Annotated in this window: 41 protein-coding genes and 1 riboswitch (2 of these 42 running past the window's edge); of the genes, 7 read left to right on the top strand and 34 right to left on the bottom strand. The window is 55.1% G+C overall.

What is annotated here, in order from left to right:
* The 18 genes from WCS52_00925 to WCS52_00840 all read right to left on the bottom strand — a co-directional run.
* Window positions 1-1,310: the 5' portion of a hypothetical protein gene (locus tag WCS52_00925; protein ID MEI6165735.1), read on the bottom strand. The gene continues 478 nt to the left of window position 1, outside the view; only the first 1,310 of its 1,788 coding nucleotides appear in the window; the start codon lies at window positions 1,308-1,310; the stop codon falls past the left edge of the window.
* An 11-nt stretch (window positions 1,311-1,321) separates the two neighbouring features.
* Window positions 1,322-3,337, bottom strand: a complete 2,016-nt coding sequence (locus tag WCS52_00920; protein MEI6165734.1) for a hypothetical protein — start codon at window positions 3,335-3,337, stop codon at window positions 1,322-1,324.
* 10 nt (window positions 3,338-3,347) lie between these two features.
* Complete coding sequence (locus WCS52_00915) at window positions 3,348-4,856, bottom strand: MFS transporter (GenBank protein MEI6165733.1); 1,509 nt, start codon at window positions 4,854-4,856, stop codon at window positions 3,348-3,350.
* Window positions 4,856-5,656: a carbon-nitrogen hydrolase family protein gene (locus WCS52_00910; protein ID MEI6165732.1), complete on the bottom strand. Its 801-nt coding sequence runs from the start codon at window positions 5,654-5,656 to the stop codon at window positions 4,856-4,858. The genes WCS52_00915 and WCS52_00910 overlap by 1 nt, the downstream gene beginning before the upstream one ends.
* A gap of 59 nt (window positions 5,657-5,715) precedes the next feature.
* On the bottom strand, window positions 5,716-6,480 hold the full coding sequence (locus WCS52_00905) for a PIG-L family deacetylase (GenBank protein ID MEI6165731.1): 765 nt from the start codon (window positions 6,478-6,480) through the stop codon (window positions 5,716-5,718).
* 18 nt (window positions 6,481-6,498) lie between these two features.
* The gene (locus WCS52_00900) at window positions 6,499-8,550 is read right to left on the bottom strand and encodes a DUF5107 domain-containing protein (GenBank protein ID MEI6165730.1); all 2,052 of its coding nucleotides are present in this window, start codon (window positions 8,548-8,550) and stop codon (window positions 6,499-6,501) included.
* Window positions 8,551-8,562: 12 nt separating this feature from the next.
* The gene (locus WCS52_00895; protein ID MEI6165729.1) at window positions 8,563-11,301 is read right to left on the bottom strand and encodes a hypothetical protein; all 2,739 of its coding nucleotides are present in this window, start codon (window positions 11,299-11,301) and stop codon (window positions 8,563-8,565) included.
* 39 nt (window positions 11,302-11,340) lie between these two features.
* Window positions 11,341-12,774 (bottom strand): hypothetical protein, encoded by a 1,434-nt coding sequence (locus WCS52_00890; GenBank protein ID MEI6165728.1) that lies wholly within the window; start codon window positions 12,772-12,774, stop codon window positions 11,341-11,343.
* Window positions 12,758-14,479 carry a hypothetical protein gene (locus WCS52_00885; protein MEI6165727.1) on the bottom strand — a complete coding sequence of 574 codons (1,722 nt, stop codon included), beginning with the start codon at window positions 14,477-14,479 and terminating at the stop codon, window positions 12,758-12,760. The genes WCS52_00890 and WCS52_00885 overlap by 17 nt, the downstream gene beginning before the upstream one ends.
* A 126-nt stretch (window positions 14,480-14,605) precedes the next feature.
* Complete coding sequence (locus WCS52_00880) at window positions 14,606-16,924, bottom strand: sialidase family protein (GenBank protein ID MEI6165726.1); 2,319 nt, start codon at window positions 16,922-16,924, stop codon at window positions 14,606-14,608.
* 14 nt (window positions 16,925-16,938) lie between these two features.
* Complete coding sequence (locus WCS52_00875; protein MEI6165725.1) at window positions 16,939-24,795, bottom strand: choice-of-anchor Q domain-containing protein; 7,857 nt, start codon at window positions 24,793-24,795, stop codon at window positions 16,939-16,941.
* A gap of 205 nt (window positions 24,796-25,000) precedes the next feature.
* Window positions 25,001-25,972 (bottom strand): uroporphyrinogen decarboxylase family protein, encoded by a 972-nt coding sequence (locus WCS52_00870; protein MEI6165724.1) that lies wholly within the window; start codon window positions 25,970-25,972, stop codon window positions 25,001-25,003.
* Window positions 25,973-25,986: 14 nt separating this feature from the next.
* Window positions 25,987-26,811, bottom strand: a complete 825-nt coding sequence (locus WCS52_00865; protein MEI6165723.1) for a sugar phosphate isomerase/epimerase — start codon at window positions 26,809-26,811, stop codon at window positions 25,987-25,989.
* Window positions 26,808-27,854 (bottom strand): zinc-binding alcohol dehydrogenase, encoded by a 1,047-nt coding sequence (locus WCS52_00860; GenBank protein ID MEI6165722.1) that lies wholly within the window; start codon window positions 27,852-27,854, stop codon window positions 26,808-26,810. Before WCS52_00860 ends, WCS52_00865 begins: the two co-directional genes overlap by 4 nt.
* Before the next feature lie 111 nt (window positions 27,855-27,965).
* Window positions 27,966-29,231, bottom strand: a complete 1,266-nt coding sequence (locus WCS52_00855) for a choice-of-anchor Q domain-containing protein (protein MEI6165721.1) — start codon at window positions 29,229-29,231, stop codon at window positions 27,966-27,968.
* A 166-nt stretch (window positions 29,232-29,397) separates the two neighbouring features.
* Entirely contained in the window at window positions 29,398-30,588 is a 1,191-nt protein-coding gene (locus WCS52_00850; protein ID MEI6165720.1) for a Gfo/Idh/MocA family oxidoreductase, read from the bottom strand.
* An 81-nt stretch (window positions 30,589-30,669) separates the two neighbouring features.
* Entirely contained in the window at window positions 30,670-32,727 is a 2,058-nt protein-coding gene (locus tag WCS52_00845; GenBank protein MEI6165719.1) for a hypothetical protein, read from the bottom strand.
* A 284-nt stretch (window positions 32,728-33,011) separates the two neighbouring features.
* Window positions 33,012-33,164, bottom strand: coding sequence for a hypothetical protein (locus WCS52_00840; GenBank protein ID MEI6165718.1), 153 nt, complete (start codon window positions 33,162-33,164; stop codon window positions 33,012-33,014).
* A gap of 173 nt (window positions 33,165-33,337) precedes the next feature.
* Between WCS52_00840 and WCS52_00835 the strand changes: the two genes are divergently transcribed.
* The 3 genes from WCS52_00835 to WCS52_00825 all read left to right on the top strand — a co-directional run bounded on the left by WCS52_00835 (window position 33,338) and on the right by WCS52_00825 (window position 34,621).
* The gene (locus tag WCS52_00835) at window positions 33,338-33,553 is read left to right on the top strand and encodes a hypothetical protein (GenBank protein ID MEI6165717.1); all 216 of its coding nucleotides are present in this window, start codon (window positions 33,338-33,340) and stop codon (window positions 33,551-33,553) included.
* Window positions 33,554-33,947: 394 nt separating this feature from the next.
* The gene (locus WCS52_00830; protein MEI6165716.1) at window positions 33,948-34,211 is read left to right on the top strand and encodes an AbrB/MazE/SpoVT family DNA-binding domain-containing protein; all 264 of its coding nucleotides are present in this window, start codon (window positions 33,948-33,950) and stop codon (window positions 34,209-34,211) included.
* Window positions 34,208-34,621 carry a putative toxin-antitoxin system toxin component, PIN family gene (locus WCS52_00825; GenBank protein ID MEI6165715.1) on the top strand — a complete coding sequence of 138 codons (414 nt, stop codon included), beginning with the start codon at window positions 34,208-34,210 and terminating at the stop codon, window positions 34,619-34,621. The genes WCS52_00830 and WCS52_00825 overlap by 4 nt, the downstream gene beginning before the upstream one ends.
* 172 nt (window positions 34,622-34,793) lie before the next feature.
* Here the strand turns inward: WCS52_00825 and WCS52_00820 are convergent, their stop codons facing one another.
* The 4 genes from WCS52_00820 to WCS52_00805 form a co-directional block, all read right to left on the bottom strand.
* Complete coding sequence (locus WCS52_00820) at window positions 34,794-35,279, bottom strand: Smr/MutS family protein (GenBank protein ID MEI6165714.1); 486 nt, start codon at window positions 35,277-35,279, stop codon at window positions 34,794-34,796.
* A 9-nt stretch (window positions 35,280-35,288) separates the two neighbouring features.
* Window positions 35,289-35,993 carry a TonB family protein gene (locus WCS52_00815; protein ID MEI6165713.1) on the bottom strand — a complete coding sequence of 235 codons (705 nt, stop codon included), beginning with the start codon at window positions 35,991-35,993 and terminating at the stop codon, window positions 35,289-35,291.
* Entirely contained in the window at window positions 35,994-37,862 is a 1,869-nt protein-coding gene (locus WCS52_00810) for a TonB-dependent receptor (GenBank protein MEI6165712.1), read from the bottom strand.
* 218 nt (window positions 37,863-38,080) lie between these two features.
* Window positions 38,081-38,273, bottom strand: a riboswitch (cobalamin riboswitch).
* Window positions 38,274-38,309: 36 nt separating this feature from the next.
* Window positions 38,310-39,818, bottom strand: coding sequence for an asparagine--tRNA ligase (locus WCS52_00805; GenBank protein ID MEI6165711.1), 1,509 nt, complete (start codon window positions 39,816-39,818; stop codon window positions 38,310-38,312).
* 253 nt (window positions 39,819-40,071) lie between these two features.
* Between WCS52_00805 and rplM the strand changes: the two genes are divergently transcribed.
* A complete protein-coding gene (rplM, locus tag WCS52_00800) occupies window positions 40,072-40,503 on the top strand; it encodes a 50S ribosomal protein L13 (GenBank protein MEI6165710.1) in 432 nt (143 codons plus the stop codon).
* A 13-nt stretch (window positions 40,504-40,516) separates the two neighbouring features.
* A complete protein-coding gene (rpsI, locus tag WCS52_00795) occupies window positions 40,517-40,915 on the top strand; it encodes a 30S ribosomal protein S9 (protein ID MEI6165709.1) in 399 nt (132 codons plus the stop codon).
* A 63-nt stretch (window positions 40,916-40,978) separates the two neighbouring features.
* On the opposite strand, the gene WCS52_00790 is transcribed toward rpsI, so the two are convergent.
* Window positions 40,979-42,283: a hypothetical protein gene (locus tag WCS52_00790; GenBank protein MEI6165708.1), complete on the bottom strand. Its 1,305-nt coding sequence runs from the start codon at window positions 42,281-42,283 to the stop codon at window positions 40,979-40,981.
* Between the two features lie 98 nt (window positions 42,284-42,381).
* Here WCS52_00790 and WCS52_00785 point away from each other — a divergent pair, with 98 nt between their 5' ends.
* Both WCS52_00785 and WCS52_00780 read left to right on the top strand, forming a co-directional pair.
* Window positions 42,382-43,296 carry an ABC transporter ATP-binding protein gene (locus tag WCS52_00785; GenBank protein MEI6165707.1) on the top strand — a complete coding sequence of 305 codons (915 nt, stop codon included), beginning with the start codon at window positions 42,382-42,384 and terminating at the stop codon, window positions 43,294-43,296.
* Entirely contained in the window at window positions 43,293-44,084 is a 792-nt protein-coding gene (locus WCS52_00780) for an ABC transporter permease (protein ID MEI6165706.1), read from the top strand. The genes WCS52_00785 and WCS52_00780 overlap by 4 nt, the downstream gene beginning before the upstream one ends.
* A 6-nt stretch (window positions 44,085-44,090) precedes the next feature.
* On the opposite strand, the gene WCS52_00775 is transcribed toward WCS52_00780, so the two are convergent.
* The 11 genes from WCS52_00775 to pilM all read right to left on the bottom strand — a co-directional run.
* Complete coding sequence (locus WCS52_00775; GenBank protein ID MEI6165705.1) at window positions 44,091-44,624, bottom strand: cyclic nucleotide-binding domain-containing protein; 534 nt, start codon at window positions 44,622-44,624, stop codon at window positions 44,091-44,093.
* A gap of 25 nt (window positions 44,625-44,649) precedes the next feature.
* Window positions 44,650-46,335, bottom strand: a complete 1,686-nt coding sequence (rpiB, locus tag WCS52_00770) for a ribose 5-phosphate isomerase B (GenBank protein ID MEI6165704.1) — start codon at window positions 46,333-46,335, stop codon at window positions 44,650-44,652.
* A 27-nt stretch (window positions 46,336-46,362) separates the two neighbouring features.
* Entirely contained in the window at window positions 46,363-47,427 is a 1,065-nt protein-coding gene (locus tag WCS52_00765; protein ID MEI6165703.1) for an L-threonylcarbamoyladenylate synthase, read from the bottom strand.
* Complete coding sequence (locus tag WCS52_00760; protein ID MEI6165702.1) at window positions 47,414-48,391, bottom strand: S41 family peptidase; 978 nt, start codon at window positions 48,389-48,391, stop codon at window positions 47,414-47,416. The genes WCS52_00765 and WCS52_00760 overlap by 14 nt, the downstream gene beginning before the upstream one ends.
* A gap of 19 nt (window positions 48,392-48,410) precedes the next feature.
* The gene (purE, locus tag WCS52_00755; protein MEI6165701.1) at window positions 48,411-48,950 is read right to left on the bottom strand and encodes a 5-(carboxyamino)imidazole ribonucleotide mutase; all 540 of its coding nucleotides are present in this window, start codon (window positions 48,948-48,950) and stop codon (window positions 48,411-48,413) included.
* Window positions 48,951-48,959: 9 nt separating this feature from the next.
* Window positions 48,960-50,234, bottom strand: a complete 1,275-nt coding sequence (purD, locus tag WCS52_00750; protein ID MEI6165700.1) for a phosphoribosylamine--glycine ligase — start codon at window positions 50,232-50,234, stop codon at window positions 48,960-48,962.
* Between the two features lie 90 nt (window positions 50,235-50,324).
* Window positions 50,325-51,194, bottom strand: a complete 870-nt coding sequence (locus tag WCS52_00745; protein ID MEI6165699.1) for a 5'-3' exonuclease H3TH domain-containing protein — start codon at window positions 51,192-51,194, stop codon at window positions 50,325-50,327.
* A gap of 8 nt (window positions 51,195-51,202) precedes the next feature.
* On the bottom strand, window positions 51,203-54,265 hold the full coding sequence (locus WCS52_00740) for a tetratricopeptide repeat protein (GenBank protein ID MEI6165698.1): 3,063 nt from the start codon (window positions 54,263-54,265) through the stop codon (window positions 51,203-51,205).
* A 40-nt stretch (window positions 54,266-54,305) separates the two neighbouring features.
* Entirely contained in the window at window positions 54,306-55,340 is a 1,035-nt protein-coding gene (locus WCS52_00735; GenBank protein MEI6165697.1) for an Amuc_1099 family pilus-like system protein, read from the bottom strand.
* Window positions 55,337-56,326 (bottom strand): Amuc_1100 family pilus-like protein, encoded by a 990-nt coding sequence (locus WCS52_00730; GenBank protein ID MEI6165696.1) that lies wholly within the window; start codon window positions 56,324-56,326, stop codon window positions 55,337-55,339. The genes WCS52_00735 and WCS52_00730 overlap by 4 nt, the downstream gene beginning before the upstream one ends.
* A gap of 3 nt (window positions 56,327-56,329) precedes the next feature.
* Window positions 56,330-57,671, bottom strand: the 3' portion of a protein-coding gene (gene pilM, locus WCS52_00725; GenBank protein MEI6165695.1) for a type IV pilus assembly protein PilM. Its footprint extends 386 nt past the window's final position; only the last 1,342 of its 1,728 coding nucleotides appear in the window; its start codon lies beyond the right edge, outside the window — the gene reads right to left on this strand; the stop codon is at window positions 56,330-56,332.

Genomic DNA, 57,671 nt, shown 5'->3' with positions numbered 1-57,671 from the left:
GGGCAATTCATCTGGCCATCGATTTTGAGACCGTCCGCGTTATAGCCCTCAGGCGCGTCAGTCAGTAAGCGTCGAACCATGGCGCGCAGGCGTCGTTCATGTTTTGGGTTGGTGGGGTCTGGCGCTACGGGTGTCCCGTCCTGGCGTGTAATGCATTCGTCATCCGGCACCCCATCGCGATTCCAGGCGCACATCCACAGGTGTGTCCGGATTCCCTCCTCCCGTCGAGCCTCAATCCAACCTCGCAGGTCCGGCCAGCGCGTTTCGTTCACCAACAAGTCGCCCGTAGTGCCGGGTTGCTCCCAACCTGCATCAATGATAATCTGCCCGGGTCGAATGCGGTGACGGCGCAGAATGTGAAGCCAGTGATCATGCAATTTCTGTGTGCAATAGGCGTTGAAGGCAATCCCCTCAACATTACCATGCTCACGATAGCCCAAACTCATCTGATCACCCCAGCCACAAAAAATCGGAGAGCGCCACCAGGTTGGGATATTTTTATGCCGTCGGGGTAACGACAGTCCATAGTGCCGCTTGAGCATTCCAACATACTTGGTCAGGCCTTCATACGGGTCACGTGCCGCACCTAAAACGATATGTGGAGATTCCCAAGAGCCGTCTACCAGCAGTTTTCCGTTATAATTGCAGGCAAAACCACCAGCACCGTAAATACGTTTGGTGGTATTCTCGTTATAGCTGAATGTTTCAAAAGTATACTTGCCGGGTCGCACTCCAAGGCCCGCCCACAGCCAGAAATTGTCACTACGATCGTTGAGACAAAAACAGAAAGGAGCACTCGCGAGTCCAGACCCCCAGTACATCTGGTCATCGCCGGAGGTGATAATTGATGTATCACCCGCAAAGTGAAACACCTTACCCATGAAATTGACCGCCGGACTGAACACAGTATCGAACCCCGGTACCACACCCAGTTCCTGCTCCACCGTCGTTGGATCATCCATCCAGGATCTAAAAAAATTGACGTGCCCGACTGGGCCACGGCCAAAAACGCGGTAATAGTGCACAATACGGTCTGGATGAAACTCGTAGGTGTATTCCTTACGCTCCCACAAATCGCTTGTCTCCGTATAAGTCAAGATTGTGGTGTTACCGCGGCGTGTGACACAGAACTTTGAGAGCGCTTGATGAACATCGCGCTTTCCCGGCTGGTCGCACGCTGAAACTAACGGGACATAAAGATGAAACCGGGAGCGACGCGCCGAAATTTTCAACAGCGACGCGCTGGCATGAAGACTCACCGTATACCACCGTCCCCGGACATTTTTAAAAGCCTTTAATACTGCACCCATTTGAAATCCTCTCAAAATTTCATCGTTACAGTTGGAGCCAGCTCAAGCACGATACTCTTCATCAGCGGCGCAGCAGCACAAGTAATGGCATAGGTCTCCTGCGGCGTTTTGGCAATGTGGATGTCCTGTTTGCCCACACCGTTCTCTTCCCACACATAGGTGATCTTCACAGGGCGGAAGCCGCCATGTGGTTCGACGTAGTCGACATCCACACGCAAATTAAAAATGCAGGCGGTGTTATTCTGATACCCGCTCAACCGCAGTAACGCCTTATGGACGTCCTTCGGCACCGTTTCAAAAATCACGTATCGCTCGTTGGCAGGCTGCCCCTTGTCGAATTTTGCAACAGACTGCCATGTCTTTCCGGCATCAAATGAAAGATCCGCATCATAGCCGTCTTTGCCCTTCAGGTCGCGGGCGCGGTAGTGCATACTCATTCGAACTCGTTTCATATCTCCCGGGGAGGTCAGCGAAAAAGTTGCGGTACCCAGACCGGTCTCACCCACAGCCAAATACTTGGCCTTTAAGCCTTCAACCACCGGATGAAAGTCGGTATAAGCAAGCTGCTGATGCTGTTGTGCCTGTTCTATGTCCATGTTGCCTTCATAGGTAATCGTGCCTTCTTCAGGATCAGTTGAAAAAGTGATGGCATTGCGTCCGACGGTTAGCGCAGGCAGTGGCGTCTGGGCATGCTGAATGCGCTGACTGATACGCAGAACGTCGAGACCGGCTATGCCAGTGAAGGTGAATTTGAGGCGGTAGTCATAAAAGCGCCGAATATACTTGCTCAGGTCTATTTCGACCGGCGCCGCAAGTGTCGAATTGTATACCGCCAACTCTTCCCAGTCCAACCCCTGATTGCGACTGACGGACAGGGTCACCGCACCTTTGGTAACCACCGGTCGCAAAGAGATGGTACCGCCAAGGTAAACATAACTGCTGGGCATGCGAATAACCATCACCCCGGACTTGGCGGCATCGACGGTAGTCAACGCCGGCGATTTACCGACCTTGAGGTTCTCAAATTGCAGGCAAGCTGCAGGCAGTCCCTCGCTGGTCAGCGGCACATCATATTCATGCGTGCCGTTGCCGATACGGCCTGGGGCGATGTCGCCCCATTTTGCCTGAAGGCCAAGTGGACCACGATTATTACCCAGAAGGCCCGGATTGCCCTCGGGGGCATTAATGTGGTCGCCCTTGTCAAACCAGTTGCGCGTGATCCGCTCACCGGGACGCAGCTGAATGTTGAGCTGGTACCCCATCATGCCACCGTAATCAAAAACCTTGGCTTTCTCATCGGACCAATCATATTCCTGCATGTTTGACCACCAGCCATGCCATCCTGCCGGGTTGATTCCGTTGGCATCGTAAAAGGTACTACCCGCCAAAAGCGCCGGACCGTGCTTCCATCCTTCATTCGCTGAAAAAGCACGCAGTTTGGCACCGTTACCGCGCAGCTCCTTTGCCTCCCCGGGGTTCTGGTCGAACCAGCCCCGTACGTCATGGCGAACATCGTCCACACTGGCAATCGAGCCGTCTCCCTTCAGGAAGTAGTTCATCAACGAACCATCAATCAGATGCCAGGCACCCCCATAAAACACCTCCGGCACACTATGTGCATTGATGATACGCCCACGCGCTTCAAACCCGAGGTAACGCGCCAACGATTCACAGCAGGCCGAGGCGCAACAGCATTGGCCATAACCGTAAACATGGATAGTCTTGAAGATGTCATGCATATCACCAAGATACTCGTTTGGCGGAACGGTCTGATGACGGTACTTCACCACCGTTTTCCAGATAGCCAGCGTTTTTTCCTGATCGCTCATCCCCTGCTTGATGTACGTCTTACGCCAATCCTCGGGACTGGAGACGTCCTCAACCTTATCGGAAAGCACTTTAATGTGACTCACCACGACAGGGAGTTCCGCCCCATACCCAACGAATGGGGTTCCTGATATTGCGAACACCCCTGCGGCCAGAGCAGATCGCATCACTTTTTGCCTAAAAATATCCTTTGTTTTCATCAATTTATCCTCAAGTGGCTTCAACATGAGCCTTGTTGTTAGATTGATCAGAGTTATCAAATGATTGACCAACAGGTGGTGGCCGAAAACTCTCCTTGCCCCCCAATCGCTGCCACTCACGGTAAAGGACAAGGTAACATCCCAGGGCCAAGGCCTGGAACAGAGTGCTCCAGACAAACGCGAAGCGCAGGGCATAACTTCCGAAATGATTCTCCAGGGTACGCATCAGCCAGCCGGCCAGCAGTCCGCCAATAAACTGGCCCAGGATCATGCGCAACATCGATTGCGCAGCACAGAACTGACCATAGCGGTCACGCGGCAAAAGCGACATGGGTAACGCACTGTCAGCCACACTGAACAGCACCAACACCGGCAGGTTGAGCAAACTGCGACCGACCTCAACACCCATATAAAACATCGGACTGCGCCCGGGCATGAGGAACAACCAGGCAATCAACGAGGTGGCCACCTGCAGACTCAAGGCAAAGATCATCAGCGGCAAAGGACGATACCGGGAACCGTATTTGGCCGTCAACAAGGCGAGAATAAGGCCTATGAAACCGGTTCCCGCACCAATTTTACCCAGCAACATCAGATCCATCCCTACATCTTTGCGCATGGGGTTCATGAAGATACCCATCTGAAAGCTCATCCACATTGCCACGCAGGTGATGAAATAAATCACATAAAAGCGATGACTGAAGCACTCCATAAAGAGTGTCCGCATGGTGTTGCCAGTACGTGCCCAGAACCCTTCGCCTTCCCCCAGGGGAGGTGGTGGCGGGTATTCAGGCTCCTTGATATTCAGCAATGCGAGCGTGGCCGCAACCATATAAAAAATGGCCGTTCCTATCAGAATAAGCTTGGGGTACCAGAAATTCGTGGCGTGGAATTCAAAAAACCTCAGGTTGATGTTCAGAGGCCCCCAATAAGTTAAATACCCGTAAATAAACCAGCTAAAAACCATCTGGGCCAGTGTATAAGCGGCGCGCATATAGGCGGTGAACTTGATGAAATGGGACTCCGGCACGACATCGTTGAACAAAAAATAGAAAGTCGTACCGAGAAAGACATTGGAAACCGTGAAAACCAAAAACAAACTGCCGAACGTCCAGACGGTGACACTATCCACAGAGTGGCCCGGCAGAAACATATTCTGAATCCACGCGGCGATTTCATTGCCAAACGCCAAAAAAACGAGGCTGATGCAGGCTACCGGCGCTCCATAGAGCAAGAACGGAATACGACGCCCACGAGGCCCGCGGTGCCGATCGGATTTGATACTGATAATCGGAGCAAGAATGAAGTTAATGATGGCCGGCAAAATGGACATGAAAAGGGTAAAGAGAAAAGCATCCGCCTTGAGATCGTTCTTAAGACGGAACTGCAAAACAGGAGGAATGACCATCTCCATCAGCTGAAAACAGAAATCAAACCAAATCAGCCATAAGAATAGCGATAATAGCCCCCGTTTCGTATAGACAAGGTTGCCAACACGGTAGTTAGGAGTGGCATCCATTACAGGGCTTTCACCAATTTCCTGTATAGTGATGGGCGGCGCCCCTTGATCAACACACGCCGTTCCTTGAGTCGAGGGTGATTTAAATCAATCACCGCAGTGGCAATGCCCGGGCGATTACCGGTGTTGGCCAGAATGCAGCCATCGGGCGCGATAATGGCACTTTGCCCCGGATGACCGGCCTTGACCGGCATGCAGAAATTAGCCCCCGCAAAAAATATGGTATTAGCCAATGCCTGTCCTCGCATAAAGGCAAGCTGGTAGTCGGCCGTATTCCCCCACATGGTTGGCCAGCACAATAACTCCGCCCCCTTGAGCGCATAGGTTCGCGCCAATTCGGGAAAATTGAGATCATAGCAGATAGCCACAGCGACCCGCCCGAAATCCAATTCAAAAACAGACGTCTCATTTCCGGCCGTAAAAATGGAGGCTTCCCCGGGCGGCGGCAAGTGTGTTTTGCGATATTTTCCCACCAGAACGCCCCGGCGGTCGAAGATTGCCGCCGTATTATACAGATGAGCCCCATCACGTTCAAAAATGGGCGCGACAACATTCATGGAATACCGCCGGGCATAGGTCGCAACAAATTCAGCGATCTCCCCGCCCGGCAAGGCCTCACAGATTTGCCTGTAGGAAGCACATGTACCGATAAACGTCTGTTTCAGGCCTTTTGTTGCAAAACCTTCAGGAAGTAGTACCAGATCGGATTTGGCCTCACCCGCCCGTTGAAGCCATCGCCCGGCATGTTCCAGATTGCGCGTTTTCTCAAGCGGATGAGCCCGACTGAGAATTGTCGGCAAGATTAAGCTTGTGGTTGTGATGCGAATAAGTCGTGTGCGCATAGCGAGACCTGATTTTATTATAATTTCTCCGCAGGCATAGTGTAACACTCCATCTCAAAGGCTTCAGAATATAGCTCACTAATGTGCAACTCACCAGCCGTTCGGGCATTGAGTTGCATGACACGATCATCGAAACCGGATCCACGTGTGCGAAGATTACGCTGTTGCTGAGAGTCATGGAATCGCAACAGTTCGCCCTTCCACCGAGCTTGATCCGGGCCAAATGGCAAATAGACATCGGTTCGCATAGCTACCGTTTTGGCATCGCGATTGAGAAATGCGACGAAAGGACGCCCACACCGTGGTGCGGCCTGTTTGAAAAGGGAATGCATGGCCTGATGCCCACTGTTAGTATCATTGCCGTGAGGGAGGAAAACAAGGTCGGGTGATTTTTCCTGAAGCACCTTTTCGATTTTGGCAAGGTTGGCAGGATTATCAATTAATTGATCCCCCATATCATTATCGAACGACAGGAACTCCATGCAGGACTCCGGCAATCCAAAAAAACGCAAACTTGCCCGCTGCTCGCACTCTCTCAGATCTGCCTTCCCCTCAAGATTCAAACCAGGTCGATACTCATCCTCGACCCCACTCCCGGTTCTAGACACAACAACATCCAGAGTGTTCCCCTTCTGCATCAGGAATCGCAGGGTGACGCCGATGGCGTCGAAATCATCAGGGTGAGGCGCTAAAACCAGGAGCCGCAGGTGGGCAGGCCAGGGTAGAACAGCAATGGAACAGGGCCGTTTCTCCATCAAAAATGACATCAAGTTAAATGACATAGTCCGATCGTTTTTCTATCATATTAGGCGAAATGCAAGATGCACTGGTAGAGGAAACTCTTTACGAACATAGTTTCGCAAGGCCTCTTCGACCGGCTTCCCTGCTGCCAGCTTTCTTTCATAGTATCCGTACCAGAGTTCCGTAAGCGTCGTTTCCCCTTCGCGGATACTGACATAATGCCGATGAAAGACCGGCTCGACTTCGCTCAAACGGCCCATTTCCAGAGCAGAGGATGCAGCAAGAAGAACGATACGCTCATGCTGGCGAATCAACTCGGGAAGAGAAGCGAGAAAGGTCGATAAGCGCTCATGTTGCTTGGTCACAAGGAGCATTCTCGCCGCTTCGATGGCGAGTGGCGCAATTCTGGGACCAACCTCCCATGCCCTAAGCAATAACATCGCCGCATCAGTAGAGGGTGGTTCCGGCTTCATCCTGAAAGAAGCGGAAAGCCGGGGAGACGACGTACGGGCAGTAGCAATAGCCAGATTCCGAAGCGCCCATCCCGTCACCTGCCGATCAAGCGAACTTTCCCAAGCTTGCCGCGCCCCCACATAGTCGCGGTTCTCCATGCACATATTACCCAGGTGCCACCACGCCAACCAGTGATCTGAACGGCCTTCCATAATGGAACGTTTCAACAAGAACTGCCACTCCGGTTGAGTCATAAGATGCCCCGGCTCTTTTGAAAGCGGGAAATACCCTTCCTCCAATAATTCCACCCACGGCCGCTGTTCCTCGCCCGTTTCCCCGAAATCAAATTCAACGGGTATATTATCGGCCAAATGCAGAGCGGCTAGACGACGCCGTTCGAGCGCACCCCATCCGGAGCCGCGAGCGAGCAAATTCGATCCACTTTGCTTGGCAAGTTGACAGAAACATGCGTCAAGGGAATGGATCACCCGTTTAGGTAACCGCGCAACGAGATCAACTTCAACGCACCCTGTTGCTTCTGCCCAATCCTGGGAATGAGCCAGTTCTGCATCCACTGAAATGCTCCCGAACGCTTCCGTCCACTCATATGTCTCCCCCGCCGGCATCGGTACATGTTCCATCTGAGTGCGGGCAAGCCCCGCCTGGATCTCCAAATAGGCCCGTCCAGGAACAGAAAGAAATTCCTGCCAATGCTTCCCATCCGGTCCCCTGCCCCAGTAAAAAACTTTACGCCCCATCAACTGCGGGGTTGAAACATGAACGAAGCCCCGTCCATCAGCCTCGACCACAGCCTCCCAAGGCCGCTGGGCCGTCGGAATCCGGAAAAAGCACTCACGTGGGCGAGGCATTTTGCAGCCATAGGTCAAGTCATGTCCCTCTGCTTTCCATGGCGCACCCGACCGGGCCACAAGGGGGGCATCCAAGTCGGTATCCAAAATCGTGTCAGCCGGACAGAGCACACGGGTTTTCTCATTTTCCGGCAAAGCCATATTGGTCCACCAGTACATTGGAATTTCATGGTCATGTGGATTAACAATCCGGACATGGGTAAACAAAAAGCGTGATCCGGGCGGCAAATGAAAATCAATCTGGTAGGGGAAACATTTGACGCGATCCCATTCATAAACCCTCAATGCCGGTTCGCCCGTGGAGCCGGTAATACGGGCGGCAAATAATGGTGAACAGGTCAGATAATGATGGCCGAATTGACCGACATTAAATTCAATTCCGCCGCTGAACCAGGCGTTGCGTAATGCCAGGTTAGCAGGCTGAAAAACGGGATTACGATCAAGTAGTTCGCGTTGGGCCTCCTTGTCGAAAAGGGATAACAGGCGCCCGCCAAGCCCGGGCGCGACCATTGCACATAAATGTTCATTTTCCAATATTAGCACCTGAATATCGCGATCCTCAAGCTGACGATCAAATCCGTCTTGCAGACGATAAGGCAGAACACGATGCCCACAACGCCATCCAAGCCGTCGCCGATCCTCCTCATCCACCGAGACATCCACAGACATGGAGATATCATCAGCGGGCAACCGGAAGAAAGGCAAAGGATTTTCCGTACCCAAATTAGCACACGGTAGCGATAGCCTTTCTTCCCGAAGCGTCGTCATGGTAATGGTCTGGGCCTGCATGGATCAATCACCTCACCGCTCAGAACGCTTCACCGGCTGTCCGATCGTTGTGGGTAATTCGCTTTCCTTCCATTGTTTAGCATTGGGACTTAAATCTGCTTTGGGGGGCGCTTTACCATTGCTGGTGGGATCTGGCAGGGCAATCTTCAGATCAAAGGGCTCAAATTTGAATCCATCAAGCACCTGTACCTGGGTGACCCCCATACTCCGCTTCGGAGTAAGGCTGTATTTCACGTAACGCGCATCCACGGGAACAGCCAGCGGCAGGAAGAAATTATAGGCCTGTAATCCTTCGTAATCAGGCCACATAAAATTAACCGGCAACTCCTTCCAGCGCAGGTTGGAATCAAAAGCTCCGGCACTCTTATAATCTTTTCCATCGAGACTCGTGAGGACTTCAACCTGATCTTTGACCTCACCCTTAAGTGCATCCCATCCAGGATAACCGAGGACATGAATACGGAAGGCCGCACACTTCTGGGGAGCGCCAAGGTCAACCACGATTTCCGGGTGGGTACCCGCCTGATAAAGGGCTCCCATCGCATAGGTGCCTCCCCCGGTATAACTTGACCCAACTCTGCCAGAGGTGAGTCTCTTCCCTTCAGGATCTCCGGCGCCCCAGGTCGTTGCCGAGGGAACCGACACGGTGTATGGCTTTCCCGCGGCCAGATTCTTTCCGTAAGTGGCCCATTTCCCGACCCACTTTTCACCCCCGACATCCTTGCCATCACTATAGCCGTACTTGACCACACCCATCGCCCCCTTGGGATTCACAGTCAGGGCATCCACAATGGGATGATCAGCCCCCCCGACGTTAATGATATAGGTGCTTGGGAATTTATCCACCAACTGAACATGGGATCGCGGCACCAACGTGTAATCTTTCTGGCGTTCGCTCCAATTGAACGTCACCTCCACTGGTCCGCCACCAGGCATGGCCGGCTTGTGGTTGACCTCCATTCGAACCGCGTAAAGCCCACAGGCAGGAGCTTCGGTTGAGGGTGTTGTCAGCGCGTATCTGAACAGGACACTACGTGTTCCCGCCGGTATAACATCGACAGCTTCATAATGAATCACATCCCAAGGGGCCTTGGTGTCGGTCAGAGTGTAACTCTTGATCCAAGTCTTGCCGCCATCAAAACTGTGCGAAAAATCAATATGGCTCTTTGGGACACGGTTACAGAGACGCCCCCCATAAGTGATCCGTGTAATGTCGGTCGGTGCGTCGACTTTAAAGACCACATACCCCTCCGCATTAGGAGTGGCCGGGGTGATTGTCCCGTAGTAGCCGGGATTCTCATCCGCACACTTGATGTTCTTCTCGTCCACAGCAAAGGGTTTATAATGACCCGCCTGCAACTCAGGCCAGATAACAATGGATTCTGTCTGCTCGCCGATCCCAACATAAACCGTGTTCTTACCCAACTGCAATTGGGGTTGAGTCTTACTATTGACCTCAGTGATCGTGTCAAATCGAATGGATTTAAGTTGAGCATCTTCCGGCTTCGTCCTGGCCAGAAGGGTCACTTTTACCAAAACCTCATAGGCACCATTGACTTCATCTATCAATTTGAGATCGGCCTTAGGTTCACCGGCTTTGTCGCTTTTCCAGACCTCTTTCCATTGCATTCCGTTGCTGGTAGAGATGGCAATGGACAACCCGTCTTCAACCGTAGCCAGAACTCCCAACGCCTTGATCTTAAGACTTGTAATGACATTGGCTCCCTCAACCTTAAATATTGCCTCACCTGGTTTGCCCGCAATAACAGGCTGGAGCCCGGGGGCCAGAGCCCGGATGTTACCTGCACTATGGAGGGATCCGAGCAAATGTGCAGAGTCCAGAATGGGAATATAGCTGCGATCCCCATTGCCCCGGATGTGATACCGGACATTTTCCAATTCTGGATCCAAAGGCATTCCATCAACCGTTCCATTAGGCACAAAATATGCCGGATCGGCCTTATAGTTCCCCTTGTAAGTCAAAGCAGATGGGCTACTGGCATCCTGCCGCGCATAGTAGCGAGTATAGGCCTCACCATCACGCAGATTCAGAATGTAGCGATGTCCCCGGTCCTGATCATAATAGTATGTGCGATACTTGAGATACGCGGGCACAAAGTCATGGACGATCTGTTGCAAAGGACGGGCGTCATCAGCCCCCTCACAGAACCCGTCAGGACTGGTTCCAGTGACGGCATGATAAAGGGCAATATAGCCGAGCACTTCCTTGCCGCCGGTTTCCGGTCCAGCCATTATCTTGCCAATGTCTTCCACACTGGCCACGGTCTTGCCGTCGGGAAGCGTGTAATACATCGATAACGAATTGTCATAGTGGTGAAAGCCCCCCTCATACCACACATCACAGACGGTATGATTGTTAATATCGAAATAGCGACAGGGATACCCCATATAGTTCCAGATCGAACACTTGTTGCCTGAAATAGTCGAGCACATGGTGTAGCCATAATCGTTAAACTGCCGGATTGGATCGGTCAGGGGAAATCCATGCAACTTGATCGGCGTGGTCTGACGCCGGGCAATGTGCAACCAGTAGAATTGCGCCCACATCTTGTCGGCATCCTTCTCCCAGTTGCTGCACATGGAGCGCACCATGCTCTCCATATCCGAGTAATCCGGACTGGCATCGGTAACCACCTTAAGATTGCGGACAGCCGCATGCGACGAGGTCACCAGCCAGAGAATGGCAGCTACGCCAACAGCGAAGGCACGATAAACTTGAGATGTTTTCATTATATACTTTCTTTTTTTATCCGGTTTTCTCGCCCATTACTAATTCTCATATTTCAATGGCACAATCTCAGGCATGCCGCCATATCCGACAATCCGATGCCAGCATTCCCATACACCATGGTCAGACACATAGATCCAGACGTGAATGCCCCTCCCTAAACAGTAGTCCTGCAGTGCTGATTCAGGCAGTGCGTATTGGAGTGTACTAAGACCAGCTGAATTGCACCGAATGACACGCGTTTCACCATTACGCAACGGCACATGGACCAGCAAAAGAAACGCGGTGTTCCGACCTGTTAGCGCACTCGCATCCCTGCCATGCACGCGGAAGCCAGCCAAATCCAGTATCAAAGCGGCATTCGTCACGGCGGCGTCCCGGATTGCAGGAAACGGTACGGTAACCACTCGTTGCAGTCCGAACGATGTCACCCGCATTGTTTGTGGCTTTGAAGGTGCAGCAAACAGTGCGACTTCCGCCACCCGGCCAAGCGCCACTTCGCCGAAGATGTCCAATGGAATGGCGATCTCGTTGAGACCCGGCTGAACCAAATCATGAAGATTCACCGTCTGACGCCGACCGGTGACATCGGTAACCTTGACTTCAAGACTCGTCGGCCTGGTTTCTGCCTCGCAATTGAAGCTCATGCGGAGCAGATCATAGCCGAGCCAGTTCGTTACCGAGGGCACAATCCCGAGGCGAGGAAAAGCATCACCACGCATCGTAACCTCTAAAGCAGCGGACGCATTGATCGTAGCCGGTACCTGCAGTGCTGTCGCCCCATTGGCTGTACTCCACCTCGTAACTGTATCTGTTCCTGAGAAATCCATTAATGGCCGGTAGGTTGGGCCGTTACACTCAGAACGCACCAATCGGAAGTCATCAAAGATCAGTTTTGCCGTTGTTTGCAGATTGGCAAAGATACGGACGGCAGAAATACGATCCACATCCAAACCACGTGCCAGAAAACTTCCCTGCCTCAACGCAAGCAGCGTCATCTCAACCTCATTGTCACCGGGAGCAAGGCGATGCGCATAGACATCATCGTTGTAGCGTGTCGAAAAGCTCCGGCTACCGGTATCATCCACACGAATACTGACCGTCACTGCGTGCTGCTCCGCATTGAACACATGAAAGCGTAAAGCGACACAATCGGACCAATCCTGAGGCTTGGTAAACTCACAAATGATCCCCGGATATTTGCCGATTGGCAATGAAACGGCCAAGGCATGCCTTCCCTGTGATGCATGAGCACGTGTCACAGCCACAGTCGCTCCGCCCATACCAGCCCAGCCACCGGTCATGCCTCCCTCAAAATCGCTGCCCCTCCAGACCTCAGCATCCCTATGACTGCTTGGTGCCTGGCAACCCGTGATGAAGATGGCAACAGACCCGGCAAACGCTATCAGCCATTTTGCATGGGCGTTCTCAGGCATGATCATCCGCCCCAGCTGTATGTTATTCCCTTTTTTCATGCTGACTGATTACATCGGCGTACTTCTCCACCACGGGGCCGAAGTCGTTGTCCCAAGTTGTATACATGGCACCTGCTATGCCTGGTAAATCCCCGACACATTTCAGCCATACGCCGATCTTGTCCGGCTTATCACCGGAGAGAATCTGCTGATTGCCATGTTTGGCAAAAAACTTATAAGAATCGATGCTGCCACCATTCCAGTTTACAATTCCCACATCTGGCGGCAGACCTTCCCATGAGCCGAACCACCCACCCTTGCTCATATACATAATAAACGGCTTCCCGTTTTCATCCTTGTCGCGGGCATTATGATAGGGATCGAATAAATCGTTCCAGACCACAATCGATCTTCCGGGCGCCACATGTTTGATAATTGCTGCACAACGCCCGATATTATCCGCCAGAATCTCCCCACTGGTTTTGCCGCTCGTGGCACAAGGATCATCCCAGCCATTCATCCGGATCTCATCATGTGACATCATGTAAATATCAGGCTGAACAGTCTCCTTCACCCAACGGACTTGCTTTTCAATGAGTTCATAGGTTTTGGGTTCGCTCATGCATATATTGATATTGTTCGGTTTGCCACAGGTGCTGGCAAAATTGTAACTAGCCAGCACCTTATCCCCATCTTTCAGCCGGCTACCAGTAGGGATGGAAATTACTGGCGATTCATGCCAGTTGGAGAAATAACCGGGATTCGGGTCACAATCGAGTTTCGGATCCACCACCCTGTCAAAATCCCTGCCCTCGGAATACAGTATCTGACCATTAGCGCTTGTCACCTTCAGGGGCGTGCTGTCACGGCGGATAATATTGACGAATCCAGCCGGTTCCACCCTGACGTCATCAAACCAGACCTTGCCCTTCTTGCCGTTCCAACTACCGATAAGCAAAGTCAATGAGGTGTTTTCCAAGCTACAGAAAGTGGCATGATATTGCTTCCAATCCTGCGTGGGTTTAATAGAGGGTTGTTGCCAGTTAAGCAATTTCTCACCATCAAAAGCCGCTATACGCCAATCCTTACTGGCACAATCCTCCGTCTTAATCCAGACACTGACGTGGTAGTAATGCCAGGGTTGAACCGCGATTTTCTGCCGGAGCCGACCTGTCCCTTGCGCATCCTGCTGACGCAGGCAGGCTTTTCCTTCTTGGGCAACATGATCACGGAAAGATACGGTGCCAGGTTTCTCCACATCCCAGCCTGTCGGAACATCGCTTTTCCAATCCTCCAAGTTTCCGTTGACTAGTTTGGTGGTATCATCAAAAGGCACCAGTTTGCCGCCCTTAACGATAAATGAAGCGTTGCGAACCGGCATACCCTCCGCAAGATTGGGATCGTTCGAAAGCAAATAATCAGCGTACCCGAATGGCGCCACACAGGCGATCAACTCCATTCCTTCTTCCGTGCAAGCCTGGCGGAATCGTTTAACATTGGCCATAAGATCCGGTGTTGCCAGTTGGAATTTTTCAAACTTCACGTCAGACACTACCATACCATTGTATCCGGCCTTTTTAGCACGTCGCAATAACGCAATGGCGGCATCCGTGCGTTCATTGACACCAAAGTTTGCCATCACATAAACCCATTTCCTGCACGGCTTAAGTTTTGGAGCATCAGGGTCGGCTTTATTCTCCACCGCACCAGCTAGGCAGACCATCAGGCAAAGCGCAGACGTTATCCAATTGAGTTTTATTTGCATCAGTCATCTTCCTTCGAGCAAGCGTTTTCACTATCTATCCGAAAACAAGATGCGCCACTAAAGCTCATAAATCTATACACCGATTGCGCAATCAATAGTTCGGTTTTGCGACAGGAGGTCGGCCGATCAGGGTTCTTCCGCAACCTTCAGAACCGAAGACCCAAATGTGGTAAGATAGATATGACCCGGATCGCCCGCATCAAAGCTCACCCGCTGAATGCTCTGAAATGGGATTTTCGTAAACGGCACCCACGTCTTCCCGTCATCCTTGCTAAGATAAATTCCGTAGGCACCCTTTTCACCACTCTCCCCACAGGTAAGATAAATCCAACCCTTGTGGGTGGGATGATAGTAAGCGCCATAAAAATGATACTGCCCATTTGCCTGATAAATGGTCTGCCAGGTCTTGCCCCCATCGGTTGTGCGATGCAACCCGGGATCCAACAACGAGGTCGGGACCAGAATGGTCTGGCTGTCATCCGGCTTAACTGTAAAGTCCCTGATCCACGCCCATTTATTGACCGGTGCGATATTCACCCAGGTCTCACCTTTGTCCATCGAGCGATACAGTCCTACCCCCACAGTTGACTTTTTGTTTTTGGCCGTTGTGGCGACAAACAGAGAGCCATCCTTATGCAGCACCAGATTAAGACACCGTTTGGCGCCATCGGGATCCAACCCGTTGGTCATCGTAGTCCATGATGCACCCCCGTCGATGGAACGGATAACCCCGCGTTCGAACATCGAGACAAAGAGTGTGCGCTTGTCTTGCGAGCTTGAAGGGTCAATCGCAATGGACATGGCAGATCCATCAACCGGCAGGTTCACTTTCCGCCAAGTGGTACCATGATCATCCGAGACCGCAACGCCGCCACTGGAAATGCCCTTGCGTCTGAATATGAACTCATTCGGGATGTCGTGCATGGCGGAAAAGGCACCCCACACCCGACCACTCACCACCGGATCAAAGGCCAGTGCATAACAGCTGTTCGCCCATTTTCGAGGAATGACCTTTTCCAGATCAAACTGTAGCGGCATCCACATTTTCCCACCATCCACACTTCTCGCCAGCCCGATATCCGTATAGCAGATAAAACGGTTCAACTTGTCAAACGGATCAATGGTGTAGTTCCATGAACTGGTGACCACTTCGCCGCTATTGGCCCACTGTTTGCGCCCCCGCCCGTCCACCTGTCTGGTTCCGGCATAAGGAGACTGCCATGTCCGCCCGGCATCCATCGTGGTATGGATAAACCGTGACTGGTTCAAAATGACCATATCCGGGTTGGACGGATTAATTTCCAACCCTCTAACTTCGCCCTGCTCGCGCTGCCCCCAACTCTCGGTCTGCCAATCGGTCTCCACATTGCACTCGGCGTCGGAATCGCCGAGGCGCTTATCTGATTTCTTGAAACGCGGATCAGAAAAGAAGACATGTTGCCAGGCATCGCCGGCATTATCAGTGCGATAGATAGTCGTGTGGTTGGGCGGAAAGAAACTGGTTCCCCTGCAAAAGACGTAGGCCCGTTCTGGTTGCTTATCCGCACAGGCAATCCACCCATACGCCGGAAGATCACTCGCATATTCAGAACTGCGTTTGGTTGAAACGTTGATCCTGGGATTCATGCAACAGTCCCAGGTTTCACCGCGGTTCTTTGAGCGGAACATCCCTCCCACCAATTTTCCATCTTTCGTTTCACAGGGAACGGAGGCGTAAAGGATCGTGCATTTCTCATTCGACCCTCCAGCAAACCCTGAAAGTGTTTGTCCGGCAATTCCCTGCATCTTCTTCATAAATGTCCGGCCATCATCATCCGAACGGTAGATGCCGGCGCTGGTACCAATCCAGTAGACCCGTGACTGGGCCGGACTCTTCCTGTCTACCACCACCCTGAACAGATATCCGGGAACATCGGCACATTTCGACCAGGTATTTCCGCTATCCCTGCTGAGAAATGTATCGGTTTCTGTACCGACAAAAATCCGTTCCGGGCAGTCAGGATCAAGCCAGATGCGGACAACGACGGCAGATCCCCACGGCTGTTCGGTGCCCACATGCGCCCAGGAAAATCCTTTATCGCGGCTCACCTTCAGTTCACAACCGCGATTGATCCAGTAGATGACCTCAGGATGACTGGGATGAAAGGCAGCGGCAGCGCAGTGCGATCCTGCCAGTTGACTGAAATGAATGGTCTTCCACTTAAGTCCTGCATCATACGTAATGAACGCGCCGTCCATGTCTGTAGCCACGGTCAAAAGCTTTGGATCATGAGGCGAGCAGTTTCCCTGGAAAATGGAGCCCCCGGCGCTAAGTCCTATTTTCTCACATCCTTCATCCCACGCCACTTCTGAGGCATGTGTAATACTGACAGCCAGAACACCAGCAACAACTCCGTACCAGCAATAGCTTTTTTGCAGGGATTTCAGGAGATGATTGATTCGCATATTTACCTTTTTACTCAACGAATGGAGTACACCGTGCCCGGTGTCCCGGCCCCGAACTCATACGCTCCAACATCCACACCAATTCCGCATTGACGGTCATGTATCGTGGCGCGCTGATCAGTCGTCAGACCTAAAGGATTATTCCCATGATCCCGGCACAGACTGCCCAACTGAATCGCACAGGTTGGCGTCAGCCCGCCATTATTGGCCAGAGGCAGCAATTGCGGATTCAATGGCGATGCTCCTGTGCCCACATAACTGCCATTCGCATTCGGCTGGCCCGCCGTCATACCGCTGTTCGTGTTGTTCCCAATAAAACAGTGGTCATCCGCCAGCGCAAAACTACTATAGCCAACGTCCAGACTATTGCTCGCCGTGTTCCCCGCCACCAACGTACTGGCGGCACCCCACGTCCCATACGCATTATAGAGCCCGCCACCAAGCCCGTTGACTGCCGTATTGCCGGCAATCGTCGAGTTATAGAAACGAGTATACCCGGCATTGATGGCCACACCCCCACCATTGCCCGAGGCAACCGAGTTCCCAAATATCGTGCTGTTCACCAGCACATTCGTCCCAATCAGGTAAAGGCCACCTCCACTGCCGGGACTCTGATTCCAAGCTATCGTACAGCGCTCAATCAGCGAGGTACATGTGGCGACGCCCACACAAATGCCACCGCCCGGTTGGCCCGCCACCGTCACCACGTTGTTTGTCACCACACTGTCACACATCACCAGCGACGAGCCACCCGCATAAATCGCTCCACCCCCGTACGCTGACACATTGTTCGCCACCACACAGTTCGTCATCACCAATGCGGAGAGAGTCGTAACCCCCACCCCGGCAACCCCGCCATTGAACGACGCATTCCCAATCACCTCACAGGATTTCAGTGTCAAGGTACCCGTCGTCGTGGGTGTCAGGAACACCGCCCCGCCATAGTAACTCGCAGCCGCCCCATAACAGGTGTTACTTACCACCCGGCACCGCTCCAAAATCAATTCGCCACCCGTCAGAAAGACCCCGGACCCATGCGTAATATTAGTCACATTCCCATACCGGATCGTCATATCACGCAGCACCACCCCGTTACCGTTCAAACTAAACACACGGGAATCAAAAGGCGCCGCGTTATACACCGAGCCCGCCTCCACAATGGTCTGATCCTTGCCTGCCCCATTGATCGCCACCACCATGGGCCCGTTGCCACATACAATATTCGTCTCATCGTACGTCCCCGCCATCACGTTGATCACGTCAAAGGCGTCGGTACGAACCGCCGCGTTATTCAGGGCATACTGGATTGTCCGCCACGGATTCCCAGCCGTCCCATTACCCGTCGCGTTGTTGCCGCTCACCGATACCCAGAAGTTCGACGGCGCCGAACTCCCCACAAACGTTACCAATAGGTTGTTCCGGCTCCCGTTGGTTACCAGGGCCGATCCCCCCATCGTAAAAGCCGCATCATTGAACGTCAGACTCAGGTTCGAGATACTGTTCCCCACGTTGTTTGGCGACGCATTCCCCAAGAGCCCGAACACCACATGGCCTGCCGACTGCCGCACCACGCTCGCCGTCAGTCCGGAGGGCACATTGCCGGCCGTGACCTTACCGTTCGCCACGAAGTTCTCCCCGTTCGTTCCGGTAAACGTATCCCCGGCCAGCGTCAGCGTCAGCGTATTGCCCATGCTCCCGTCATTCTGCCAGTACTCCATAAAGTTCGTCCCGCTGTAGGTCAGGCCGGAGTTGAAATAATCAATCTGAAGATCCGCCCGCGTTGCATTCGTGACCGAGGCCGCCAGCGTGTTGTGGAAAGCCGTATTCTGAAAGGCGAGCCCCAGATTACTCACATTGCTGGAACTGTTGTGGAATAATGCCTTACCCATCAGACTTACCGTCGCATGCGTCAAATCCACCCGCTGCACCACGGCCGTCAATCCGGACGGAACATGCGACGCCAGCACCAGACCGGATGACACAAAGTCCTGATTGTTTGTACCGTTGAAAACATCATTTTGCAGCGTAAGAGAAAGGGTATTCCCCATGCTCCCGTCATTAGTTCCTGCTTCAGTGAAGACCGTCCCGCTATAGGCGAGTTGCACAGTCCCAACGATATCCGTAAATGTAATGCTGATGTTCGTAACAAACACCCCGGAGATGACGCCCGCCTGACCGTGGTTGAACGCGGCATTCTGGAAGGCAATCCCCAGATTGCTGATGTTATTTGCAGACGCATTTGAGATCGCCGCACCTGCGAGGGCAAACGTGGCATTGGAACTATTCACACAGGTCACCACCCCGGTCAATCCTCCCGGCATGTTCGTAAAGGTCACCTGGTTGGTGCTGAAGACACTCCCGGAGGTGACATTGAACGTGTCGCCCGTCAACGTGATCGAAATCGCCGTATTCGTGTCGATACGGCCGTCATTGTACACCGCATCCTCAACAAAATTCGTCCGGCTGAAGACCAGACCACCGGGTGGGGGATCCTGGAAAGTGATACTTAGGTTGGTCGTCACAGCATTGGTGATAACCCACGCATTGCCCCCAGTGAACGCACCATTCTGGAACGTCAAACCGAGATTACCAATGCTATTCGAGGCCGCACATTGCGTAGCATTACCCAGTAGCTGCACCAGCACGTTGGTCCCGGCATTCGTCACAATCATCGATAGCGCAAGACCCGCCGGAAGATTCGTCACCGTCACACTGTTGGTAAGCTGGCCACCAACCCCGCCGGTGAAAGTGTCACCTCTTAGCGCAATCGTCAGGCTATTGGTAACACTCCCATTGTAGGGCGCTGTATTACCGAAGAAAATGGAGCCGTTGTATGTCAAACCTCCCGGCGCCTGATTCTGATAGACCACCGCGTTGGTAAGACTGTTATTGACAACTTGCGCAGCATGGCCGCCCGTAAAGGCACCATCCCGAAAAGTAAAAATCAGGGACGATGTATTGTTTGCCGCCCCGTTCGTGGACACATAAGATGTGACCGTACCCATCAGGGACACCAGCACATTTGTGCCACCATTGGTTCGGACCATCGACACCAACAAGTCGGCAGGCACATTTGAAACTGCCACACTGTTTGTGATCTGCCCGCCATCCGTCCCCGCGAATATTCCATTTGTAATTGTGAGCACCAGGCTATTGGCAATGGTTCCATTGTAGGGCGCCGTATTGCCATAGAACGTCGTCCCGCTATATCCCAGCGACCTGACAGCAAAGGTCACCGATACGTTAAAATTGCTCCCATTTACCATCTGTGCCGCCTGGCCCTGGCCAAAGGCGCCATCATGGAAAGTGATTGTCATGGTGTTCGTGGCATACGAGGCGGCATTGCCGGTCAGCGCAAACACCACATTCGTGCCGTTATTGGTCCGCACCATCGACCCCGACAAACCGGCAGGCACGCCGGACACCACCACGTTGTTCGTGATTTGACTACCATCCGTCCCTGTGAATACATCGTTGGTGATGGTGATCAGCAGGCTGTTGGTGATACTGCCGTCCGTAGGTATCCCATAGAAATTCGTACTACTATAGGTCAATGCAACGCCCGCACCATACTCGAAGGCCCCAATATCAGCCGCTGAGCCCCGGATCCTGACATAGGGATCCCCACGCTGATCGTTCACCAACCCGAGCAGGTTATTCCCATGATCCCGGCACAGACTGCCCGACTGAATCGCACAGGTTGGCGTCAGCCCACCATTACTGGCCAACGGCAGCAATTGCGGGTTCAATGGCAATCCTCCCGTTCCCACATAACTGCCATTCGCGTTCGGCTGGCCCGCCGTCATACCACTATTCGTGTTGTTACCGATGAAACAATGGTCATCTACCATCACAGAACTACTGAAGCCGACATCCAGACTATTGCTCGCCGTGTTCCCCGCCACCAACGTACTGGCGGCACTCCATGTCCCATACGCATTATAGAGCCCGCCGCCAAGCCCGTTCGCCGCCGTATTGCTGGCAATCGTCGAGTTATAGAAGCGCGTATACCCGGCATTGATGGCCACACCGCCACCATTACCCGAGGCTATCGTATTCCCATATATCGTGCTATTCACAAACAGATTCGTCCCAATCAGGTAAAGGCCACCACCACTGCCGGGACTCTGATTCCAAGCTATCGTACAGCGCTCAATCAGCGAGGTACATGTGGCGACGCCCACACAAATGCCACCGCCCGGTTGACCCGCCACCGTCACTACATTGTTGGTCACCACACTGTCCCACATCTCCAGCGACGAGCCGCCCGCATAAATCGCTCCGCCCCCGTATGCTGACACATTGTTCGCCACCACACAGTTCGTCATCACCAGCACGGTATTATTCGCCATCCCCACCCCGGCTATTCCGCCATTGAACGACGTATTCCCAATCACCTCACAGGATTTCAGGGTCAGGGTTCCCGTCGTCGCGGGTACCAGATAAACCGATCCGCCATAGTAACTCGCAGCCGCACTATAACAGGTGTTACTCACCACCCGGCACCGTTCCAGAATCATGTCACCTCCCGTCAGAAAGGCCCCGGCCCCATGCGTAGTATTCGTCACATTTCCGTACCGGATCGTCATATCCCGCAACGCTACCCCGTTACCGCTTAAACTGAATACATGGGAATCAAAAGGTGCCGCGTTATACACAGAGCCCGCCTCCACAATAGTCTGATCCTTGCCTGCCCCCTGGATCGCCACCACCTTGCCCCCGTTGAGGATATTGGTCTCATCGTACGTCCCCGCCATCACGTTGATCACGTCAAACGTATCAGCACGAACTGCGGAGGAATTGAGCGCATACTGGATCGTCCGCCATGGATTTCCCTCCGTCCCGTTACCCGTCGCGTTGTTGCCGCTCACCGATACCCAGAAGTTAGACGGTGCTGTAGACCCTACAAACGTCACCAACAGGTTGTTCCGGCTCCCGTTGGTCGCCAGGGCCGACCCTCCCATTGTGAAGGCCGCATCATTGAACGTCAGGCTCAGGTTGGAGATACTGTTCGCCACGTTGTTCGGCGACGCATTCCCCATAAGTCCGAATACCACTTGCCCGGCCGACCGCCTTACTACGCTCGCCGTCAGCCCGGAGGGTACATTGCCTGCCGTGACCTTGCCGTTCGCCGCAAAGTTCTCCCCGTTCGTTCCGCTAAACGCGTCCCCGGCCAACGTCAACGTCAGCGTATTTCCCATGCTCCCATCGTTCTGCCAGGTCTCCACAAAATTCGTCCCGCTGTAGGTCAGGCCCGAGTTGAAATAATCAATCTGAAGATCCGCCCGCGTTGCATTCGTGACCGAGGCCGCCAACGTATTGTGAAACGCACTGTTCTGGAAGGCGAGCCCAAGATTACTCACATTGCTGGAACTGTTGTGGAATATCGCATTGCCAGTCAGGCTTACCGTCGCATGTGTCAAATCCACCCGCTGCACCACGGCCGTCAATCCGGATGGAACATGCGACGCCAGCACCAGCCCGGATGACACAAAGTCCTGATTGTTCGTGCCGTTGAAAATGTCATTTGTCAAGGTGAGCGAAAGCGTGTTTCCCATGCTTCCATCGTTTGCCGCAGACTCAGTAAATACTGTCCCATTATAAGTCAGTTTCACATTCACTGCGGGATCCAAGTATGAGATCACGAGATTGGTCTCCGCTGACCCGGCAATAACGGAAGCATGGGTATGGGTAAACGCAACGTCAAGGAATGTGAGCCCCAGATTTGTCACACTGTTCAATGCCGCATGGGACGCGGCCTGACCGATCAAGACGAACGAAACGTTGGTGCTGTTTATACAGGTTACTACCCCGGTCAGACCTGCTGGAATGTTTGTAAAGGCCACCTGATTGGTAAATACAGCGCCTGCCGTAACGGCGAACGTGTCACCTGTCAACGTGATCGAAATCGCCGTGTTCGTGTCGATCCGCCCGTCGTTATACACCGCATCCTCGACAAAATTCGTCCGGCTGTAGATCAGCCCGCCCGGCGGTGGATCATGGAAGGTGATGTTGAGATTAGTCGTCGCCGCCCCAGTGATAACCCCTGCATTATTAGCGGCAAAGGCACCGTTTTGGAAGGTAAACCCCAGGTTACCGACGCTGTTTGCGGCAGCATGCTGTGTAGCCTTACCCGACAACTGCACCAGTACATTTGTCTGGGCATTGGTGACGAGCATGGAAAGCGACAGGCCTGCTGGAAGATTGGTCACCGTTACCTGGTTCGTGATCTGACTGCCATTCGCAGGCAGAAAGGTGTCACCCGTCAATGAGATCATCACGCTATTGGTGATACTCCCATCATAGGTCACCGTATTGCCATAAAAATTGGAACTGCTGTAGGTCATCGTTCCCGAAAGGACGGGGTCGGAAAACGAGACGATCAGATTCGAGCACACATAACCGACCACTTGCGTCGCATACCCGTTGTTAGCCGTAAAGGCGCCGTCCTGGAAGGTGAACGTCAAATTGCTGATGCTGTTTACCGCCGCATGCTGTGTGGCGTTGCCACTCAACTGCACCAACAGATTTGTACTGGCATTGGTGATAAGCATGGAAACCGCGAGCCCAGCCGGTAAGTTGGACACTGCCACTTTGTTGGTAATCTGATTTCCCACACCACCGGTAAAAGTGTCGCCTGTCAATGTGATCCACAGACTGTTGGTGATGAGTCCATTATAGGGCGAGGTATTCCCATAGAAGTTCGTGCCGCTGTAGGTCAGCACCACGCCAGCGCCACACTCATAAGCCCCGATATCAGAGGCAGAACCATGCGCCCGGTCATAGGGATAGCCGCGCTGGTCATAGGTCAAGCCCAGAGGATTGCCCCCCTGGTTAGTACAGGGGCTGTCCCAGGCCAGCGCCATTGTCGGTGTTGGCCCGCCGTTATAAGCCAGCGGACTCAGTTTGGGAGACTGTAACTTAATATTGCCATAATCACTCTTCAGCGTACCGCTGCCGGTGCCTTGCACCAGACTATTGGAGAGAATGATGTTGGCGCCGTTAAAGTATTCATTCCCACCACCAGTCGCAGCATTGCTGGCAATGATCGAACTGACGATTACGAGGGTTGAGCCGGCATACACACCGCCTCCGTAACCGATTCCGGCATTATTGGATACTATCGTGCAGTTGCAGACTTGGGCGGTCAACGTCATACTCGCAGGAAAAGATAGCGCGCCCCCTCCACCTGAGCCTAGAGTGATATTGCACAGATTGCCGTAGAACGTGGAATTCTGAATCACACATTGTCCAGAAGCCTTTGCAATCTTGATAGCCCCACCAGCACCGGGGGTTGAATTCCCGTTGAAACAGCACCCATCAACGAACAGAGAACCGTCGCCCAAATACAATGCGCCACCAGTAGAGGTCGTTTGATTGGTCGGCCCCGTCGTATTGTTGGCTACGAGACAGTTTTTTAGTGTGAGGGCATTGGCGGCCGTGTTCAACTGAGCTATGGCTCCTCCATAGGCAGCGGTTGCGGGAAGATAGGCATCATTCATCTGTAGCACACAGTTCTGAACTGTGACCGTACCGGCGTTGTTGAGGATCGCACCACCACAATAGGAACCTACACCCACAGTACTGTAGCCGTATTGGACCGTCATGTCCTTGATGGTCAGAGCCTTCGCCGCGTTATTCATCTGAAAGATGCGATTGGCCGCATTACTACGCGTAGTAGCCCCCTGCAGGATCGTATTGGTCATCCCTTGTCCTTGGATGGTAAGGGACGTGGTGATGACAATCCCGCACTCCGTCTGAACATTGGTAACGATCTGAATGATGTCACCATCCGAAGCAACCGCAACGGCGCTGGCAATGGTTGTATAGTTCGGGGCCGCACCGCCTGCTCCTACAGTTCGCGTCGTCACCGCCGAAGCTGAAGCCCCAACAAATATTACCGGCGTTAGAAAGGCCAGCCTCCGAAGAAATCTAAGTATAGATAATGTCATACCCCCCCAGTCTATGTTCGGGAATACCTTCACCCCGACAGTATTTTAGAACACCCCCCGTATTGCAGATATACACAAACTGCGCATTCGATATGCCAGCTTTGCGCCACCATACCTCATCCCACTATGATACTATATTACAGCGGACATATTCAGCGATCTGCCGGACATTTCCGGAAGGCGTTTCATAAGGGAGTGCACCAGTCCCAAGGGAGACGTGATGTCGGCCAGCCGCCAACCGGCGCACCCGATCGACTTCGGCCTGAATCTGTGGCACCGTTCCTCCTGAAACAATTGATGGCGACATATTGATGCGCACCATGACCTCCGGATAGTGCCCCATGGCCTTCATAAAGGCCGGTTGATCTGTTTCAAACGGACAGACCACGTAATTCGTTCCAGTGGCCAGGATCTGTTCGAGTATGGGCAGCGTATCCCCCCCCACCACGCAAGGCACGGGATGGCCCAATACCTTCGCCGCCCCAACCAGCAACGCGCGTAGCGCCGGCGCCTCAACCGCCGAAAACTGCTCTGGCGAAAGCAACGGCGGTGCGGCAGCCGACTCGAAAAAAGCAATATTCAGGCCGCACCGCTGGATAGTTTTGCAAAAAGCCAGCTGCCCGGCCACCAATCCCGATAGCGCCTGTGCGGTTGCGGGGGGATCGTCCAGCACGGCGCAAAGCAGGGTGTTAAACCCAACCAGGTTGGACGCAATGGAGAACGGACCAGCCACCGGCACGCGTACATCCGCGTCGGGGAAGGCCACACGCAGACGTTGAGCCACTGACAGCACTATCGGAATGCGACCGGCTTGCTCGGGGTCAAATGGTTTGAGGCGTGCCAGGTCAACGATATCCACACAGGGATGCTGACTGATGGCAGGAATCCCATTGCCCTCCGGATTTTCCACCACGGCACCATAGGCCTCAGCCTCAAGATTGTAGATGTCCACACCGACAACCACCGGCTGGTGCCGATAGAGGCGGAACGCCGCAGCCTGCCCTGCATAAAGGAGATCCGCATCACGGGAGACCTCCCACGGAGTATGATCAATAAGCCGTGCGCAATGCTCGTAAACAGAGGGAGAGAACTCCACAAGTGATATCCTGATTAAGTTTTTGTAGCCCGACAAAACCTGTTGAAGAATTCCACTTCACGCCGTACGGCGGGCAAGAATTCAGCCGGGGAGACTTCAAACTCGCAATGAATGGAAACAGGGCCATTGTAGTTGACCACCCGGAGTTCCGAGAATACAGCCGTCCAGTCGACCATTCCTTCGCCTGCAGGGACCCAGTGGCTCTTGATCGAACCATGTCCATTTTTCGCAACGCGTTCCAGTCGCACATCCTTGGTCGCGACAATGGCCAGGTGGGAGCGCACCATGGCCAAAGCACTATCAAACGCCTCGCCCTCCACCACGAAATGGCCCGGATCGATATAGGCGCCGATACAGGCAGGATCGAACCCGTCAAGCAAGTGCATGATAGCGCCAGCATTGAGCCCCATACAGCGGTCACTATGGGTATGGTAGCAGATTTTCACCCCATATTTCCGGGCCAGTGGCTGCCAAGACTCGAAAATGCGACGGATACGATCCACTTCCTTCAAGTAGTCAAGCGTCTCCGGCTTGAAAAGAAAATAGCCCAGTTTGAGTAATCGGATTCCGGCCTTGTCCATGGCACTAAGCAGAGGTAGAGCCGTGGGATGGCTCGGCTCCAAGAGGTCAAAGTTACCCGTGATCATGGGGATATCCAAGCCCTGCTTCCGCATAAACGCTACAGCCTCAGGAAGTGCCGTGGCAGCATTATCAGGAGACACCGCATAGCCGGGGCGGACACAAAGGTCATAGCCGTCCAACCCGATCGATTGGGCCAGTTCCGATAGTTCCGTGATGCTTTTCTCTTTCAACATCTTGGAGAACAGAATGGTCTTCATCTTCGTTCCCTGCGCATTTCGAACACGACCCCGAGAATGTCATCAGGCTTGCCCAACATAGCCGCAATTCGTTTCTCCACATCCTGCAATGGAACCGTATGGGTGGTCAGCACATCCACATTCAACCGGCCCTCGGCGATTAAACGCAGGCAGAGCGCCAAATTTGTGCGCGTAGTCCATCGCATAAATACAGAAGGGTAGTCCGCGCCCTTCTCCCAGACGGGATCATGGTAGCCGGGTCCTGTCCGCGAGGCGCGCCGGATGTCGATGTTGGTCATCGATCCGGTGTATTGAAACTGCGGATTGCCCACCATGATCACCCTTCCCATGGGATGCGCATCGGGTGAGATCTTCATGGATGCCTCGATATTTTTCATGGCGGCATTGGCATCGCCGCCGAACGCCACGACGGCAGCATCCAAACCCATGCCACCCGTGAAAGCCCTGGTTTCAGCCACCAAGTCAGCCTTTCGAGGATCCGCCGTCGCGTCAATCCCCCATCGTTTGGCAATCTTGCATCGCAGAGGGACCGTGTCCCACCCAATGACGAAATGTCCCGCAATCTGGAACAACCGGGCGGTGAGTTGCCCTACCAGGCCCAACCCTGCCACAGCCGTATTCTCGCCGATTTCAGCCTCGGCACGGCGGACAGCATGCAATCCTGTCGCCGCCAGCATACCGTAGGTGCCCTGGGCCATTGTGACCGAAGACGGCAGTAGCACGCAGAGATTGTGAGGAACCACGACATAATCGGCGTGCTGTGCATAGCCAGCCCCGATACAGGCCACCCGGTCTCCCACCTTAAGCGATTTAACACCTGAGCCCAGCGCTATTACCACACCCGTATTTGAATACCCGAACGGCTGCGGCACGGCTCCCGACTGAGGATTCTCACGCTGGGCCGTGAGCCCGCGCCAACCGGCCAGCTCCGTACCAGGACTCACCAGTGAAGCGTAAACCTCGACCAGCACCATACCAGGGCGACATTCCGGAATCTGTTGCGAAATCAGGCCAATCCGTCCGTCACCCATTAGAGCCGCCATAATCCGGGATCGCGGACTTCGCCGGGTTGAGCGCCCATCTGTACTGTGAATTGTGTTTCGTTTGTCCAACATCCTATTGCTCCATTTGTTTTCTTATGGTGAATGATAATTTTACTTCACGATCAGCAACATGCCGCCGGAGGACAGCACCACACCGGCTCCATACTCATAAGCGCCGATATCTGGGGCAGAACCATGCGCCCGGTCATAGGGATAGCCGCGCTGGTCATAGGATAGCCCCAATGGATTGACACCCTGGTTTGTACACGGGCTGTCCCATGCCAGCGCCATTGTTGGCGTTGGCCCGCCATTATAAGTCATTGCCAGGAGCTTGGGGTCCGCCCCTTTGATGCAATTATTAGTTACGACAGACGTGTAACTGCTTAACTTTTCGAAGAGGCAGTTCGTCAATATGGCTGTCGCGCCACTAACATAGATATCCTGGCTTAAAGAATCAGTATTACTGGCCACGATACTGCTTGAAAACAACATACTGCCTGCGGAATTATTGACGCCTCCACCATAGGAAGTTGTACCGGTTGCAGCATTGAGAAAGATCGTGCAATTGTAGATCGTACATGTCGGGGCTGCTTGCGACCAAATCCCCCCTCCCTTAGTAACGGACGTGTTGTTGTATAGGGTGGAGTTCATGATCGAATTCACGCTAACCCCTACGGTGCCGCCCCTAAGGGCAATAGCCCCGCCAAAACCGCTTGAACCATTTACGCCGCATACACTGTTTCCCATGATGGTTGAACCGTCAACCCGCAATGATCCATCGCCAACACAGATGGCACCGCCCTGTCCAGCGCCGAGCCCCGTCACTGAATTACTGGCAAGCAGGCAACTCACGACGGCGATACTATTGCTACTGCAACTGTTGATCTGGCATATAGCGCCACCTAGGAAAGTAGTTGCGCTATTTGTGGTTACGCAGTCGTTCCAGAGCAACGCACAGTTCGACACAACGATCGATGATCCCGCCGCGTTTTGATTCATACTCCCTATGGCTGCACCGCAATACCCACCACCTGAGTAGTTGTTGGTTAAGCAACCGTATTGGATCGTCATGTTCTGGAATGTGACCCGCCCGCCTGCTACAGCCACTTTGAAGATTCCGTTGGTTGCCGCATAGCGGCTTGCCGCGCCCTGCAATATGGTATTGGCAACTCCTTTGCCTGTGATGGTGAGGTGAATCCCTGATGTGCCGATAGAGATACCACATTCCGTCTGAATGTTGGTCTCAATGCTAATAATATCGTTATCTGCGGCAGCCGCGACGGCGCTGGCAATCGTCGCATAGTTCGGCGCCGCACCGCCCACTCCAACCGTCCGCGTCGTCGCCGCTGATGCGGAGCACAGCAGTCCCGAGAACATTGCAGCGCATAATAAGCGCCACACTTTTTCCAAAATCCATGCTGATTTCATAACGTCCCTTTCGTGCAAATCAAGTTCACACCCCACCCTTTGCGTAAATCCCACATCCGACTGAGCAAGAATAGACGGTGCGAATTGCGCATTTAGCCTACCGAGTTTGCTGCGTTCAATATCTATTGTATTCCCTCCGTTTCAATTCGCGCATAGCGGCCATCGCAGTAGCATGTAACCCTTGGCCGCTTCGACTGGATCGATCAATCCTTTTAGACAACAACCGCTCAACAGTGACCCCGTGAATGGGAAATGTTACAGGCCGATTCAGATGTCCTGACAGGTAGGCCGCATTTGTCATCTCTACCTGGCGAATGCCATCATCAGCATCGGCCACCATCGGCGCCCCTTTGAGCACATGCCGTGCAAAGGCGTGTGCAACCTGGATATGATAATCATCACGTTCTGCATCACAAACAACAGGCTCCCATGCGGCATTCAGCAACCCGGCTTCGCTACCTGCCTGAGGAGAATGCAACAAGTGCTCATGTAATGACTTGGGAAGTCGGGCCATCCGTAATCCTTCCTGCCCTAATTCGAGCGAGGCTTTCTCGCCAACCAGCAATAAATGTTCTACACCCGGCGCCTGGGCGGTGGTCACATATAAATGGCCGAATTTACCGGCATTCTCATAACCATACAACATCTCGGCGGTATTCTCCACCTCAATCTTGTGAATCCGGGTGGCAAGACGTGCATACACAGACGTGGGCATTCCCCCCAGAGCAATAAACAGGTCAAGCGTATGCGGAGCCTGATTCATCAGCACACCCCCACCTTCCCCATTCCATGTTCCACGCCAGGGACTGACAGCATAGTAAGCCTGAGTGCGTGTCCAGGAGGAGCAGGTTGCCTCAACTCGGACGAGTTCTCCGACTTTTCCAGTCGCCAATAACTGGCGCATGCGTTTTACGGCTGGCCGCAAGCGCTGCTGGAACATCACCCCGAGCGCGACCTTATGTTTCCGGCAGGCGGCAGCCGCCTCCCGCGCCGGCCCCACAGTGACCCCGAGCGGTTTTTCGGAAAGGACATGCAGCCCGGCCCGCGCCGCCTGAATCGCCAACGGGGGGTGCAGGAAATGGGGAGTGGCCAAGATCACCGCATCACACGTACCCGAAGCAAACAACGACTCCGCACTGTGAAACCCCGGAACCCCTAATTCACGGCTCAACCGGTCGGCATTTTCCGCATTGGCGCAGGCTACGGCCCCAAGCACGCAATCCCGTGAAGCGGTACCCGCCAAACCCCGCGCGTGTTTTTCTCCAATGGCTCCCAGCCCAACAATGCCGAAACGTAATGCACTCATGGGCAGGACTATGAACAAACCCACGCCCATGGTCTATGTACGGATTGCGCATATAATGACTCTATTTTGCGCCAACGATGGTCAGGGATTAATACTGACTGGCCGGGAGTAAACCACCCTAAGTTCCCCGGTCGCAAGTATAGTGTCATGCATGGCTGCCAACAGTACTTCCCGGCTGACCTGATCGGGCGCTACGCTGATTCTGGGAGCCTCAGACAAGGCATAAACGGTGTAGACGTACGTTTTGGCACCGGGGCCCTTGGAATGGGGCGGCGCATAGCCGATGCGATTATTGACACTGTTGTTGCCCAGAACTCCCACATCCTTGACGTTTCTCGGAAGGCTCCGCGTCTCCGGCGGGATGTTGTAGAGAACCCAATACCACTTCGTTTTCCCCTGGGGATCAATGTGATGCATGATCACGGCCAAACTCTTGGTTCCCGCAGGCACCCCGCTCCATTCCAAAGGCAGCGTCGCGCTGGCCCCATCCCCCGTGAAATCCTTCGGGAGTTGGCCGCCATCAGCCACGGCGGGGCTCTTCAAGGCGAACTTGGTTGCGAGACCAGGTTGTAACATGGCAGAGGCCCCGAACAGGAAGTCCGTATTCGGAATCGCCGGCAGGGTCTGCATGGGCGAAGAGTAGAGATACGCAGGAGCGCTCTGATAGCCATCCAGATTGCGGAGTTTCTTCATGGCGGCCCTCTGTTCCGCTGTAAGGGTGCGGTTCACCTTGGCGAACGCCATGGCATACATCCATGACACTTCCCCGTCCAATTCACCATACCGCCGCCCAAGCGCCAGCACCTTCTGTTTGTCCGCCAACCCGCCGGCAAGGAACTTTCGCAGTTCAGTGGACATGGCCGTCCTGACCTTGACCATTTCCGCAAGTGGCTTCTTCTGAAGCTCAGTGATGGAGGTGATGTTTGCGCGCTGTTCAGCGTTCAGTAGATTGAGGAAACTTTCCCCACTGTCACCTGTAACCGCGGTACTGATATCAAAATTCCGTTTTCCCATTGCCGGCATATCCTTCATGAAGAACCCGCCAAAGTAGGTGCCGTGCCGCTCCGGACAGAAATACACATCCGCCGTGACCGAACCGGCGGTCCAACTGAAGAACTCGCTGGCATAAGTCATATAAGCCACATTGTAGAACTTCGACACGCCTGCGGCAGGGCGCTTGAGCAAGCTCCGTTCATCCAATTCCGGCCAGGTGCTGAAATCGCCGAACTTCATCTTGGCCAAATAGCTTTTCTGGTCAGGGGTGAGAGACGTCACCACTTTGCCGAACATTTCTGCCCGCCGGTAGCTCAACTCGGCATCGTAGGCGTAGAAATCACCGACGTATCGGATGACGGCATCACGGTCCAATCCGGTCGTACCCTGGGGGATTTCCCCATCCCGTTCCCGATGGAAAGCCTTGATGAGCGGCATGCGTTTGAGCGCCAGCTGTTCGAACTGGGGGGCTTGTTCAGCGGCCAGTTCTTCAAAGAGCTTGCGCTGGCCTTCATTCAGGATATGCATGACATTCGCGGCCACGCGACTAAGAAAAATCGGATTGTGCCCCTTCTCGGAAGCGTCGATGTCTCTCATATACTGGAAGCCGAAATAATCGCACACCTTGCCCGGCGGCATGAACGTGGCACCCCCAAAGTCGCCGGTAAGGAACGCCAACCCGCTAAAGGCGATGGTGCTCAACTGCGCCCGGTCGGAAACGGCCTGTTCAATAGAATACTTACCGCCCCCTCGGTCCCCCATCGACTCGCTCTGTCCCGACTCGTTTGGCCGCTGATCCGCCTTACCATCCCGCCCCGGAGGAGGTGCCAGATCGCGTAATTTGTCAGGATCGAAACCTGCTGCCTTGATGGAGTCTCCCATGGCCGGGCCGCCCCGTATGTCTGCCTGCCGGAAAGCCTCATGAATAGCTTTGGCTTGCTCTGCAGTGAGCGTGTTGGCGTCATACTTCGACAGGATGGCCTTGACCTGGGCAATCTGTTCAGCCGTGAGCACCTCATCTTTCCGCGGTTCTTCCCGGGGAGGTGGTCGCTGGCCATCACTCCGCGGTTCTTCCGTCTCTTGCGCAAAAACCTGCATTGTCGCAGCCAACGCTAATCCCATCATCAAACATGTCAACCGCTTCATTGTATCGTCCCTTCCTTGTTCGTTTCTCTGTTTGTCGCACAATGCAATTAAAAGGTTACAATTCATAGATATTCCTGATTACAGAAATGTCATAATATTGATTGACTGCTTTGAACGGTCAACCCACAGTGGCAAGGCATTGGAATGCATGATATTGCAATGAAATGGTGGTTTTCGCGGAATGTCCGAAAAATCCGCGCATCGTCGGTTAGGCCTTTACTATCCTTACACTCCAACTTTGTTAACCAATACACCTCCTCCGTACCTCCACCCTGCGCCATCCCCTAAATCCTCTCCATCATCGCATCCAACCTCTTTTCCCCACCCGCTTCCAGCGGTACCCCCACCCCTGTCGCCAACAGCTGGGAATCAATTCTGGCGCGCAGCAACGTGTTGGCATCCACCATTTGTTCCGCTGTCTGAACAATGGGTTTCATATGGGGTGCCAATTGCCCCATCAGACCAATCAAGACCTTGGTCGCCTCCTGATCCTGCGTCCATGCCTAACCATGTATTCCGCGGCTTTTAATAAGCAAGTATTCCTGATCCCGCATGCCCGTATGGTCAAACAACTGACTTTCGTTATATTTTAGCAGATTGTTGCTGATGGATGCCGGCCTCAACTTTCCAGTCGCCCAAAGAGTTGCCTGATGGCGGGGTCGAGATTAGTGGCGGAGCGCGATTAGTTGCTACCCTGTTGCGTATCAGCAGTGTGGTCGTAACTGATGGACTCAAGTCGACCATTCTCATTGGCGCGAACCCTCCGGGTCGCGTTTTGGAGGCGAATCCAAAGGAGGGATCATCGGATTGCGGGAAGTGGACATAGCCCAGTGAACCCAATCAGGTCGGACAAGGCATGCCGTGGCCAAATACAGGCCATCACCCGCCCACGAGGCGTGCACAAACCGCCCAGTGCGCCCCACAAAGGATTACGACCAATCGAGCGGGCTCAGGGGATGGGGTCAACCATCGACGGCACGTGAGGCATCGCGGGCAGTCACAAAGGGCAGAAAACTTTCCAGTCGCCCGGAGAGTTGCCTGATGGCAGGGTCGAGAGTTGTGACAGATCCACCTGGCGGCAGTAATGGGATGTCCGCCCTGTTCGCCTCGCCAACGGCATGGCTCACCGGGAAACGCTCTGAACGAAAGAGATAGTTTATTGCGTTCTGGCGGTAAAGCGTGGTATAGTCTTACCAGTAAGACAACAAGGAGAAGAGGCTATGAATACATTTGCAACAACACGCATGTCATCCAAGGGTCAAATTGTGATTCCAGAAGATGTCCGCAAGCGTCTCGGTCTTGAAACCGGGGCACAATTCCTCGTTGTCGGCGAAAATGACGTCGTCATTCTCAAGACCATCGCGATGCCGTCCATGAATGAGTTTGACGGGATTATCAGCCGTGCCAGACAACAGGCCAGAAGCAGCGGAATGAAGCCCGCTGATGTCACGGCAGCAATCACCAAAGTCCGGAGTCGTGGATGAAGATTATCCTGGATACAAACGTATTTATCTCGGGGGTGTTTTTTTCCGGCGTGCCGCACGCCATTCTGGATGCCTGGCGCCAGAATAAAATCACTCTGGTCTTGTCCGAAGAAATCCTTGAAGAATACCGTCGTGTCGGAGATGAACTTGCGCGGACATTTCCCGCTGTTGATCCCCGTCCAGCTCTGGATTTGGTAGCCATCCATGCCAAGATTGTCGAGGCGCCACCGTTGTCGGTTCCGGTTTGTACGGATCCCGATGATGACAAGTTTCTGGCCTGTGCCATCGCCAGTAACACGAAGATCATCACAAGCGGCGACAAAGCACTTCTCCGCACATCCGGATATGCCGGTATTGAGGTCATGACGCCCCGGGCTTTCGTTGATCGTTATCTGTCAACGGCGCCATAATGCCCTGCTTCGAAAATGGAAGTCTCCGGCACCTTCACCGAACCTTCACCTAAACTCCGATTAATTATTTGTATTTATTTACAATGAGTTGATTTGGAACGGGTTGCGAAATCACAATTCAAGTTGGAGGAAAATCCCTCCCTCTCCGCCACTCGTCGTATCCGTCGAAGGACTACAGCGAGATAATCGTCACACCATCGCCACCGGGGGTTTGGCCGGGTTCGCCCAGCCGGAAATGACGGATTCCCATTTCCTTGAGACGCTGATGCAGGGCTTTCTTCAGGGCGCCAGAGCCATGTCCGTGAATCACACGCACCTCATCCGCATGGCCTAACAGAGCGTCGTTCAGGAAATGATCCAACCGCACAAGCATCTCTTCAACCCTCAGGCCGTGCATATCAATTTCGCGCGCCACAGCAGGACGCCGGACGGTCGGCATAACGGCATCCCGCCGCCCGCGCACTTTCGCTTTTTCCCGACCGGCAGCCAAGCAGGAACGCTCAAGATTGAATCGCACCTTGCCGAGTTCAACTTCCGCTCTGCGCCCATCATCACTTAATGACACAATCGTCCCGTGATCTTTCAACCGTTCAACCCATACACGACCGCCAATCGTCATGGCCGCCGGACACGCCTCTTTTTTGGACTTCTGCGTCATGGGCTAGTTCTACCGTTCTTCAAGCCGGAATTCAAATTGTAGATTCATGCCAGAAGAAACCGGTTTGCCGTCCTGTTCCGCAGGTTTGAAGCGAGCGGCTTTGGTTGCGGCCACCGCAGAGGCATCCAGCACCGGATGCCCACTGCCCGACACCACCTCTGCGGCGTCCACTGCGCCTTTGGCACTCACCCGCACCTGCACGGTCACCCGACCGGCCTCACCACGCACCCTGGCCCCATAAGGGTATTGAGGTAGTATTTCAGAAAGCGCGATAGGCCGTCCCCCTCCTCTGGCCTCACCCACCGGGCTAGCGGCTGCGGCCCCACCCCCGGTTGCGGCGGTCCTAACCAGAATCTCCGGCATGACCGGCACCCACCGGGCCGTCTGGTCCGGGCCCTGGACCCGGGGGTCAGGGACCATCGAAGCCCGGGTCGGGGGCTCTCCGGGCGCCGGCGCTGACCGTGGTTCGGCAGGAATTACCGCCAGGGCTTGTTCCAGAACCGCTGGCTCAGAGGACGGGATTTGAGAAGCCACAGACTCAGTGACATCCAATTCCAGGCCGACAGGAACTGGCCTCATGCGGGCCACCGGCCAATAGCATACTGCCGTTAGCATTATCACCCCCGCAAACGCATGCAGCAGAAGCGCAATGATAAACGCCCGACGGAGTGTCGGGCATGACAACGGGCTGAGGTTCTGATTTAGTGCAGTCACTTAGAAGGTCACTTTGACGCCCCCGTAGCCGGCGCGACCAGGGCTCCCATAGCCAATGGCCGGTTCGTACTCCTCGTCAAACAGGTTTTCCAGCCGGCCGAACAGGGTCATATTCTTACGAACGTCATACGAAGCGTAAAGGTTCACCAACACATACCCATCCAGGGGGGTTGCCATATACGTTGCAAAATCCTCATCCATCCGCTCCCCCACATAAATCACGCTCACCGTACCCTTAAGTTTAACGGTAACGTCATAAGTGGTGTCGAGGGAGGCTTTATTCCGAGGCCGGCGCAACAGCTGCTCCCCGGTGAGCTTGTTTTCTGTATCAGTGTAAGTATATGCCGCCCTCACAGACAGATCTTTCACCAGCATCGCAGTCACAAAAGCTTCAACCCCATGGGCTTCAGCCTGATTAACATTCCCGTATTTCATGGTAACGAAGTCGTAGTCAATCAGGTTATCAAACTGATTCTCGAAATAGGTGACCCCCACGAGAAACCGGTCCCCCTCTATTTCCTGCTCCACACCGGCATCCCACCCCTGACTGCTCTCCGGGTTCAACTCCGGACTTCCGTAGGATGAATACAGCTGAAACAGGGATGGCGCCTTGAAGCCGGTGCCGTAAGACCCCTTGAAACGAGTCCCCGTGGTGGCGACCGCATACGATGGGGCCAGACGCCAGGTGCTTTCGGTCCCGAACGAATCATAGCTGTCCACGCGCCCCCCCGCGGTGGTGGTCAGAGGTCCGGTGGTGAGGATATCCTGCGCATAGGCACTTTGGTGACGCGCCGTCTGGCGTTCAAACTGATCCACATAACCATACGACTCATACGTTGACTCCGCCGCTTCCTGCTGGGCCTCAATCCCGGCCGTGACAATATTCGCATCGCCCATGTAGAGATCATTCTGCCATTCAAGCTTCTGAAGCAGGCTGTCGAACGTCGAATTCCCGATCGAAGAAGTATCCTCACGGCTTTGACTGACCCATGACCCGCCCACGCGCGGACGCCATTGCCCATTCAGCAACTTTCCTTTCCCCTCCCCATAGAGCGACAACAAATCATAGGCGCCCTGATTGTCGCCATCCACCGGCCGGCCATTCATGAAATCATCGTATCCATAGTCCGCCTGATTCCAGCGCAGGATTACATTGGCCTCGAATTCATCCGCCGGAGTCCACCCCAACCGGCTTGACAGTTCAGTGCGTCGATACCCATCCTTCTCGGGGTTTCCATTCTTCTCGGCGGCACTGGAAATGCCATCCGAGTCCTGGCGGGACACCCCCACCGAGTAATTATAGTTCGAGGTGCCGCCCCGGACGGCCGCCTTCTCGTTAAAGGTATTGAACGAGCCCGCCTCTGCAGACACCTCGCCCCCTACTGGCCCCGCCCCTTTTTTGGTGATGATATTAATCACCCCGCCAATCGCATCAGCCCCATAGAGCGGGCTCTGTGGTCCCCTCAATACTTCAATGCGCTCAATATTCTGAAGCGGCATTTGGGACAGGTCAGCCCCACGGCCCAACCCGGCCGGATCGTTGAGCTGCACGCCATCCACCAGGACCAGTGTCTGTTCTGAGGCCGCGCCACGGATAAACGTCGACACGGTCCCTCCGGCACCGCCCAACTGAACCACATCCAGTCCGGGCACTTCCCGTAAGGCATCCACCACCGTGGCACATTGCCGCGCCGCCAGTTGGGCCTGATCCACCACCGTCAGCGAACTTCCGACGGTCACCAGGGGCTGTGCCACCCGGGTCGCCGTAACGACCACCTGCTGTTGCGTCACCTCGTTCGTTGACGCCGCCCCACTCCCTTGCAACCCGCCCACCCACACCAATCCCGCCACTATCATCCGTTTTCTCATTTTCCAGCTTCCTTTCCGACCGTTAACACCCGACACGGCAGGTCACACAACCTGCTCCGGACTTATCCCCCCATCGCCTGTTGCTCACGGTCTCTCAACGCATAAAAACAAAAAACCCTTTAATCTTCCTGATGGAAAACTAAAGGGGCTGATGAGTTGTTTTACGCCTCATGACTCTTCCATCGCGAAAGAGAGACGGATCCCTTGTTGAGGGATCTGTCCATTGAGCATGAAGTAAAACGTCTTCTGACTTCCGGCTTCAGACCTACTTCCCGCCTTCCCCCTGCACAGGCAGGAGTGGTTTTAAGGGTTTCGTATCCGGTTACAGCGGCGCGACCGCGTTCGAATTTCACGAACTTCCGTACTTACTTCACGGCTTCTGGTTATCAAAGAACTGCGCGCAAGGTATCACGTTTCCCTCAAACGTCAATAATCCGTTGCGCTGAATTACGGATAGACCCGGCCCATGGTGCGCGGAAACGCAATGGTCTCGCGGACATGCTTGAGCCCGCACAACCAGGTCAGCGTCCGCTCCACTCCCAGTCCAAATCCCCCATGCGGCACACTGCCATAGCGGCGGAGGTCCAGATACCAGGCATAATCCTCGGGCCGCAAACCCTTGGACTTCATACTCTCCTCAATCACACCGGAATCCTCCTCCCGCTGGCTCCCGCCAATAATCTCACCATAGCCCTCCGGGGCCAGCAGATCGAAGTTCCGCACGGTGCGGGGGTCATCCGGGGACACCTTCATATAGAACGCCTTGGCGTCGCGGGGATAACCGGTGACGAAGACCGGCCGGTCGAATTGCCGTGATACAATCGTCTCGTCACTCCCCCCCAGATCTTCCCCCCAGGCAAATGCCTGAGCCAACCGGATATGTTCAGGACGGACCAGGATATCCTGCTCACACTCATGCACCTCCTCGCGGAGTTCCCGGACCCGCGTTTCCTGTTGCTCCTGCTGCCATCCCTTTTTTGCCTTGGCCAGCAAGGCCTCCGCCGCCTCCAGGTCCGACTGCAACCCCTGCAGACGCCGCTTTTCCTGATCCAGTTCCTGTTCCAACTTCTGGCGCATGGGCGCCCCCCTTAACAAGTCACCGGCCTCTGTATAGGTGATCCGCGGAAACGGCTTCACGATTTTCTCCAAAGCGGCCACATCGCGCCCCAGCACGGCCAGGTCCTCCCGGTTCTTTTCCAGAACGGCCGCCACAATGGCGCAAATCATATCCTCCGCCAGCGCCACCACCTCGTCCAGCTCGGCAAAAGCGATTTCCGGCTCCACCATCCAGAACTCCGTCAGGTGCCGGCGCGTTTTGGATTTCTCGGCACGGAACGTCGGCCCGAAGCAATAGACCTTCCCCAATGACATACAGGCGCTTTCGAGATAAAGCTGGCCCGTCTGACTCAGGAACAGCTTCTCGCCAAAATAATCTACAGGAAACAGGGATTGCCGGTCTTCACCGGCACCCGGCACTAAGATCGGCATATCCACCAGCGTGAATCCATTTGAATCAAAGAAGTCCCTAATCGCCCGGATCACAGTATGGCGCACCCGCAAGATGGCGGCAGGCCGCGGGGACCGGAGCCACAAATGCCGGTGATCCATCAGGAAATCAATTCCATGCACCTTCCGGCTGATCGGGTAATCCTTTGAGAGCTGAAGCACCTCGATGCCCGTGACGGCCAGTTCCGCCCCGCCCGGCGCGCGCTCATCCAGACGGACCATGCCGGTTACTGTCATCGAAGACTCCTGCGTCACCTCATTGGCTTTGGCAAAAGCGTCCGTCACCGCCCCCTCTACCACACACTGACACAGTCCGGTCCCATCGCGCACCAGCAAAAAGACCACTTTCCCTCCAGCCCGCTTCCCGTGCAACCATCCACGCAACCGCACCGTCTGCCCCGCCAGCGATTTTAAATCGCGGATGGCCGCTGTTAACATTGATTCCACCATAAGCGCCTCCCTGTCCGTTAAATATGGCCCTCACCTTATCGCATGCTACCGGAAAAGCCAATCCGGAGAGAAAGAAAGCCGATTCTCCTTCACTTTTCTTGTGATTCCCGATAGAGTGCCCCCTTAATTCATGCAGTTCCTCTTCCGGCCGGGTGGCGACGAAAGGAGCATCAGGTGGAAATAGTGTTTGACACATCCCCCCGAAATGAAGTAAACAAGCCCGCTTTTTATGGCCTGAAAGGTTGAACAAAGAATGAAGACATCTCTACCCAAAGAGAGCGAAATCAAGCGTAATTGGTTTATTGTTGACGCTGCAGAGAAACCCCTGGGACGCATGGCCGTCAAGGTGGCGAATTTGCTTCGTGGGCGTACCAAGGCGACATTTACGAACCATATTGATACCGGTGATTTTGTCATCGTTATCAATGCCAAGGACGTAAAGCTTACCGGAACCAAGAACGAAAAGAAGATCTATGAGCGCTACACCGGCTTCCGGGGCGGCCATAAGACCACAACAGTGGCGGCCATGCGCGAGCGCCATCCCGACCGGATGATCACGAAAGCGGTTGAAGGCATGCTTCCGGGCAATCATATGAGCCGGAAGATTATTAAACGTTTGAAGGTTTTTTCGGGCGCTGAGCATTCTCATGCCGCTCAGAACCCTAAAGTAATTGACATCAAGTAACGAGGGTATCCCAGTGGCAGAAAAAGTCGCAGATTATCGTGCATCAGGTAGCAGGAAAACATCGGTCGCCCGGGTGTGTCTCACCCCCGGAACCGGCAAGTGGGTCGTGAACAAGAAGGACCCGACCATCTATTTCGGCAACGAAGCCGTCATCAAGTTCATCGAGCAGCCCATGAAGCTGACCGATACACTCACCAAGTTTGACCTGACGGCCCGCCTGATTGGCGGCGGTACCGTGGGCCAGGCGGGTGCACTTCGCCAGGCGATCTCCCGCGCCTTGCAGTTGTCAGATCCGTCGCTCCGCGCGGCCCTTAAGGCCAGTGGCTGCATGACCCGCGATTCCCGTATGAAGGAACGCAAAAAATACGGTCAGCCTGGAGCCCGCAAACGCTTCCAGTTCTCGAAGCGTTAAGCCCATTACGGCCAAGCCGTTTTGCCAAAACCCCCGACCGTTACTGGTTCGGGGGTTTTGTTTTTACAGCACGATGGTGTTGAAGGATTGAGGCGGAAGCGTCATCACCAGCCGGCGGTCGCTATCCTCCAACACCACACGCCTGAACTCCAGCTCCGGGTTTTGCACGATCAGCACCCGGCTCTCGTCATCTTCATTATAAAACACCACCGCCCGGTCCGCCCACTCCCCCGTCAGACCCAGCCGAATGGCATACCGGTCCACAAAACAGGAGAAATGCCTCAATACATAATAGTCAGGGGTGAGCACAAAGGTCCGGTCCATCTCATTGACCGAGATCAGGGAATTGAGACGGCGTCCCGCCAGGGTCGTGCCACCTGCCGGAAACACCAGGTTATCATACAAGCACACATCCACCCCGGCCACAATCGCCTGCTGGATCCCGGCAAAAGTCGCCTGTCCCTGGCCCCAGGTATTGAGCCCGTCCCCCGCCCCGCAATCAGACTGCATCATGCGGATATCCGGAAAGGCCCGCCGGATCCGCAGGAGCGTCTGCTGGCCTCCCTGCTGACAAGCCACCCCGGCAATAAACTGCATGGCCATCGGGTCACTCAAGGCCGTCAGGGCATAATCCGGGTAATCCGGCGAATCCAGGGCCCCTAACCACAGCCGCACAGGCACTCTCTGCTTCACCATCACCGGGCCACAATAATCCCGTATAAAATCACGAAGTTGGGCCCCCGTCCAATAGCAACCCGGCCGCCCTGACGGATCCGCCGGGTTATTCTGGATCAGCATATGATCGATGATGATCCCCGCTTTCCGATAGCCTTGAATATACCGGGCGAGATAGAGCGCATACGCCTCCAGTAGGCCGGGCTCCCATTTGATCCGCCCACACCCTGAGCCTGCGGTTTCCTTCATCCAGTCGGGCGGACTCCAGGGGCAGGCCACCGTTTTGAATTTACGGATCCGGTCGAGGGGGGTGCGCAGGAATGGAATCAGAGCCTCGTGATCACGGGCCATGACGAAGGTCTTCATCGCCAGATCGTTTGGGGCGACCGGCTGCGGATAGGCGGCACGGGCTGCCCCGGAAACCCCAAAGGGAATCCTCGCATAGTGGAACCGGCACCCCTCCTCGTGATTGAATAAGGCGTGAAGCGCACGAAGCCGGTCCCCCCCCTTAAGCAACGCCAGCGCGTCCCACCCCCGCTCGGACAGTCCTCCTCCAAACCCTTCCCAAAGCTGAAACATCCCCCCCTCAAAGCGGAGATTCACATCACTTTTCCGGCTCGTTATCGGCCGCCCCTGCAAGGCCCAGGGCCGCAGGGGAGTCGAGGCCATCCATATTCCGCTCCGTCGTTCCATAGCGGCAAAGATATCCTGACTATCGCCACCCTGTCCATGGCATTGCGCCAAAAAGAATAATTGTAGTCCCCGGCGACGTTGCTACCATAGCAACCCTTATGGACAACCCCGTCATCGAAGCCTCGCAGCTCCGCAAATGTTATGGCGCTTTCACTGCCGTTGACGGCATTTCCTTTGCTGTGCAGAAGGGGGAACTCTTCGGCCTGCTGGGCCCTAACGGCGCGGGAAAAACCTCGACCATCCGCATGATCTATGGCTTTTCGCCACGGAGTGGCGGCACCCTGAAAGTGTTTGACGAGGACATCTCCACTCACTGGAGATCAATACGTGCCCGCATTGGCGTGTGCCATCAGGACAACAGTCTGGATGAGGAAATTTCGGTGCGCGACAATCTGGAAATATTCGCCGGTTTTTTCGGCATCCCCAGCGATGTTGCCCGCGAACGAGCCACCCGGTTATTGGAGTTTTTCGGTCTTGAAAACAGGGAGAAACTGAATGTAAAATCCCTTTCCGGCGGGATGATGCGCCGGTTGGCGCTCGCCAGGGGCCTGATGAACGAACCTGATCTGCTCATTCTGGATGAACCCACAACGGGACTGGACCCCCAGACCCGCCACCAGTTGTGGGACCGGCTGGCCCAACTCAAGCAGCGGGGCGTAACCATCCTCCTCACCACCCACTACATGGAGGAGGCCTCCCTCCTGTGCGACCGGCTCATTATTGTGGACCACGGCAAAATTCTGGTTGAAGGCCGCCCGAAGGATCTGATCGCCAAATATGTCGGCAATAAGGTCATAGAGAACAGCCCGGTCTGCCCGACCTTACGGGATTATGTCATCGCCCATTCCCTGGATCACGAAGACCTCGGGCACCGCATGCTGATTTACTGTAAAGATAATGAAGCGATCTACGATGAAATCACCCGTTCCTACTGCCATGACAACTGCATCCTGCGCATGGGGACCCTTGAAGACGTCTTTCTCAAACTGACGGGCAGGGAGTTGCGCGAATGAGCCACCCCACCTACTCCCTCTCCTGGCGGCTCCTGCGTGTCTGGCGGCGTGACTGGTTGGTCACGCGGCGCTCCTGGCTGATCGGGTTTCTCACCCCGCTCCTCGAACCAGTCCTCTATATTGCCTCCCTCGGCTTTGGCTTTCGCCTGCTCATCCCGGAGATCCAATATGAAGGGCACACCCTGACCTATGTGGTATTTATGGCCCCGGCCATTATTGCCACGAATATCATGTACACGGCATTCATGGAAAATTCGTTTTCGTCTTTCGTCCGGATGTACTACCAGAAAACCTATGACGCCATCATGGCGACCCCTCTCTCCGTAGATGAGATTATTGCCGGTGAAATCGTCTGGGGCGCCACAAAATCCCTCATGACAGCGACCATCATGACGGCCGTCCTGAGCGGGTTCGGGCTTGTTCATTATCCGACCGGGCTGGGGATCCTTCCCCTGGCCTTTTTGGGAGGACTGCTGTTCGGCTGCATTGGCATGATTTTCACCGGTATTGTCCAAAGCATCGAAATGTTCAACCTGCCGATTTTCCTGTTCATTACGCCGATGTACCTCTTCAGCGGCACTTTCTTCCCCCTGGAAAATCTCCCCGACTGGGGCCGGGCAGTCGCCTGGCTTCTCCCCTTGTCCCATCTGGTGACCTTGTCGCGCAATTTATGCCTGGGCACCATTACGGTCGGCCAGATCGCGGTTTCCGGCGGTTATCTGGTTGTCACCACCGCGCTGCTGTTCCCGGTGGCGATTTGGATGATGAGACGCCGCCTGATCAAATAAGCCGGGTCACACCACCACAATTTTAGCGGTGGGCGCCGCGCTTTGAAGCGGGGTCAGTGATAATTTACGAGGCGTGCCGGAAATCGTAGGGTCCGGAGGAATTTTCATATCACCCAGCGCCCAGATAAGGGCGTCCCGGAGTTCACCGTCCACATACGCCAGCCGCCGGGCCAGCTCACGGGCAATCCCTCGATAGAGTTTCAGGCCTATGGCCGGTTTTGCCACGATTAATTTTTCAAACGCAGCCCGCGAAAACTCCAGAACATGCGTGGACTCCAGGGCGAGGACGCTGGCGGAGCGGGACTCCACCCCCAGGAAACAGACCTCCCCGAAAATATCAAGCGAGCCCAGCTCAACCAGCTTCTTGTGCTTATCAAGCCCGATACTTTTCCGCACCTCCACACGGCCATCCAGAACGAGGAAAAAGGAGGATCCGGCTTCACCTTCGCGGATAATTGCCTCCCCCGGAGCGACCCTCCTCGGGAGGCCGATCGCTTCCACGTCGGCCATTTCACTTGAAGTCAGGTCATTCAGAATCATAGTCCGGGCCCCCACCCAGATCCCCTCACGGAACAGGGAATCTTACCGCTGTCGCCACCACTTCAGCCTTGATCCGTGCCAACACAGGCTCATCAGCCTGATGCTTGATGGCCTCCACGATCCAACTTCCCAATCGCTCCATTTCCGGCTCTTTCATACCCCGGGTGGTAACGGCGGGCGTGCCAATCCGGATTCCTGAGGTGACGGCCGGCGGCCGCACGTCAAACGGAATGGCATTTTTATTCACAATCATACCCGCCTTCTCGAGCGCTGTGGAGGCGTCCTTCCCGGTGATCCCGCTGGCGGTCAGATCAACCAGCATCAGGTGGTTATCGGTTCCCCCGGAAACAATCCGCAAATTGTGCTTCGCTAGATAGGCGGACAGCGTTCTGGCATTTTGCACGACCTGCTGCTGATACGCCTTGAAGGCCGGGGTCATGGCCTCCTTGAAACAAACGGCCTTGGCCGCAATGGTGTGCATCAAGGGGCCTCCCTGAAGGCCGGGGAACACCTGTTTATCCAATTCCGACGCATACTTCGCCCGGCACAGCACCATGCCGCTACGCGGTCCCCGCAGGGTCTTGTGCGTGGTGGTGGTCACGAAATCCGCAAACGGCACAGGATTGGGGTGAACACCGGCGGCAATCAACCCGGCAATGTGGGCCATATCCACCATCAGCATCGCCCCCACACTGTCGGCAATTTCACGAAGCCGCTTAAATTCCAACACCCGCGAATACGCGCTGGCGCCCGCCACCACCAATTTCGGTTTATGCTTGAGCGCCAGTGCCGCAACCTCATCATAATCAATCCTCTCGGTCTTCTGATTCACCCCATACGGGATGAAGTTGAAAAACCGGCCGGAGAAATTGATTTTGTGACCGTGAGTCAGATGTCCCCCATGCGCGAGACTCATCGCCAAAATGGTGTCCCCCGGCTGCAGCACTGAAAAATAAACCGCCATATTGGCCGCACTGCCGCAGTGCGGCTGAACATTGACATGATCGGCCCCGAACAGGGTCTTGGCCCGGTCAATCGCCAACCGCTCGGCCACATCCACAAACTCACACCCGTTATAATAGCGTTTGCCGGGATATCCCTCGGCATATTTGTTGGTCATCACGGAGCCCTGGGCTTCCCGGACCGCACGACTGGCATAGTTTTCCGAGGCGATCAAATCCAGCGTTTTAAGTTCCCGCTCTTCTTCATTCTTGATGGCGAAATAGATCTCGCTATCCGTTGCCGCCACCGCCGCCGCTTCCACTGCCGCCCCGCTCGCAGAGCCGATCTTGTCCACCCGCCGCTGGTGCCGGTCCTCGCCCGCAAAAACCGCCTTGCTCCAGGCGTCCCATATCGCCACGGCCTTGTCCGTTGATTCCAGCTCACTGCCGAACACGAGCACATTGGCATCATTGTGGGACCTTGCGGCATTCGCCATGGCAGGGGTCAGGCACAGGGCCGCCCGGACGCGGGGAAATTTATTGGCGGCCATACTCATGCCAAGACCCGTCCGGCAAATCAGGATCCCCTGATCGGCAAGCCCCTCGGACACCATAACAGCAACGGCCCGGGCATAGTCAGGATAATCCACCGCTTCCTGGCTGTAACACCCCACATCCTCGACGATGATTCCGTGTTTCTTTAACTCCGCCCGGAGTATCTCCTTGAGTTCAAACCCACCATGATCGGCACCAATCGCTATTTTCATCATGACCCTTTCCCGCCCCTTCATCCTGCATTACTTTTGATACAACCTGTGCAAGTGCAACACCAGATCCGGCATTGCCGCATCAATCTCATCCCGAATTGAACGATAGACATCCAGGGACAGTCCAAACGGATCGGGAACATCCTCACCGGGGTGCGCCGAACTGAACGTATTCAATAAGACCACCCGCTCCGCCACCTGCGGAAAACGCCGCACGACTGCCCGTCGATGCGCCTCTGTCATTACCACAATGAGGTCGGCATCGTCAATGTGGGCCTCGCCGAGATTACGGCTGCGGTGCAGGCTCAAATCCAGTTTTTTTTCCGCCATGACCTGTCTGGCACCCTCACTTGCCGGCTGCCCCTCCATGGCGGAAACCCCCGCCGAAGCCACCTCCCAGCCGGTATCCTTTCCCAGCCATCGGCGTAGTAACTGTTCCGCCATGGGACTGCGACAGGTATTCCCGGTACACACCAGCCATACCTTAGGACGTGACAGAACTGCGGTGGCGGGCAGTGCCCCCTGCCGGAGGATTTTCAGTGTTTCGCCCGTTGCCTCCACCACCGTACTTTCGCGGCCCAGCGTAGCGGGCCCCGCATCCAGTGCCAGAGCCAGCCGCCCCCCCAGAGCCTTTACCGCATCCGCAGCCGTCAGCGCGGCAGGGGTCCCGCTTTGATTGGCACTGGTCACACGCAACACGCCCCCCACTGCACTCAGAACCGCCAGAGCCACCGGATGATCTGGAACCCGGAACCCCTCCACCCGATCCCCGCAGTTCACCACCAGCGTCAGGGGGCCGGGCCAGTAGCGGCAGGCCAGACGTCTGGCAGCGGGAGACAAAAGGGCGCCTGCCCGCTCGACCGCCTCCAGTGAGGCGGCCATCATAGGAAGCGGCTTCCCCCGTTCCCGCCCTTTAGCCTCATAGATCCGGTCTTCGGCCCCCGGCACGCCAGGATCGGCGGCAACCCCGTATACGGTCTCAGTCGGCAGAATGATCAGCCCCCCGCCCCGCAGGGCTTCTACGGCGGCGCTGATGGCCTTCTGGTCGATTTTTTCAGGCCTGACCATTATGATGCTGGGGTTATTCCCGTCCATAGCCCCCCACCGCCTGAAGGCCAAGCAAAATATCTGTGGCCCGTTGCAATGCCGCATCTCCCGCCACCCGCATCATTAGATCCCGGTCGGCATCCGACTTAAGACTCAAGACGCGGTCAGTTTTATTCGTTCGCGAAAGCCCTTCATTGCCACTGCCGGAGCGGGCGGTGACCTCAACATCCGGCCTGACCCCGACCTTTTCGCAAGATTCGCCCAGGATCGTCTTCCATTTGCGCGTAGCCAGTCGCGCCATCCGGCCATCTGGCAGGGTCAGCCAATTCCGTAGATACGGATCCCCCCGCGTCCTGCCCCCTAGTAGCATCACCCCGGGGCTACCTTTTAAAACGGAGACCAGCGCTTCAGCAGCTCCGGAAGTCCCTTCATCCATCAGAATCAGCAGGAACGGCAGGCGGGTAAACATCCCAGCCACCGTATTCGTTGCCAGCGGAATGCCCCGATTGTCGGTGATGAGAAAAAGGGGCTCCTGTGGGTGGTGCGTCAAACCGGCCAGAATGCAGGCGGACTCAAGATCCTGACCTCGGGCACCCCTTAAATCAAACAGCAAGCCCGATCTGGTGCTCAAGGATTGAAAATGCCCCAGTAGTTCTTCCCCGCTACCAGGTTCCAGACCGGACACCTTGATATACGCCAGGTTCTCAGGCCATAATTCAACCGCCTGCACTACCGATGGCACCTTGCCTCCCGCCATCCTGTCCGATGTCAGCGGGGTTGTTTCGCTGCTGATGAACACCTCCGGATCGATAGATCGGAGTATACCATCAACCCCACCCGCGCGGGCGGCCAAGCGGTCCACTAAAACCCCGTTCGTCTCCAGCCCGGACAGAAATTCATCCAGACTATCGGCGGCGACCACCGGCAGGACGCCCCCCGGGATGAGGAGCCAAACCCCGCCCCCCAGCATCACCAGGCGACTCCATTTGTGCCAACCGGATTTCACGCTCACCCCGCCTATCCGCTGAACCTCACGCTGATTTCAGATTCCTGAGCTCATTTTGAATGCGGGCATTCCCCGCATTCACCTTTTCGATCAGCGTCATCTTATGCGCCACCAGTTTCTGCGCCAGATCCGGCCGCCCGAGGGCAAGGATCTGGACAGCCAGAATGGCGGCATTCACCGCGCCCGCTTTACCGGTCGCCACGGTCGCCACGGGAACCCCCGCCGGCATCTGAACGGTTGCCAGCAACGAGTCCAGTCCATTCATGAAACCGCTGGGAACGGGAATCCCTATCACCGGCAACGTAGTATGCGCGCAGATTACCCCTGCCAGATGTGCCGCCCCACCCGCTGCGGCAATCATCACTTTTATGCCGTTTGCGGAAGCCTTGCGCGCATAACCCGCTGCCAGATCCGGCGTCCGGTGCGCCGACATGACGCGCACCTCACACCCGACCCCGAACCCCGTCAGGGTATTGACCGTCTCCTGTAACAGGGGCCAGTCAGAATCACTCCCCATGACAATCGCCACCTCGACCTTGCTGACTTTTGCTGATTTTCTTTTCATGCCTACTCCTTACCCTTTCCGAAACGCCTTGGCCGCGATATCACTCCGGAACAACGCGCCATCAAAACTGATTCTCTTAACGGCCCCATAGGCGCGGTCCACGGCCGCCTTCAGCCCATCTCCCAAGGCCGTCACCCCCAATACCCGACCACCGGCGGTGAACACCTCGCCGTCCCGGGCCTGGGTTCCGGCATGGAACACCACGGTCCCGGGCATTCCGACCACGGCCTTAAGCCCCCCGATTTTCTTACCCTTCTGGTATGGGCCGGGGTATCCGCCTGCCGCCATCACGACACAGACACAGGCTTCAGGCTTGTATTGAATCATCTCAGGGGAGAGGGTGCCATCGATGCAGGCTTCCAGCGCCGGAATCAAATCACCCTGGATGCGTGGCAGGATCGCCTGGGTTTCGGGATCACCGAACCGGCAATTGAATTCAAGCACCATCGGCCCGTTCGCGGTCATCATCAGACCGGCAAATAATACCCCTTTGTAGGTAATGCCCCGACTTTTCAATTCAGTCAGGATCCGCCCGAAAACTTCACGCTCGATCATGGGCATTTGAGCCTCTTTAAGAGCCGGCGCGGGGGAATAGGCTCCCATTCCTCCGGTATTGGGCCCTCTATCCCCGTCGAATACCCGTTTATGATCCTGTGCCGAGGCCAGCAACACCACATGTTCACCATCCGTGAGGGCAAGGACGGAAACCTCTTCGCCCTCAAGAAATTCCTCCACCAGGATCCGCTGACCAGCTGCACCAAACGCCTCATCCACCAGCGCCTCTTTAACCGCCCGCTCCGCCTCGTCGCGCGTGAGACAAACGGTAACCCCTTTCCCGGCAGCCAAGCCTTCCGCCTTGATGACAATCGGGACGCCAATATCGCTGATAAAATCAATCGCCTTTTGAGCATCCGTAAAAGTGCTGGACTGTGCCGCCGGCACCCCTGCTGCCACCATCACGTCCTTGGCAAACACCTTGCTGCCTTCAAGCCGGGCGGCCGCCCGGGAGGGGCCGAACACGCGAATGCCTTTCCCCTCGAGCGCATCGGTCAGTCCGGCGCATAACGGCACTTCCGGCCCGACCACCACCAGGTCCGGCCGGTGCTCCACGGCCCAGGCGACCAACGCGGGAATGTTGTCCGCCTCAATGGCAACGTTGGTCGCCAATTCCAAAGTCCCCGCATTTCCCGGAGCACAAAAAAGCACCGGATGACAGCTGTCATTCGAGAGCTTCCAGATAAGGGCATGTTCACGCCCGCCACCACCTACAACTAGAACTTTCATGGGAGGAAAGGATATAGGATGCCGGAGCAGAGTCAACGTTTTCAGAAGGCAAAATGCCGTGGGGAAGATTTCAGGAGCCAGCCGTCAGCGTCAAAACAATTCGCCTTGATCACAGCCCTTGATCAAGGAGTGGAATTCCATACGGGCATAAAACGGGCGCATTGTGGCCGGACGCTCGGGTTGGAATGCCAGGGCCTCCCAGCCCGGTGAACAATTCATGGCGGTATTTAATTTAACCAACGCCAGATTCCGTTCCACTGTTGACCGGTCCGTAAGCAGGCGCCCCCGGATGCGATCAGGCTGGACAGACGCGATATCATGAAAAATCCCCGCCGCTGTTCCATATTTTGCCAGAAGTTTAGCCGCAGTCTTGGCCCCCACCCCATCAACCCCGGGAATATTGTCCGCCGTATCGCCGGTCAATGCCAGCCAAGCCACAATTTGCTCGGGATAGACCCCCGTCTTTTCAAAAACAGCCTGTCGTCCGACGGGTTTATCCTCTTTTCCCCACCCGAGCAACACCGTCTTCTCTGACACCATCTGAAAGAGGTCCTTGTCGCAGGTCGCCACCATCACTTCATCCGCCTCGGGTTCAGCCCACTGCGCCAAGGATGCCAGAATATCATCAGCCTCCTCCTGGTCCATCCGGATGAAAGGAATCCCGGCACAGCCCAAAAATTCAACGATAAAGGGATATTGCGACCGCAATTCGTCAGGCATCGGGGGCCGTTGGGCTTTATACTCCGGCAAAAGGGCGCGCCTGGCCGGAGGAATCCCTCCATCCCATACCACGGCAAGATGAGAAGGGGCTCGCCCTTCAATTAACTGGTGAATCCCTCTGATGAATCCAAAAACGGCATTGGAAGGAATACCTTCCCGGGTGGTAAGGTTTTTGATACCGAAGAACGACCTGTAGAACAGCTGTGTCCCGTCAACCAACAACAGCCGTCGTTTACTCATACGTAACCTTAACGGACCGCAACGGGCGCCAGAGCGCTCGGAGCAGGCGCTCCGGTGTCCGGCGTTTGATTACGGATCAGATGCCCGGCGGGATCGACCAATTTAGCGGTCACGAAAATCAGCAGGTTGCGCTTGACACTTTTTTCGGATTTAGAGCGGAACAGAGCGCCGATAAAGGGAATATCCCCAAGCACAGGGATCTTGTCGTTGACCTTATCGACTGACTCGGTGATCAACCCACCCATCGCCACCGTGGCGCCGTCATAAATCGAAATCTTGGTCTCAATCGCCCGGACCTGGAAGAACGGCTGCGGCATATTCAAGACCTGCTCAGAGCCGTCGGCACGCCGGACGGTCGACCCATACTGGTACCAGATCGGATCGGTCACCACCTGCGGCTTCATCGTCAAGCTGATCATGTTGCCGTCTTGACTGACTTCAGGGGTCACCTCCAGAATCACACCGACTTCCCGCGTGGCGAAATCCTGAGGAACCACCGTCGTTTCCTGAATCACGTTGGCGTTATTATTATTCCCGCCCGAATTATTTCCGATCTGACCGCCCTGGACCTCAAATGTGGTGGGATAGATATACTCGGTCACAACCTTGATCAATGCCTGCTCACCCGATCGCGCCGTTACTTTAGGGGCAGACAGCAGGTCGGCATTACCATTCTGTTCCAACGCGTGGAGAATCACCGTTAGATCGGGGTTCGTTAGAATCCCGGAAATTGAGGCGATCGCGCCCATGGTCCCTTTGCCGCCAGCCATCGCGGTCGATTTGCCGTCCTGCATACCCAGGAAGTTCAAGCCCTTGGTAAATCCACCGTCGGCACTATTCGCATTCATCTGAATGCGGGGATTGGAGGTCATCGGAGCGTAGGGATTGCTGTTATTTTTCGTCAGCATTTCCCAGTTATCCGTCAGCAACCATTCCAGACCGGATTCATACAGGTCGGTCTCGTTGACTTCGACGAATTTGGCTTCGATTTCGACCTGCATGGGCACGACATTCAATTCGCCCAACAGTTTTTCAAAAATAGCGAGATTGTCAGACGTATTCGCCACGATCACTTTCCCGATGCCTGGGTTGTAGTTGATGGTGGAGCCCTTGGGGAAGGTCATGCCCATTTGAATGAAGCTTTCCTTCAGGTCGGCCACCCCTTCGGCATTCCCCCCGGGCTCGATCCCCTTCATTTCACGCCCCCCCACTGTGGTCACGGCGGGCATGGCGCTGCTGGTCAGCTTGACCCGTTCAATGAAAGTGGGTTCAACGGGATACATACGCATTTCAATCGTCGCCGGATCCCAGTCAAACGGGATAATCATCACCACGTCGCCATCAATACGCCATTTCAGACCGGACACACTGGTGATGATTTTCAAAGCATTATAAAGGGTAATATACCGAGCCGAAAACGTCACTTCAGGAACGCCTGAGGCCGCCCCAGCCGCCCCAGCTGCGGGAGCGCCAAAAGGATCGTCAGCCGCCGGCCTAGGCGCGGCAACGGCCGCACTGGCAGGACCCCCGGGGTTAGGGTTAAAGATAATGTTCACACCCTTTTTCGATTCATCCTCAGCGGATTTATCACAATCACGACTGCGCTTATTCAGGAAATCAACCACATCATGCATGTTCGCCTGACGGAACTCCACCTCGTCGATGATGATTTTTTTCATCTTGTCTTCAATCAACGAAACCGACTGGGTGCTGACCTGCGAGACCGCCTGCGGCCGCCCTTTAATCACCTTGTATTTTGAATTCCAGGTATCCCGGACATCCGCGGTCATTTTGCGAGCGGTCGCATCGCGCTCAACTGACTTATTCCCATACTCACGGTCGCCCAGCACTTTCAAATACCGCATGGCCTCACGGTGATCCGGCTCAATCCCCAACACCGACTCAAACCGACGGCGTGCTTCGGCATAATCCCGGCCCGCCATCGCCTCACGGCCCTGACGCATCTGCTTCTCCACCTCAGAATCGACCGGCTTCTCGCCGGCCGTCACTTCGCCTGCGGGGCGGTCAGGTGGACGCGCACTGATCTTGGCAATCAATTTCCGCAAAGGCGGGTTGTCCGGACGGACCTTGATGAATTCCTCACCCTTGGTCACCGCTTCCGAATATTTCCCCGAAGTATACATGGCGCGGACCATCTCGTAGTCACATTCCGGCAGACGTTGAGTGGCCACATTACGCAACTTCGCAAAACGCTCGATGGGCGGCAGATTCTTGAGCACAAGCTTATATGATTCCGCGGCCGCAGAATAATCCCCGGCCTTCCACGCCTGATCCCCGGAGGCCATCGCCTTTCGCCCGTCAATTTCACGGGACTTGCGCTTGACTTCCTCCTGTTGGGAAACCGCGGTTGCCCGATCTTCAGAGCCGGCGGCTTTCATCGCCGCCTCTAACGCCTCTTTGGTCGCCGAGTCAGGAGCGGCCGCAACCGGAGCCGGTGCCGTGGGCGCTTCAGCCTGGGCAACAGGAACTTCGGCCGGGGCGGCGGCAGGAGCGACCGCGGTAGGAGCGACTGCGGCGGGGGCGGCGAGTTCCTCGATCATCGCGGCAGGTTTTTCGGCAGGAGCCGCCGCAGGAGCGGAGGCAGGTGCTGCAGGAATCAATTCTTCGATCAGCGGAATTTGAACGGCGGCCTTAGCGGGTTCAGCGGCTGGAGCGGCCACCGCATCCTTGACTTCCGGCTGAGCCGGTGCAACAACAGGTGCCGCTTCAGCGACGGGTGCCGCCGCAGGTGCGACTGCTTCGGCGGGGGCTGGCGCAACAACTTCGGCCGGCTTGACCTCCGGGGTGGTGGCCACGGGGGCTTCGACCGCCGGGGCCTCAACTTTGGGGGCCGTGGCGGGAACCAGTTCTTCAATAGCGGGCGCAGCAACCACTTCCTTGGGCGCTTTCGCAGGGGCGGCCACATCAGGCACATTGGTCCCCGCTACCGCAATAACCTCAGGACTAAGCTCCTCGATTACAGCATTCGCCGCATGGGAATAGGCCGTGATGCCGACAACAGCTCCGGTTATAACCATCAAACTGGAACGGAGCATGTGCGAAAATCTCATAAAGCGTTCTCCTTGCATTCTTAAATCACAGCCTTGCAGCTTATTTCAAATTAGAGGTTGCAGATGGCTGGTCCACGCCCGGCGCCTGCCGCTCAATCCAAACTTCCACATTACGCAAAGGGTCGTTTATTAGTACACGACCTGTCCCTATGTCAACTTTTTTAACCCTGTACTGGGCATTTTTAAACTCAAAATCGACGTCCGGCCGCACCGTCAAAACCGTCCCGTCCATCAGGGAGACCAGCTTCACCTCATAATCATCGCGAGGGACTTGATGCCCTTTTATCAGGGGAATCAGCTTCCCATTTCGCTCAAGGGTCAGTGTGGGGCCTTCGGCCGCCTTTTCGTCATAAGACACCAGTTTGAACCCTTCGGCCTCTTCCCCCAAACTCTTGTAGAAGGAGCGCCCATTTAACCTCAGATTGATCTGAAAAATCAGTTTACCCCCCGCCCGGTTGACCGCTTTGAAAATCATACGGAAGGGAATCGGCTTGATGCTGGCCACCCGAACCTTGGCCAGATAGGGTGGGTGACTCCCTGGGTCACGGGGGTCCGTCTTCCAGTCATACTCCTCACGGGACGAAAACCCGTCATTATCATGATCCACCGAGAGTTCATCACCCGACATGGCGAAAAGATTGAATTTTTTTTCCCACTCATCCGGGACCCCGTTACCATTGGAATCGACCACACTGGTTTTGTCCGGCGGCTGTTCCACCCCGCACGCCTTAAAGGTGCAGTTCGTCGCGGTATAGGGGATAGGGCGGTCACACCCCACACAGCGCACTCGTAATTCTGGTGTCAGCAGAAGCCCGGCCTTCCATTCTTCGGTTTGAAAGGGCCCCGCAATCGCCTCTAACGCATTATTGAAAATGGTCTTGTCTGCTGCATCCGCTTTTTCGAATTTGGGAGTCAGCCTCGCAAGTTTGCCGTCAAACTCCTGTTGTCCTGCCTTCTGAATCTTCGCCTGAACCGCAAGAAACACCAGCGAGGACAGCAACACGACCAGAACCACGGCGGCAATCAGCCGGTCATAATTTTTCCTAAAAAAGGCTTTGATGCCGGAAGTCGTCATTTCGCACCATCCCGCTTCTTGGCCGCCTCAGCCTCCTGAGGCTTGGCGAACTGATATACATCCAGTTCAAGTTTGACATTCACCAAGGCATCCCGCCCACATACCACCCTCGCATCACGCGGCTTCAGAGCCTCCTTGGCATCGGTGCCTTCGGGATTCTCCGCCGATTTAGCAGCAACCGCTTCCGCCTCCTTGCGGTCAAACACCTTCTCATCCCCCTTGACCTCCATGCGGTTCACCACGACAAACACCGGGCTGCGAGACAACCCGTTCAGCAAGTTCAGCAAAGCGTTTTCGCGTGCGGTAAACTGCACCGCAAAGCGCCAGCGGCCATATAGCTGTCCGGGAGGGACCACACCGGCCATCGCATCCACCACATTTTTGACGACAATCTCATTTCCGGCCTTTACAGGCGCCGCACCCGGCTTGCCAGGCACCACCGCAGGCGCCGCATCCGCCTCGAATTCCTGGCGGGAAATACCGGTCAAGGCACTGATTTTCGCCGCATAGAGAATGTCACACAATGTCTCGACAATTTTCAGCTGCTGGGTGATACGAGGGACGTCCTGAATCGATGGCAAATCCCCCTTCATGTGCCGGCCGAATCCAAAGTCGAATCCTTTATCCACTTTGATGGTGGTGCCGGCCCGGGCCAGCAACGAGTTCCGGGTCTCCCAGAATTGAGTGATACATTTGGCGGGACTTTGGGCCACGGGCTCTACCTGTCCCGCCCCCATGGCCCGCTGAAGCCCCATCAATTCCTCACCAATACTCCTGATGTTTTCACGTTCCAGCCGGAGATTCCCTCCAGAGGGGAAAGGATTTTGCGCATACAGGGTGGTCAGCGTCTCACTGGCGTTTTGCAGGTTTATATCAACCTCCTGCAACTGCAAAAATCCGCGGACCATCACCGTGGCCGCGCCCACCAGAAGCAAAACCAGAATACCCGCCACAATAATGACCAATAATTTTCGCCGGGACTGCATAGCTTACGGGTTCCCCTTGCCGCCGGGCTTGACGCCGGCTGGCTCGCTCAGACTGTTTTTTCTCTCAGGCGCTAGTGGCACCGCCTTGACAACCGGAGCTGGCACAGGGCTCAGCCCGATTTCCACAGTAAATTCAGTGGCATAGTCCGTGCTCTCCACCGGCTTGATCCGCTTGATCTGCAGGTCATCCGTGAAATAGCCAATCCCCTTGAGCTTGGCCACATATTCGGTAATTGCCTGATTATTGACCTCATCAGTGAATGCCATCCCTTTAATCTCAAATTTCGCAGGCGATTTCTCGTCTTTTGCCAACACGATCCGGATCGACGTCAGCCACATTCCGGGAACCAACCGCTGGTGCAAGTCATCCAGAATAGTCAGCCATCTCACGCGGTTTTGCAGTACCCCCCCCAGCTCCGCCGCACGGGCATACAGCTGCTCCTTCTGCTTTGCCAACTGACCTAATGTGGCGTTGGGCGCGGACAGGGCATCAATGCGCGTCTGCACCTTGACCAACCGTTCTTCCGCCAGGGCTTTCATCTGATGCAGGAACAAGCCAAACACAAGGACAATAAAAACCAGTCCGGCTGCCGCCAGCCCGAAAAACGGGATACGCCGCTGCAGGACCCGACGGGCAACCAATTCCGGGGGCAGAAGATTAATCTCAACAGGGCAGGACAGGGTGCGCCGAAGTGCCAACCCGACCGCTTCACCCAGCAGATGTATATTTTCCGCCACCTTATCCGAAGAAATACCGGAGTTTACCGCCACATTGCGGAAGGGATTGAGGAAATCAACCTCAATTTTGAGTTTTTCCTTCAGGAACACGTTCGCCTGGGGAATCACCGAACAGCCGCCCGTCAACAACACCATTTCAGGCTGAGCGCCCCCCTGCTGACTGCGATAGAAATTAATGGTGCGGATAACCTCGGCATGTAACCGCGTCATGATGTTACGGGCAATTTTCGAGGTGCGATCCGCCACCCCCACTTCATGCCCCTCATACACCCCACCAAACCCGACAAAGGCATGCGCGATCTTGAGCTGTTCGGCCTCCTCAAAAGACAACTCAAACTCCTTCATGACATCGCGGGTAATGGCCATTCCCGCCACGGGAATACTCCGGCTGAAAATTTTGGTTCCCTCGACGAATACCACATTCGTGGAACGTGCCCCCATATCCAGAATCATGGTGCAACCAGGCAAATCGGAATAATTGTACCGGACGGCGTTATAAAGCGCGAGAGGCGACACATCCACCAGCATCGGCTCGAGCCCGGCCGCCTCCACGCAGTCCGTGATGTTTTTGACGAAATCGCCCTTCACCGCCACCAACAGAACGCTC

Source organism: bacterium (genome assembly GCA_037128595.1).
In the GTDB taxonomy this organism is placed as follows: Bacteria; Verrucomicrobiota; Kiritimatiellia; order CAIKKV01; family CAITUY01; genus JAABPW01.
Note: the sequence above shows the minus strand (reverse complement) of the source record. Positions and strands in the feature narration are given on the sequence as shown.

Coding starts and splice junctions, on each gene's coding strand:
- WCS52_00915 (MEI6165733.1), bottom strand. CDS start 4,856: ATGGATGCCACTCCTAACTACCGTGTTGGCAACCTTGTCTATACGAAA.
- WCS52_00890 (MEI6165728.1), bottom strand. CDS start 12,774: ATGAAAAAAGGGAATAACATACAGCTGGGGCGGATGATCATGCCTGAG.
- WCS52_00840 (MEI6165718.1), bottom strand. CDS start 33,164: ATGAAACCCATTGTTCAGACAGCGGAACAAATGGTGGATGCCAACACG.
- WCS52_00860 (MEI6165722.1), bottom strand. CDS start 27,854: ATGGCGGCTCTAATGGGTGACGGACGGATTGGCCTGATTTCGCAACAG.
- WCS52_00880 (MEI6165726.1), bottom strand. CDS start 16,924: ATGCGAATCAATCATCTCCTGAAATCCCTGCAAAAAAGCTATTGCTGG.
- WCS52_00865 (MEI6165723.1), bottom strand. CDS start 26,811: ATGAAGACCATTCTGTTCTCCAAGATGTTGAAAGAGAAAAGCATCACG.
- WCS52_00785 (MEI6165707.1), top strand. CDS start 42,382: ATGGACAACCCCGTCATCGAAGCCTCGCAGCTCCGCAAATGTTATGGC.
- WCS52_00745 (MEI6165699.1), bottom strand. CDS start 51,194: ATGAGTAAACGACGGCTGTTGTTGGTTGACGGGACACAGCTGTTCTAC.
- WCS52_00845 (MEI6165719.1), bottom strand. CDS start 32,727: ATGAAGCGGTTGACATGTTTGATGATGGGATTAGCGTTGGCTGCGACA.
- WCS52_00920 (MEI6165734.1), bottom strand. CDS start 3,337: ATGAAAACAAAGGATATTTTTAGGCAAAAAGTGATGCGATCTGCTCTG.
- WCS52_00905 (MEI6165731.1), bottom strand. CDS start 6,480: ATGTCATTTAACTTGATGTCATTTTTGATGGAGAAACGGCCCTGTTCC.
- WCS52_00820 (MEI6165714.1), bottom strand. CDS start 35,279: ATGACGCAGAAGTCCAAAAAAGAGGCGTGTCCGGCGGCCATGACGATT.
- WCS52_00835 (MEI6165717.1), top strand. CDS start 33,338: ATGCCGGCCTCAACTTTCCAGTCGCCCAAAGAGTTGCCTGATGGCGGG.
- WCS52_00780 (MEI6165706.1), top strand. CDS start 43,293: ATGAGCCACCCCACCTACTCCCTCTCCTGGCGGCTCCTGCGTGTCTGG.
- WCS52_00850 (MEI6165720.1), bottom strand. CDS start 30,588: ATGAGTGCATTACGTTTCGGCATTGTTGGGCTGGGAGCCATTGGAGAA.
- rplM (MEI6165710.1), top strand. CDS start 40,072: ATGAAGACATCTCTACCCAAAGAGAGCGAAATCAAGCGTAATTGGTTT.
- WCS52_00830 (MEI6165716.1), top strand. CDS start 33,948: ATGAATACATTTGCAACAACACGCATGTCATCCAAGGGTCAAATTGTG.
- WCS52_00790 (MEI6165708.1), bottom strand. CDS start 42,283: ATGGAACGACGGAGCGGAATATGGATGGCCTCGACTCCCCTGCGGCCC.
- WCS52_00735 (MEI6165697.1), bottom strand. CDS start 55,340: ATGACGACTTCCGGCATCAAAGCCTTTTTTAGGAAAAATTATGACCGG.
- purE (MEI6165701.1), bottom strand. CDS start 48,950: ATGAAAAGAAAATCAGCAAAAGTCAGCAAGGTCGAGGTGGCGATTGTC.
- WCS52_00765 (MEI6165703.1), bottom strand. CDS start 47,427: ATGGACGGGAATAACCCCAGCATCATAATGGTCAGGCCTGAAAAAATC.
- WCS52_00740 (MEI6165698.1), bottom strand. CDS start 54,265: ATGAGATTTTCGCACATGCTCCGTTCCAGTTTGATGGTTATAACCGGA.
- WCS52_00805 (MEI6165711.1), bottom strand. CDS start 39,818: ATGGTGGAATCAATGTTAACAGCGGCCATCCGCGATTTAAAATCGCTG.
- purD (MEI6165700.1), bottom strand. CDS start 50,234: ATGAAAGTTCTAGTTGTAGGTGGTGGCGGGCGTGAACATGCCCTTATC.
- WCS52_00825 (MEI6165715.1), top strand. CDS start 34,208: ATGAAGATTATCCTGGATACAAACGTATTTATCTCGGGGGTGTTTTTT.
- WCS52_00775 (MEI6165705.1), bottom strand. CDS start 44,624: ATGATTCTGAATGACCTGACTTCAAGTGAAATGGCCGACGTGGAAGCG.
- WCS52_00810 (MEI6165712.1), bottom strand. CDS start 37,862: ATGAGAAAACGGATGATAGTGGCGGGATTGGTGTGGGTGGGCGGGTTG.
- WCS52_00895 (MEI6165729.1), bottom strand. CDS start 11,301: ATGAAAACATCTCAAGTTTATCGTGCCTTCGCTGTTGGCGTAGCTGCC.
- WCS52_00855 (MEI6165721.1), bottom strand. CDS start 29,231: ATGTTCTCGGGACTGCTGTGCTCCGCATCAGCGGCGACGACGCGGACG.
- WCS52_00730 (MEI6165696.1), bottom strand. CDS start 56,326: ATGCAGTCCCGGCGAAAATTATTGGTCATTATTGTGGCGGGTATTCTG.
- WCS52_00885 (MEI6165727.1), bottom strand. CDS start 14,479: ATGCAAATAAAACTCAATTGGATAACGTCTGCGCTTTGCCTGATGGTC.
- rpiB (MEI6165704.1), bottom strand. CDS start 46,335: ATGATGAAAATAGCGATTGGTGCCGATCATGGTGGGTTTGAACTCAAG.
- WCS52_00900 (MEI6165730.1), bottom strand. CDS start 8,550: ATGCAGGCCCAGACCATTACCATGACGACGCTTCGGGAAGAAAGGCTA.